Annotated in this window: 50 protein-coding genes, 1 other RNA gene and 2 pseudogenes (1 of these 53 running past the window's edge); 28 read left to right on the top strand and 25 right to left on the bottom strand. The window is 66.5% G+C overall.

Annotated elements, in window-relative coordinates; genetic code table 11:
• The 4 genes and pseudogenes from ACQ4OD_RS14880 to ACQ4OD_RS14865 form a co-directional block, all read left to right on the top strand.
• Positions 1-2,224 carry the 3' portion of a heavy metal translocating P-type ATPase gene (locus tag ACQ4OD_RS14880; RefSeq protein ID WP_430944513.1) on the top strand. The gene continues 176 nt to the left of window position 1, outside the view, so only the last 2,224 of its 2,400 coding nucleotides appear in the window; its start codon lies off the left edge, out of view; it ends in the stop codon at positions 2,222-2,224.
• Positions 2,221-2,625: a Cu(I)-responsive transcriptional regulator gene (gene cueR / locus ACQ4OD_RS14875; RefSeq protein WP_023631307.1), complete on the top strand. Its 405-nt coding sequence runs from the start codon at positions 2,221-2,223 to the stop codon at positions 2,623-2,625. The genes ACQ4OD_RS14880 and cueR overlap by 4 nt, the downstream gene beginning before the upstream one ends.
• 197 nt (positions 2,626-2,822) lie before the next feature.
• Positions 2,823-3,911: pseudogene (locus tag ACQ4OD_RS14870) on the top strand (HAMP domain-containing protein); the annotation flags it as partial.
• Between the two features lie 90 nt (positions 3,912-4,001).
• Positions 4,002-4,769 (top strand): methyl-accepting chemotaxis protein, encoded by a 768-nt coding sequence (locus ACQ4OD_RS14865; protein ID WP_372241203.1) that lies wholly within the window; start codon positions 4,002-4,004, stop codon positions 4,767-4,769.
• 66 nt (positions 4,770-4,835) lie between these two features.
• On the opposite strand, the gene ACQ4OD_RS14860 is transcribed toward ACQ4OD_RS14865, so the two are convergent.
• Together ACQ4OD_RS14860 and ACQ4OD_RS14855 are read right to left on the bottom strand one after the other, a co-directional pair.
• Complete coding sequence (locus tag ACQ4OD_RS14860) at positions 4,836-5,612, bottom strand: AraC family transcriptional regulator (RefSeq protein ID WP_139668445.1); 777 nt, start codon at positions 5,610-5,612, stop codon at positions 4,836-4,838.
• Positions 5,613-5,671: 59 nt separating this feature from the next.
• A complete protein-coding gene (locus ACQ4OD_RS14855; protein ID WP_430944512.1) occupies positions 5,672-6,949 on the bottom strand; it encodes an acetyl-CoA C-acetyltransferase in 1,278 nt (425 codons plus the stop codon).
• Between the two features lie 115 nt (positions 6,950-7,064).
• Between ACQ4OD_RS14855 and ACQ4OD_RS14850 the strand changes: the two genes are divergently transcribed.
• The 7 genes from ACQ4OD_RS14850 (at position 7,065) to ACQ4OD_RS14820 (ending at position 13,717) form a co-directional block, all read left to right on the top strand.
• Positions 7,065-8,417 (top strand): 3-oxoacyl-ACP reductase, encoded by a 1,353-nt coding sequence (locus tag ACQ4OD_RS14850; RefSeq protein ID WP_430944511.1) that lies wholly within the window; start codon positions 7,065-7,067, stop codon positions 8,415-8,417.
• 2 nt (positions 8,418-8,419) lie between these two features.
• Complete coding sequence (locus ACQ4OD_RS14845) at positions 8,420-9,271, top strand: MaoC family dehydratase (RefSeq protein WP_430944510.1); 852 nt, start codon at positions 8,420-8,422, stop codon at positions 9,269-9,271.
• A 56-nt stretch (positions 9,272-9,327) separates the two neighbouring features.
• Complete coding sequence (locus ACQ4OD_RS14840; protein ID WP_102684835.1) at positions 9,328-9,633, top strand: MazG-like family protein; 306 nt, start codon at positions 9,328-9,330, stop codon at positions 9,631-9,633.
• Positions 9,630-10,379, top strand: coding sequence for a methyltransferase domain-containing protein (locus tag ACQ4OD_RS14835; RefSeq protein ID WP_102684816.1), 750 nt, complete (start codon positions 9,630-9,632; stop codon positions 10,377-10,379). Before ACQ4OD_RS14840 ends, ACQ4OD_RS14835 begins: the two co-directional genes overlap by 4 nt.
• A gap of 20 nt (positions 10,380-10,399) precedes the next feature.
• On the top strand, positions 10,400-11,032 hold the full coding sequence (locus ACQ4OD_RS14830) for a DUF4136 domain-containing protein (RefSeq protein WP_110703760.1): 633 nt from the start codon (positions 10,400-10,402) through the stop codon (positions 11,030-11,032).
• A gap of 19 nt (positions 11,033-11,051) precedes the next feature.
• Positions 11,052-11,612, top strand: coding sequence for a DUF4136 domain-containing protein (locus ACQ4OD_RS14825; RefSeq protein ID WP_110703759.1), 561 nt, complete (start codon positions 11,052-11,054; stop codon positions 11,610-11,612).
• Positions 11,613-11,761: 149 nt separating this feature from the next.
• Entirely contained in the window at positions 11,762-13,717 is a 1,956-nt protein-coding gene (locus ACQ4OD_RS14820; protein ID WP_430944509.1) for a pilus assembly protein TadG-related protein, read from the top strand.
• Here ACQ4OD_RS14820 and ACQ4OD_RS14815 read toward each other — a convergent pair.
• Both ACQ4OD_RS14815 and ACQ4OD_RS14810 read right to left on the bottom strand, forming a co-directional pair.
• Entirely contained in the window at positions 13,702-16,338 is a 2,637-nt protein-coding gene (locus ACQ4OD_RS14815; RefSeq protein WP_430944508.1) for an ATP-binding protein, read from the bottom strand. The two genes, ACQ4OD_RS14820 and ACQ4OD_RS14815, sit on opposite strands and share 16 nt — an antisense overlap.
• Positions 16,335-16,778 (bottom strand): TadE family protein, encoded by a 444-nt coding sequence (locus ACQ4OD_RS14810; protein ID WP_023632045.1) that lies wholly within the window; start codon positions 16,776-16,778, stop codon positions 16,335-16,337. Before ACQ4OD_RS14810 ends, ACQ4OD_RS14815 begins: the two co-directional genes overlap by 4 nt.
• Before the next feature lie 75 nt (positions 16,779-16,853).
• Between ACQ4OD_RS14810 and ACQ4OD_RS14805 the strand changes: the two genes are divergently transcribed.
• The gene (locus tag ACQ4OD_RS14805) at positions 16,854-17,324 is read left to right on the top strand and encodes an A24 family peptidase (protein ID WP_038706832.1); all 471 of its coding nucleotides are present in this window, start codon (positions 16,854-16,856) and stop codon (positions 17,322-17,324) included.
• Positions 17,325-17,437: 113 nt separating this feature from the next.
• Complete coding sequence (locus ACQ4OD_RS14800; protein ID WP_219730482.1) at positions 17,438-18,220, top strand: response regulator; 783 nt, start codon at positions 17,438-17,440, stop codon at positions 18,218-18,220.
• Positions 18,221-18,400: 180 nt separating this feature from the next.
• Here ACQ4OD_RS14800 and ACQ4OD_RS14795 read toward each other — a convergent pair whose 3' ends face one another.
• Genes ACQ4OD_RS14795 through cpaB form a run of 8 tightly spaced genes read right to left on the bottom strand, consistent with a single transcriptional unit; the run spans position 18,401 to position 25,880 of the window.
• Entirely contained in the window at positions 18,401-18,661 is a 261-nt protein-coding gene (locus ACQ4OD_RS14795) for a DUF3613 domain-containing protein (RefSeq protein WP_430944507.1), read from the bottom strand.
• A gap of 12 nt (positions 18,662-18,673) precedes the next feature.
• Positions 18,674-19,375 (bottom strand): hypothetical protein, encoded by a 702-nt coding sequence (locus tag ACQ4OD_RS14790; protein WP_430944506.1) that lies wholly within the window; start codon positions 19,373-19,375, stop codon positions 18,674-18,676.
• Positions 19,376-19,412: 37 nt separating this feature from the next.
• Positions 19,413-20,300 (bottom strand): type II secretion system F family protein, encoded by an 888-nt coding sequence (locus ACQ4OD_RS14785; protein ID WP_102684812.1) that lies wholly within the window; start codon positions 20,298-20,300, stop codon positions 19,413-19,415.
• A gap of 2 nt (positions 20,301-20,302) precedes the next feature.
• Positions 20,303-21,184, bottom strand: coding sequence for a type II secretion system F family protein (locus ACQ4OD_RS14780; RefSeq protein ID WP_430944505.1), 882 nt, complete (start codon positions 21,182-21,184; stop codon positions 20,303-20,305).
• Entirely contained in the window at positions 21,181-22,437 is a 1,257-nt protein-coding gene (locus ACQ4OD_RS14775) for a CpaF family protein (protein ID WP_139668431.1), read from the bottom strand. The genes ACQ4OD_RS14780 and ACQ4OD_RS14775 overlap by 4 nt, the downstream gene beginning before the upstream one ends.
• On the bottom strand, positions 22,434-23,624 hold the full coding sequence (locus tag ACQ4OD_RS14770; RefSeq protein ID WP_102684810.1) for a pilus assembly protein: 1,191 nt from the start codon (positions 23,622-23,624) through the stop codon (positions 22,434-22,436). The genes ACQ4OD_RS14775 and ACQ4OD_RS14770 overlap by 4 nt, the downstream gene beginning before the upstream one ends.
• Entirely contained in the window at positions 23,621-24,913 is a 1,293-nt protein-coding gene (locus ACQ4OD_RS14765; RefSeq protein WP_139668429.1) for a type II and III secretion system protein family protein, read from the bottom strand. Before ACQ4OD_RS14765 ends, ACQ4OD_RS14770 begins: the two co-directional genes overlap by 4 nt.
• Positions 24,914-24,932: 19 nt before the next feature.
• The gene (gene cpaB / locus ACQ4OD_RS14760; protein WP_430944504.1) at positions 24,933-25,880 is read right to left on the bottom strand and encodes a Flp pilus assembly protein CpaB; all 948 of its coding nucleotides are present in this window, start codon (positions 25,878-25,880) and stop codon (positions 24,933-24,935) included.
• A gap of 289 nt (positions 25,881-26,169) precedes the next feature.
• Here cpaB and ACQ4OD_RS14755 point away from each other — a divergent pair, with 289 nt between their 5' ends.
• The gene (locus ACQ4OD_RS14755) at positions 26,170-26,352 is read left to right on the top strand and encodes a Flp family type IVb pilin (RefSeq protein ID WP_111533356.1); all 183 of its coding nucleotides are present in this window, start codon (positions 26,170-26,172) and stop codon (positions 26,350-26,352) included.
• A gap of 47 nt (positions 26,353-26,399) precedes the next feature.
• Positions 26,400-26,807, top strand: coding sequence for a response regulator (locus ACQ4OD_RS14750; RefSeq protein ID WP_046854132.1), 408 nt, complete (start codon positions 26,400-26,402; stop codon positions 26,805-26,807).
• A gap of 156 nt (positions 26,808-26,963) precedes the next feature.
• Here the strand turns inward: ACQ4OD_RS14750 and ACQ4OD_RS14745 are convergent, their stop codons facing one another.
• The 4 genes from ACQ4OD_RS14745 to pcaH all read right to left on the bottom strand — a co-directional run bounded on the left by ACQ4OD_RS14745 (position 26,964) and on the right by pcaH (position 31,845).
• Positions 26,964-28,634 carry a ShlB/FhaC/HecB family hemolysin secretion/activation protein gene (locus tag ACQ4OD_RS14745; protein ID WP_111533354.1) on the bottom strand — a complete coding sequence of 557 codons (1,671 nt, stop codon included), beginning with the start codon at positions 28,632-28,634 and terminating at the stop codon, positions 26,964-26,966.
• Positions 28,635-28,725: 91 nt separating this feature from the next.
• On the bottom strand, positions 28,726-30,267 hold the full coding sequence (locus tag ACQ4OD_RS14740) for a collagen-like triple helix repeat-containing protein (RefSeq protein WP_430944503.1): 1,542 nt from the start codon (positions 30,265-30,267) through the stop codon (positions 28,726-28,728).
• Positions 30,268-30,508: 241 nt separating this feature from the next.
• A complete protein-coding gene (gene pcaG / locus ACQ4OD_RS14735; RefSeq protein WP_102684466.1) occupies positions 30,509-31,114 on the bottom strand; it encodes a protocatechuate 3,4-dioxygenase subunit alpha in 606 nt (201 codons plus the stop codon).
• 11 nt (positions 31,115-31,125) lie between these two features.
• Positions 31,126-31,845: a protocatechuate 3,4-dioxygenase subunit beta gene (pcaH, locus tag ACQ4OD_RS14730; RefSeq protein WP_094012489.1), complete on the bottom strand. Its 720-nt coding sequence runs from the start codon at positions 31,843-31,845 to the stop codon at positions 31,126-31,128.
• Between the two features lie 199 nt (positions 31,846-32,044).
• Here pcaH and ypfJ point away from each other — a divergent pair, with 199 nt between their 5' ends.
• From ypfJ to ACQ4OD_RS14715, 3 genes and pseudogenes are all read left to right on the top strand, one after another.
• Positions 32,045-32,929 carry a KPN_02809 family neutral zinc metallopeptidase gene (gene ypfJ / locus ACQ4OD_RS14725; RefSeq protein ID WP_111533347.1) on the top strand — a complete coding sequence of 295 codons (885 nt, stop codon included), beginning with the start codon at positions 32,045-32,047 and terminating at the stop codon, positions 32,927-32,929.
• Positions 32,930-33,289: 360 nt separating this feature from the next.
• Positions 33,290-34,171 (top strand): annotated as a pseudogene (locus ACQ4OD_RS14720) (methyl-accepting chemotaxis protein); the annotation flags it as partial.
• Positions 34,172-34,210: 39 nt separating this feature from the next.
• Positions 34,211-35,074, top strand: coding sequence for a methyl-accepting chemotaxis protein (locus tag ACQ4OD_RS14715; RefSeq protein WP_371041621.1), 864 nt, complete (start codon positions 34,211-34,213; stop codon positions 35,072-35,074).
• Positions 35,075-35,228: 154 nt separating this feature from the next.
• Here ACQ4OD_RS14715 and ggt read toward each other — a convergent pair whose 3' ends face one another.
• The 3 genes from ggt to ACQ4OD_RS14700 form a co-directional block, all read right to left on the bottom strand.
• A complete protein-coding gene (ggt, locus tag ACQ4OD_RS14710; protein ID WP_430944502.1) occupies positions 35,229-36,896 on the bottom strand; it encodes a gamma-glutamyltransferase in 1,668 nt (555 codons plus the stop codon).
• 118 nt (positions 36,897-37,014) lie between these two features.
• Complete coding sequence (locus ACQ4OD_RS14705; RefSeq protein ID WP_046854125.1) at positions 37,015-37,911, bottom strand: LysR family transcriptional regulator; 897 nt, start codon at positions 37,909-37,911, stop codon at positions 37,015-37,017.
• Between the two features lie 199 nt (positions 37,912-38,110).
• Positions 38,111-38,701, bottom strand: a complete 591-nt coding sequence (locus tag ACQ4OD_RS14700; RefSeq protein ID WP_046854124.1) for an NAD(P)H-dependent oxidoreductase — start codon at positions 38,699-38,701, stop codon at positions 38,111-38,113.
• A gap of 158 nt (positions 38,702-38,859) precedes the next feature.
• On the opposite strand from ACQ4OD_RS14700, the gene ACQ4OD_RS14695 reads away from it, so the two are divergent.
• Positions 38,860-39,174: a putative quinol monooxygenase gene (locus ACQ4OD_RS14695; protein WP_102684470.1), complete on the top strand. Its 315-nt coding sequence runs from the start codon at positions 38,860-38,862 to the stop codon at positions 39,172-39,174.
• Here the strand turns inward: ACQ4OD_RS14695 and ACQ4OD_RS14690 are convergent.
• Entirely contained in the window at positions 39,164-39,928 is a 765-nt protein-coding gene (locus ACQ4OD_RS14690; protein ID WP_430944501.1) for a sulfite exporter TauE/SafE family protein, read from the bottom strand. The two genes, ACQ4OD_RS14695 and ACQ4OD_RS14690, sit on opposite strands and share 11 nt — an antisense overlap.
• 78 nt (positions 39,929-40,006) lie before the next feature.
• On the opposite strand from ACQ4OD_RS14690, the gene ACQ4OD_RS14685 reads away from it, so the two are divergent.
• On the top strand, positions 40,007-40,894 hold the full coding sequence (locus ACQ4OD_RS14685) for a LysR substrate-binding domain-containing protein (protein ID WP_102684472.1): 888 nt from the start codon (positions 40,007-40,009) through the stop codon (positions 40,892-40,894).
• 98 nt (positions 40,895-40,992) lie between these two features.
• Here ACQ4OD_RS14685 and speA read toward each other — a convergent pair whose 3' ends face one another.
• The 4 genes from speA to ACQ4OD_RS14665 form a co-directional block, all read right to left on the bottom strand.
• Entirely contained in the window at positions 40,993-42,906 is a 1,914-nt protein-coding gene (speA, locus tag ACQ4OD_RS14680) for an arginine decarboxylase (protein WP_023631655.1), read from the bottom strand.
• 152 nt (positions 42,907-43,058) lie between these two features.
• On the bottom strand, positions 43,059-43,430 hold the full coding sequence (locus tag ACQ4OD_RS14675) for a translation initiation factor Sui1 (protein WP_023631654.1): 372 nt from the start codon (positions 43,428-43,430) through the stop codon (positions 43,059-43,061).
• 342 nt (positions 43,431-43,772) lie between these two features.
• Entirely contained in the window at positions 43,773-44,309 is a 537-nt protein-coding gene (locus tag ACQ4OD_RS14670; protein ID WP_139668414.1) for an NUDIX hydrolase, read from the bottom strand.
• Position 44,310: 1 nt separating this feature from the next.
• Positions 44,311-45,378: a DUF2333 family protein gene (locus ACQ4OD_RS14665; protein WP_102684474.1), complete on the bottom strand. Its 1,068-nt coding sequence runs from the start codon at positions 45,376-45,378 to the stop codon at positions 44,311-44,313.
• A 249-nt stretch (positions 45,379-45,627) separates the two neighbouring features.
• On the opposite strand from ACQ4OD_RS14665, the gene ACQ4OD_RS14660 reads away from it, so the two are divergent.
• From ACQ4OD_RS14660 to ssrA, 8 genes are all read left to right on the top strand, one after another.
• Positions 45,628-47,244: a diguanylate cyclase gene (locus ACQ4OD_RS14660; protein ID WP_102684475.1), complete on the top strand. Its 1,617-nt coding sequence runs from the start codon at positions 45,628-45,630 to the stop codon at positions 47,242-47,244.
• A gap of 284 nt (positions 47,245-47,528) precedes the next feature.
• Positions 47,529-49,490, top strand: a complete 1,962-nt coding sequence (locus ACQ4OD_RS14655) for a methyl-accepting chemotaxis protein (RefSeq protein WP_430944500.1) — start codon at positions 47,529-47,531, stop codon at positions 49,488-49,490.
• A 167-nt stretch (positions 49,491-49,657) separates the two neighbouring features.
• A complete protein-coding gene (locus ACQ4OD_RS14650) occupies positions 49,658-51,415 on the top strand; it encodes a protein-disulfide reductase DsbD (protein WP_430944499.1) in 1,758 nt (585 codons plus the stop codon).
• Between the two features lie 177 nt (positions 51,416-51,592).
• A complete protein-coding gene (gene aroQ / locus ACQ4OD_RS14645; RefSeq protein ID WP_011535870.1) occupies positions 51,593-52,045 on the top strand; it encodes a type II 3-dehydroquinate dehydratase in 453 nt (150 codons plus the stop codon).
• A gap of 101 nt (positions 52,046-52,146) precedes the next feature.
• Positions 52,147-52,611 carry an acetyl-CoA carboxylase biotin carboxyl carrier protein gene (accB, locus tag ACQ4OD_RS14640; RefSeq protein WP_277502123.1) on the top strand — a complete coding sequence of 155 codons (465 nt, stop codon included), beginning with the start codon at positions 52,147-52,149 and terminating at the stop codon, positions 52,609-52,611.
• Between the two features lie 17 nt (positions 52,612-52,628).
• Entirely contained in the window at positions 52,629-53,984 is a 1,356-nt protein-coding gene (gene accC / locus ACQ4OD_RS14635; RefSeq protein WP_102684478.1) for an acetyl-CoA carboxylase biotin carboxylase subunit, read from the top strand.
• A 212-nt stretch (positions 53,985-54,196) separates the two neighbouring features.
• Entirely contained in the window at positions 54,197-54,490 is a 294-nt protein-coding gene (locus ACQ4OD_RS14630) for a hypothetical protein (RefSeq protein WP_023631557.1), read from the top strand.
• A gap of 105 nt (positions 54,491-54,595) precedes the next feature.
• Positions 54,596-54,985, top strand: a transfer-messenger RNA (tmRNA) gene (gene ssrA / locus ACQ4OD_RS14625).
• A 48-nt stretch (positions 54,986-55,033) separates the two neighbouring features.
• On the opposite strand, the gene ACQ4OD_RS14620 is transcribed toward ssrA, so the two are convergent.
• Positions 55,034-55,282, bottom strand: coding sequence for a hypothetical protein (locus tag ACQ4OD_RS14620; RefSeq protein WP_198754741.1), 249 nt, complete (start codon positions 55,280-55,282; stop codon positions 55,034-55,036).
• Positions 55,283-55,412 lie beyond the last annotated feature (130 nt).

The following is a 55,412-nucleotide window of genomic DNA, read 5'->3' as shown; positions in this document are numbered from 1 at the left end:
CGCGGTGCGCGACGCCGGTTACAGCGTCCCCACCCGTACCCTCGAACTGCTGATCGGCGGCATGACCTGCGCCAGCTGCGCCGGCCGTGTCGAGCGTGCTCTGGGCAAGCTGCCAGGGGTCGAGCAGGTCAGCGTCAACCTGGCCAGCGAACGCGCTCACCTCGAAGTCCTGCAAGCCGTCGATGACGGTGTTTTGATCGCCGCAGTGGAAAAGGCCGGCTATAGCGCCAGCCTGCCGCGCACCGCCGACGATGACCAGGCCCAGGCCCAACGTCGCCTGCGCAACGAACGCCTGGCGGTCGGCGCCGCCCTGCTGCTGGCCCTGCCATTGGTACTGCCGATGCTGGCGCAACCCTTTGGGGTGCACTGGATGCTGCCGGCCTGGGCGCAGTTCCTGCTGGCCACGCCGGTGCAGTTCATCCTCGGCGCACGCTTCTATGTCGCTGCCTGGAAGGCCGTGCGCGCCGGTGCCGGCAACATGGACCTGCTGGTCGCCCTGGGCACCAGCGCCGGCTACGGCCTGAGCCTGTACCAATGGGCCAACGCCCACAGCGGCATGGAACCGCACCTGTATTTCGAAGCCTCGGCGGTGGTCATCGCCCTGGTGCTGCTGGGCAAGTACCTGGAAAGCCGTGCCAAGCGCCAGACCGCCAGTGCCATCCGGGCGCTGGAGGCGCTGCGCCCGGAACGGGCGGTGCGGGTCATCGAGGGGCGCGAGGAAGAGGTGGCGATCAGTCAGTTGCGCCTGGGCGACCGGGTGCTGGTCAAACCCGGCGAGCGCTTCCCGGTCGACGGTGAAGTGCTCGAAGGCAGCAGCCATGCCGATGAAGCGCTGATCAGCGGCGAAAGCCTGCCCGTGCCCAAGGCGCCTGGCGACTCGGTAACCGGTGGAGCCATCAACGGCGAAGGCCGGCTGCTGGTAAAAACCCAGGCCTTGGGCGCCGAGACCGTGCTCGCCCGCATCATCCGCCTGGTCGAGGACGCCCAGGCGGCCAAGGCGCCTATCCAGAAGCTGGTCGACCGGGTCAGCCAGGTATTCGTGCCAGCAGTACTGGTGCTGGCCCTGATCACCCTGGTCGGCTGGTGGCTGGCCGGCGCACCGCTGGAAACCGCCCTGATCAATGCCGTCGCCGTGCTGGTGATCGCCTGCCCATGCGCCCTCGGCCTGGCCACGCCCGCCGCGATCATGGCCGGCACCGGCGTCGCCGCCCGCCACGGCATCCTGATCAAGGACGCCGAAGCACTGGAGCGTGCCCATGCGGTGAACAGCGTGGTGTTCGACAAGACCGGCACGCTCACCTCGGGCAGCCCGCGCATCGTCCACAGCCGGGCCAGCAGCGGCGACAACGGCGAGTTGCTGCGCCTGGCCGGTGCCCTGCAACGCGGCAGCGAGCACCCATTGGCCAAGGCGGTACTCGACGCCTGCGCCGAACAAGGCCTGCACGTGCCGCAGGTCGCTGACAGCCAGTCGCTCACCGGTCGCGGCATCGCCGGCCAGGTAGATGGCCGTGAACTGGCCCTGGGCAACCGTCGCCTGCTCGACGAAAACGGACTGCCGCCGGGCGACCTGGCCAACAGTGCGCAGGCCTGGGAAGCCGAGGGCCGCACGCTGTCCTGGTTGATCGAGCGTGGCCAGCAGCCACGCGTGCTCGGCCTGTTCGCCTTCGGCGACAGCCTCAAGCCCGGCGCCGGCGCGGCCATCGACGCGCTGCATGCGCGTGGCATCAGCAGCCACCTGCTGACAGGCGACAACCGTGGCAGCGCCAAGGTGGTGGCCGACGCCCTGGGCATCGATGACGTGCATGCCGAAGTGCTGCCGGCGGACAAGGCAGCTACAGTCGCCGCGCTCAAACAGGAAGGCGTGGTGGCCATGGTCGGCGACGGCATCAACGACGCCCCGGCACTGGCCGCAGCCGATATCGGCATCGCCATGGGCGGCGGCACCGACGTGGCCATGCAGGCCGCCGGCATCACCCTGATGCGCGGTGATCCGCGCCTGGTGCCCGCGGCATTGGACATCAGCCGCAAGACCTATGCGAAGATCCGCCAGAACCTGTTCTGGGCCTTCATCTACAACCTGGTCGGCATCCCCCTGGCCGCCCTCGGTTACCTCAACCCGGTACTGGCCGGCGCCGCCATGGCCCTGTCCAGCGTCAGTGTGGTCAGCAACGCCCTGTGGCTGAAAACCTGGAAACCCACCGCCATCGACCAGGAGGCGCCATGAACATAGGCCAGGCCGCCCGCCGCAGCGGGCTCAGCGCCAAGATGATCCGTTACTACGAGTCCATCGGCCTGTTGCGCCCCGCCACGCGCAGCGAAAGCGGCTATCGCCTGTACCAGCAGGAAGACCTGCACAGCCTCGCGTTCATCAAGCGCTCGCGAGACTTGGGCTTCTCCCTGGACGAGGTCGCCAAGCTGCTGACCCTGTGGCAGGACCGCCAGCGCGCCAGCGCCGACGTGAAGGCCCTGGCCATGCAGCATATCGACGCGCTGAACCAGCGCATCGAGGAGCTGGTGAGCCTGCGCGACACCCTCGGTGAACTGGTGGCCCACTGCCAGGGCGATGACCGCCCGGACTGCCCGATCCTCAAGGACCTGGCCAATGGCAGCGGCTGCTGCCACTGAGGGCATCGTCTGCGGGAGCGGCAGGGCGCCGCTCCTGCGGACAACCATTGGTATGCCATATTAGCCAGGCCCGACCGATATCCCCTTGAATAGCCTTTTCACCCAATAAATACGGGAGTTTCCCTACATAAAACCCAGGCTTTGCCGATGCACTGTTACAGCCTCGTGCAACGAAAAGAACAACTCTGGGAGCGTGGATGAACATCAAGCAGAAACTCACCTGGGCCTTCGCCATCATCGCCGGCCTGCCCATCGTCCTGGTCGCCACCCTGGTGGTGCTCAACCTGCGCGGCGAAGCCCGCGACGATTTCCTGGACAACAGCAGTCGGGAGATTCGCCAGGTCGGCAACGCCATGGACATCTTCTTCCAGGGCATCACCCAGAACGTCGACTACCTGGCCGCGCAACCCCTGGTGGCGGCCACGGCTGACAACGTCAAGAAGCACATCAGCGCCGATGCCGCCAACATCGCCCCCGGCGAGCAGGACAAGGCGCTGTTCGACCTGTTCAGCCGCCTGGCCCAGAGCCACCCGGACTACGCCTATGTGTCCTACGGCCTGAAGGATGGCGGCTACGCGTTCTGGCCGGGCGATCCGAAAATGGCCAACTACGACCCGCGTACCCGCCCCTGGTACCAGGCGGCCATGGCCAACCCCGGCAAGACCCTGCGCACCGCGCCCTACTACTGGGCCGGCGACGACGCCGTACTGGTCAGCACCGTGCGCGCCGTGGCCAACACGCTGGGCAACCCGGGCGGCGTGGTCAACATCGATGTGTCGCTCAAGGGCCTCACCGAGATCGTCAAGCAGATCAAACTGGGCGAGAGCGGCTACCTGATCCTCATGGAAAACAACGGCAACGTGATGGTCGACCCGCGCGACGCCAGCCACAACTTCAAGCAGCTCGCCAGCCTGGGCGACGGCTACGCCGAGCTGGCCAAGGCCGGCAAGGGCCTGGCCGAAGTACAGTTGAACGGCGAGCGCTACATGGCCAACGTCTACCCCGACGAGAAACTCGGCTGGACCTTCATCGGCCTGATCCAGCATGACGAAGTGATGCAGACCACCACGCGCCTGACATGGCTGATCGGCGGCGTCGCGTTGATCCTGGCCGCCGTGTTCGCGGTAGTGGGCGCGGCGTTCGCCAAGCTCATCGTGCGCCCGATCAACAGCGTCACCAGCGGCCTGGAAGACATCGCCCAAGGTGAAGGCGACCTGACCCGCAACCTGGAGATCCGCGGCCGCGACGAAACCGCCCAGCTGGCCAGCTGGTTCAACCAGTTCCTTGGCGCCATCCGCAGCCTGATCCAGCACATCGGCGGTGCGGCGAGCAAGATCCTCAGCACCTCCAACAGCTCGACCCGCGTCTCCGGCGACATGGCCGAAGCCGCCGGGCGTCAGCGCGAAGCAGTGGACATGGTGTCCACGGCGTTCCATGAGATGGTCGCCACCGCCAATGAAGTGGCCCGTTCCTGCAGCCAGGCCGCGCAATCGGCCGACAGCGGCCAGCAGCAGGCCCGTGAAGGGCAGCAGCAGATCGACGCGGCGGTACAGAGCGTCGATCGCCTGAGCCAGGAAATCGAGCAGTCGGCGCAGTCGATCCAGCAACTGGAGCGTGACAGCAATGCCATCCAGTCGATCCTCGGCACCATCCGCTCGATCGCCGAACAGACCAACCTGCTGGCGCTCAACGCCGCCATCGAGGCTGCCCGCGCCGGTGAGCAGGGCCGCGGCTTTGCCGTGGTCGCCGACGAAGTCCGTGCCCTGGCCAAGCGCACTGCCGACTCCACCGCCGAGATCGACGGCCTGCTCGGCAACCTGGCCAGCCGCACCGCCCAGGTGGCCGAACAGATGCACGCCAGCATCGAGGTGTCGCAGCAGTCGGTCAGCCGCATCGGCCTGGCCCGCGACAGCTTCGGCCAGATCCGCGAATCGGTGGACATCATCCGCGACATGAACACCCAGATCGCCACCGCCGCCGAGGAGCAGCACCAGGTGGCCGAGGACATCAACCGCCACATCAGCCAGATCCATGGCGATGCCCAGTTGGTGGCGGAACTGGCCCAGGCGGCGCGCCAGGACTCCGAGAGCCTGGCCGGGCTGTCCAACGAGCTGGATGCGCTGGTGCGCAGGTTCAGGACCTGAGTCGCCGTCGGTGGGCACGCGCGCTCTTGTAGATGCGCGGTTGCCCACCGACAGGCCTTGCACCGTCTACAAGCGAAGCTCCCCCGGCGTTGCCCCGAACAATTGCTTGAACGCGGCAATGTAGGCCGAGGTCGAGTCATAACCGCAACCCAGCGCCGCCTGGGTGACACTCTCTCCCGCTTCCAGCAGCGCCAGCGACGTCAACAGGCGCATGCGCTGGCGCCAGTTGCGAAAACTTAGCCCTGTCTCACGCTGGAACAGGCGCATCAGGGTCTTTTCCGACACCCCCAGTTGCACGGCCCATTGCTGCAAGGTCTGCACCTGGTCGGGCGCGGCGATCAGCCCGTTGCACAGCGCCAGCAAACCCGGATGGCGCGGCAACGGCAGCGAGAAGCCGACCTGCGGCAGGGTACGCAGCTGGTCCAGCAACACCGCCACCAGCCGCGCCTCGGCACTGTCGCCTTGCGGATAGGCCACCGCGAAGGTGCAGAACTGCTTGATCAGCTCGCGCGCCAGCGGCGTGACCTCCAGCACCCGGCATTCGCTGGGCGACCATGGGCAGGCATCGCTGCGTACATACAGGCTGCGCATCTCGGCCTGCATCGAGGTCACCACCTCGTGCTCGGTGCCGGCCGGGATCCACACGCCCCATTGCGGCGGGGCGAAGTAGCTGCCGTCGCTGGTGTACACGCCAAGCACCCCGCTGATGGCGTAGGAGAACTGCACCCAGTCATGGCGGTGGCGGGTGGTCCAGGAGCCAGCGCCGAGGCTCTCGGCACGGGCATAGAGCGGCCTGGGCAAGTGGTCCAGCGTGGGGATGGGGCGTGGGCCGATAGTCGACATGATGGGGCCTGGTGTCTCGGGACGGACAAGGGTATCAGCCATCGCAGTCAACGCCGAACCTATCGCTCGATGATCGCCGTCACCCCCTGCCCGCCCGCCGCGCAGATGGAGATCAGGCCGCGGCCCTTGCCCCGCTCGCTGAGCAGCTTGGCCATGTTCGCCAGAATCCGCCCGCCCGTCGCGGCGAACGGGTGCCCTGCAGCCAGCGAACTGCCCTTCACGTTCAGCCTGGTACAGTCAATCGCACCGAGCGGCGCATCGAGCCCCAGCCGTGTGCGGCAGTAGTCGGCATCTTCCCAGGCCTTGAGAGTGCACAGCACCTGGGCGGCAAAGGCTTCGTGAATTTCGTAGAAATCGAAGTCCTGCAAGGTCAGGCCGTTGCGTGCCAGCAGCCGTGGCACCGCGTACACCGGCGCCATCAGCAGGCCCTCCTGGCCATGGACGAAATCCACCGCCGCCGCCTCGCCATCCACCAGGTAGGCCTGCACCGTCAGGCCATGCTCCTCGGCCCAGGCTTCGCTGCCGAGCAGCACCAGCGAGGCGCCATCGGTCAGCGGCGTGGAGTTGCCCGGCGTGAGCGTGCCTAGGCCGCTGCGCTCGAACACCGGCTTGAGCTTGGCCAGCTGTTCCAGGGTGAGGTCGGCGCGCAGGTTGTTGTCGCGGGTCAGGCCCAGGTAAGGCGTGAGCAGGTCGTCGTGCCACCCCTCGCGATAGGACGCCGCCAGGTGCTGGTGGCTGAGCAGCGCCAGCGCATCCTGGTCACCACGCTCGATCTGCCAGGTTTGCGCCATGCGCTCGCAATGCTCGCCCATCGACAGCCCCGTGCGCGGCTCGCCGTTGCGCGGCAGCTCGGGTTTGAGCAGGCCCGGACGCAACTTGAGGAAAGGCTTGAGACGCTCGCCAAGGCTCTTGCCACGGTTGGCCTGCAGCAGGATCTGGCGCAGCCCTTCGCTCACCGCGATGGGGGCGTCCGAGGTAGTGTCGACGCCGCCGGCGATGCCACTGTCGATCTGCCCCAGGGCGATCTTGTTGGCCACCAGCAACGCCGCCTCCAGCCCGGTGCCGCAGGCCTGCTGGATATCGTAGGCCGGCGTCTGCGGCGACAAGCGCGAGCCGAGCACGCACTCGCGGGTCAGGTTCATGTCACGCGAGTGCTTGAGCACCGCCCCCGCCGCGACCTCGCCCAGGCGCAGCCCATGCAGGCGGTAACGCTCCACCAGGCCTTCGAGGGCGGCGGTGAGCATCGCCTGGTTGCTGGCCTTGGCGTAGGCGCCATTGGAGCGGGCGAAGGGAATCCGGTTGCCCCCCAGGATCGCGACCCGGCGAATTGACTGCATGCCTGTTCCTCCTGAAACAATTTGAGCCTTAAGACTAGGTTCTTTTCGGCTATTCGAACGACCCTGCCACAAAGTTGGTCCACACTTGCATGCTTGCCTTCAGGGAGAACCGTACATGAGCGACCGCTATCTGGGCTTTGCCAACTCCACCCTTGGCCGCAAACTTGTCGATGCCCTCGGCCTGCCGCGCCCGGTGCCGCTGGAGCGCTGGCAGGCCGGGCGCCTGCGCCCCATCGAGGGCGCGCTGGTGCTCGGTGGCGGCCCGCTGGCCAGCCAGGTCGCGGCAATCGCCCCACGCCTGACCGCCGATTGCTACGGCTTCGACGCCGAAGCGCTCGACGCCCCCGCCTGGGTCGCGGGCCTGGGGCCGAAAATCAAGGCCGTGGTGTTCGATGCCAGTCACTTGTCCGACAGCGATGCGCTCAAGCAGTTGCGCGAATTCTTCCAGCCCTTGCTGCGCAGCCTGGCCCCCAGTGCCCATGTGATGATCCTGGGGCGCGCCCCGGAAAGCCTGGACGATGCGAAAGCCAGTGTCGCCCAACGCGCCCTGGAGGGTTTCAGCCGTTCGCTGGCCAAGGAGTTGCGCAATGGCGCCACGGCCAACCTCTTGTATGTCGGTGACGGCGCCGAAGACCAGCTCGAAGGCGCGCTGCGCTTCTTCCTCTCGCCCAAGAGTGCGTTCGTTTCCGGGCAGGTCCTGCGCCTGTCGGCGTGCGCCACCCAGGTCGAAGACTGGACCCGCCCGCTGGCCGGCCGTCACGCCCTGGTCACCGGTGCCGCGCGCGGTATCGGCGCTGCCATCGCCGAAACCCTAGCCCGCGATGGCGCCGAAGTGACCTTGCTCGACGTGCCCCAGGCGCAGCGCGACCTCGACGCCCTCGCCGCGCGCCTGGGTGGCCGTGCCCTGGCCCTGGACATTTGCGCCGCCGATGCCGCCGCGCAGTTGCTCGAAGCCTTGCCGCAAGGCCTGGACATCGTGGTGCACAACGCCGGCATCACCCGCGACAAGACCCTTGCCAACATGACCCCGGAATACTGGGACGCGGTGCTGGCCGTCAACCTCAAGGCCCCGCAGGTGCTGACCCAGTCGCTGTTCGAGGGAGGCAAGCTGCAGCGCGACGCCCGTATCACCCTGCTCGCCTCGGTCAGCGGCATCGCCGGCAACCGCGGCCAGTCCAACTACGCGGCCAGCAAGGCCGGGCTGATCGGTTTCGCCCAGGCCTGGGCACCGCGCCTGGCCGAACAAGGTGCCAGCATCAACGCCGTGGCGCCGGGCTTTATCGAAACGCACATGACCGCGGCCATGCCCATGGGCCTGCGCGAGGCCGGCCGGCGCCTGAGTTCACTCGGCCAGGGCGGCTTGCCGCAGGATGTCGCCGAGGCCATCGCCTGGCTCAGCCAGCCGGGTTCCGGCGCGGTCAACGGCCAGGCCCTGCGGGTCTGCGGCCAGGCCTTGATGGGAGCCTGACCATGACCCGACCTTGGCACGACCTGCACAGCCCCGACTCACGCCTGAACCTCTACCTGCGCGCCCTGGGCAAACGCAAGATCCGTGGCAGCCAGCTACCGGAGACAGGCCTGCGCTGCTACCTGCGGGTCGATGGCGCCAACCTGGCGGCCTATCGCCGGCTCTGCCACTTCGCCGATGACGGCCGCCTGCCGGGCACCTACCCGCACGTCATGGCCTTCAGCCTGCAATTGCAGTTGCTCACCGGGGACGACTTCCCCTTCCCCCTGCTCGGGCTGGTGCACCTGCACAACAGCCTGCAAGTGCTGCGCCCACTGGGCGGCATCGATGGGTTGCGCTTCGCGGTGTACGCCGACAACCTGCAGCCCCACGAAAAGGGCGGCACCTTCGACCTGGTGACCGAGGCCGAGGACGGGCTCGGGCTGCTCTGGCGCGAGACCAGCCGCATGCTGGTGCGCGGCCTCAAGCTCGAGCAACAGGCCGCCAGCGCCACCGCGCAGGCACCCGCCGCACTGCCCGAGGCCACCCGCTGGTACGCCGACAGCGACATCGGCCGGCGCTATGCCAGGGTCTGCGGCGACTACAACCCGATCCACCTGAGCAGCCTCAGCGCACGTCTGTTCGGTTTCCCCAAGGCCATCGCCCATGGCATGTGGAGCAAGGCCATGGCGCTGGCGGCGCTGCAGGGTCACCTGCCGAAAGCCGGATATGAATTCGCGGTGGACTTCCACAAGCCGGTGCGCCTGCCGTCGGAGGTAGTGCTGAGCGCCAGCGCGGCAGGGCCGGCCGGCGAGCTGCGCCTGGATGGCCACGGCGGGCTGGTGCACATGGTTGGCAGCTGGCGCGCACGCTGATCGGGCTTGCTTTGCAAGGAACCTCGCCGGAAGCTATGCGCCACGAGGAGACCCCGATGAACCTGCAAGAACTGACCGAACGCCTGCACCGCATCCGCGACACCAACGACTGGCGGGTTTTCCACAGCCCGAAGAACCTGGCCATGGCCGCCAGCGTCGAAATGGCCGAGCTGGTGGAGATCTTCCAGTGGCTGAGCGAAGACCAGTCCCGCCAGCTGCCTGCCGACCAGCTTGCCCACGCTGGCCAGGAAGTGGGCGATATCGTCCTCTACCTGCTGCTGTTGTGCAGCGAGCTTGGCCTGGACATGAACGAGGTGGTGCGGGCCAAACTCGCCGACAGCGAAAGGCGCTTCGCCAAATGAACGACCGTCATTTCGATGAACTGGCCAGCCGCTTCGCCGAGAAGATCTATGGTGGCGCCAAGGGGGCGATCCGCCTGGCGGTGCTCCAGGCCGACCTGGCCGAAACGTTGCCCGAGCGCCCGTTGCGGGTGCTCGACATCGGCGCCGGCCTGGGCCACATGGCCCTGTGGCTGGCCCAGCGTGGCCACCAACTGACTCTCGCCGAGCCCGCCGCGCCGATGCTCGACGGCGCCCGTGCGCGCTTCGCCGAGGCCGGCCAGCAGGCAACGTTCATCCAGGCGCCCTGGCAAGACCTGCTTGGCCAGCTCACCGAGCCCTACGACCTGGTGCTGTGCCACGCGGTGCTCGAATGGCTGGCCGAACCCGAAAGCATCCTGCCGGTGCTGCACCAGCTGACCGCGCCGGGCGGCTGGCTGTCGCTGGCCTTCTACAACCGCGACGCGCTGGTCTACCGCAACCTGCTCAAGGGGCATTTCCGCAAGCTGCGGCACAACCGCCTGGCCGGCGAGAAGCAGAGCCTGACGCCACAGAAACCACTTGATCCACGCGAGCTCAAGGCGCAACTTGATCCCATGTGGCAGGTCGAAAGCGAAAGCGGCGTGCGGGTGTTCCACGACTACATGCCCAAGGAGTTCCAGGCCAAGGCCGAGCTACTCGACCTGCTGGAGATGGAGCTGGCGCACCGGCGCCACCCCAGCTTCGCCGGCTTGGGTCGTTACCTGCACTGGATCTGCCGACCCCACTGACCCGCCCGCCAGGAGGATACATGCCGTACCGTCTGTTCTGCCTGGCCCTGCTCCCCCTTGCCCTGGCCGCCTGCCAGGGCAGCAACCCCTATGTCGCCAGCGGCAAGCCGCTGCCACCGGCACCGCCCCAGGCCGCCGGCACTTTCGACGCCAGCGCCTACCCCACGCCACCGCGCGACTATGGCCGTTACCGCAGCTGGAGCTGGCGCAACAGCCAGCCCCCCGGCGGCCTGGCGAACGCCACGCCGGGCCAGCTGGCCGACGCGGTGAGCAGCGCCCTCGACCAGCACGGCCTGCGCCCGGCCCACAATGCCCCTGCCGACCTGCTGGTCAGCGCCGATGTTCGCCTGGAGCGACGCCTGCGCCAGGTGCGCGACTACGACTACGATCCCTATTACGGCCCCTACCCCTATGGCAGCGTCGGCTACGGCGGCTACCGCAATGGTTATGGCGCCTATGGCAGCGTGCCGATCGTGCGCACCTACCAGGTCGAGGTGATGGTTGTGCGCATCGACCTGTTCGATGCCCGCAACGGCCAGCCGGTGTGGAGCGCCAGCGCCGAAAGCGGCAGCGACAAAGACTCGCCGCGTGAACGCGAAAGCGCCCTGCGCGAGTCGGTGAGCAAGGCGATGAGCGGCTATCCTCCCAGCTGACCCTTTACGGAGAACCATCATGTTGCGCCGTCTCGTACTTCTGTCCTTCGCCCTGCTGCTGGCGGCCTGTTCGAGTAACAACGTGCAGCAGGACTTCGATGCCAGCCGCGACTTCGCCGCCTACCGCAGTTGGGCCTGGCAGGAGCCGGCCCTGCAATACCGTCCGGACGATCCACGGATCAAGAGCGACCTGACCGAGCAGCGCATCCGCCAGGCGGTCGCCGGCCAGCTCGACCAGCGCGGCCTGCGCCCGGTCCAGGGCAATGCCCGACCCGATGTGAAGGTGCGGTCCTACCTGATCGTCGAAGATCGCCAACAGCAGATCACCACCAACTACGGCGGCGCCTGGGGCGGTTATTGGGGCGGCTACTGGGGCGGGCCGATGTACAACGAGACCCGCAGCGTCGACTACAAGGTGGCGACCATCCAGGTCGACCTGTTCGACGGGCGTGACGGCAAGCTGGTGTGGCGTGGCAGCGCCGAACAGATCATGAACAACTACCCGCCCAGCCCGCAGGAACGCAACGCGGCGATCCAGAAGACCGTGACCCAGGTACTGAGCAACTACCCGCCACATTGAGCCCCAGATCGCGGGGCAAACCCGCTGCCCCGCCCCCGCGATGCGCCGCTTGGGCGAGGCACTTCGATCAAGGCAACTTGCCATCACCTTGACTACACTCCTTGCACCGCCGCCGCGCTGCCGGGCCACAGGCCGGCAAAGGAGTGCCCGTGGTTCCCCGTTCCGTTGTGCGCCAACGCGGCGCGATCGGCCTGATGGCCGCGCTGACCATGGGCCTGGCCGTCGTGTTCATGCTCCTGACCGTCGACAGCGGCCGCCTCTACCTCGAACAACGCAAGCTGCAACGCATCGCCGACATGGCTGCGCTGGAAGCCGCCGAGCATGACGGCGCCTGCACCGGCAGCGGCCCGCAGGCATCCACGCTGGCCCGCACCGCCGCCACCCGCAACGGCCATTCGCCGCTCAACCCACTGATCGCCAGTTGTGGCTACCTGCGCACCGGCAACGACAACCTGCGCACCTTCACTGCCGACAGTCAGCGCAACGAGGCGATCAAGGTCGAGGTCAGCAATGTGGTGGTCACCAGCTTCGCCGGTGGCATCTACGCGCTGGTGCAGGGCGGTGCCATCGCCCGCACCACCACCCTGCGCGCCAGCGCGGTGGCCGCAAGCCCAGGGCCACCCCAGGCAATGCTGAGCATTCGCAGCACACTGCTGCAGGTCAGTTCGATGCAGTCGGCCATTCTCAACGCCCTGCTGAAGGCCATCGGCGCCAGCACGCAACTCACCGTGCTGGGCTGGCAAGGCATCGCCGATACCCAGCTCAACCTGCTCAACTACCTCGATGCACTCTCCACCGAACTGAAGCTGAACCTGGGGGATTACCAGCAACTGCTCGACTTCCAGACCACTGCCGAAAATCTGCTGAAAGTCGCCGTCAAGGTTCTGCAGCAAAGCGGCGCCGCCGTGGAGGTGACCGGCGATCTGCTCAAACTCGCCGCGGACCTGAAAGGGCCGATCACCCTGGGGCAGTTGCTCAACCTGCAGACCGGCACCGTCCAGGCTGGCCTGGACGCGAACGTGCAAGTGCTGCAACTGGTCCAGGCGATGATTCAGCTGGCGGCTAATCGACAAGCCGTGAATGCCGAGATCCCTATCACCGCACTGGGTTTGATCAATGGCCGCGTGTACCTGAAGGTGATCCAGCCCCCGCAGAACTCCGCCGTGGGCGACCCGCGCAGCGATGAGTTGCGCGTCCATACCGCACAGATCCGCGCGCTGGTATCACTGGACCTGCCCCTGCTGACCGGCATCGCCGGGTTGCTCAATGCCGTGCTGGACCTGGCGGCGCCCTTGACCAACGTGCTCAACAACCTGCTCAGCCTGAACCTGCTGGGCACCGTGCAGTCGCTGACCTGCGCCCTGGGCATCCCGTGCAAGGTCAGCGACATCAAGCTGCTGGACAGCCAGGTGCATATCGATATCGGCATCGAAGTGGCCGAAGGCACCAGCCGCTTGCCCCCGGCGCCACCCGACAACTACAGCTGCGCGCCCAAGAGCCTGACCACCCTCACCCAGCGCTCGGCGGCGAGGATCGCGATCGGCAAGTTCGACTCACCGGCCGAGTTCCTCAGCAATGGGCCTGACTTCGTCAAGGTACAGGCCCTGCCGGTCATCGATATCGGCACCAATGTCTGCAGCCGCCTGCTGATCCTCCCGCCCTCCTGCGGCACACGCGTGCCCTATGCCGGCGGCGGCATCGGCCTGCGGGTGGACACCAAGCTGCTCGGCAGCAGCCCGACGGAAAAACCACTGGTCTTCGCCGACGACCATGCACCGCGAAATATCGGCCAGGATCCGATGTTCCAGCCCATGGATAGCGACCAGGCCCAGGTGGTGGGCAGCCTGTCCGGCACACTTGCCGGTGTACATCTGGAAGCCTACAGGCCCACTGCCAACAGCGGCCTCGGCCAGGTGCTGGTGCTCACCGCCGGCCTGCTGGACGGGGTGAAGAACATCCTCGAGCCGATCATCAGGAACCTGCTCAGCCCCCTGCTCGATCCACTGGTGAACGGCTTGCTCAAGGTCCTGGGCATCGACCTGGCCAGCGCCGAGGTCGGCGCCAACCTCAGTTGCTCCAGCGGCCACGCTCAGTTGGTGCAGTGAACCGGCAGGTCGATGCAGAAGCACGCGCCCTCGGGCGAGTTGCTCACTGTCAGCTCGCCGCCCATCTGGCTGACGATGCCGTGGCTGACCGATAGCCCCAGGCCGGTGCCAACACCGGCCGGCTTGGTGGTGAAGAAGGGTTCGAAGATGCGCTCGTGCAGCCGCGCATCGATGCCGCCGGCATTGTCCTCCACCAGCAGCCAAAGCCGTTCTCCATGCAGCGCCTGGCGCACGCGGATCCAGGGCTGCGCCACCTGTTGCTCGAGCAAGGCATCGCGGGCGTTGACCATCAGGTTGATCAGCACCTGCTCCAGCTGGTCCTGATGCCCGAGCACTTGCGGCATCGCCTCGGGCGACTCGAGGTGCAGCGCCACGCCCTTGCCGCGCAAGCCCTCCTCGAGCAACCCCCGGGCGCCCTGCACCGCGCCCCACGCGGCGAAGCGCTCGCACTCGACCGTCGAACGCCGGCCATATACGCGCATGTGCTCGACCAGCCGGGCAGCGCGCGCTACCTGCGCCTCGATTCGGCGCAACTTGTCCTCCAGGTAGGCCGGATCGGCGGCGCCGTTCTCCAGGCGCTTGAGCGCATTGACCACCGCCATGCGCATCACGTTGAGCGGTTGGTTGATCTCGTGCAGCAGGCCGGTGGCCAACTCGCCGAGGGTGGCCATCTTGGCACCCTGCAACAGCTGCTGCTGGCTGCGCCGCACCTCGGTGTTGTCGCGGCCCACGGCCTGCACCTCGAGCAGGCGGCCTTCGCCGTCGAACAGGCCGCGGTCGGCCCAGACCCACCAGGCATGCTCACGGCCAGGCAACTGCAGGCAGATCTCCGCGCTGCTCACCGGTTGCTCGGGCGTCAGTGCCCGCAGGCGCTGGAGAAATGCATCGCGCTGGTCGGCGGACAACCATTGGCCCAGGTCGGCACCCTGCAACTGCTCGGGCGTGCAACCCAGGTAATCGGCCAACGGCCGGTTGCCGAACAGCACGGTGAGGTCCGGGTGATAGCGGCAGATCATCGCCGGCGAGTCCTCCACCAGCACCCGATAGCGTTCCTCGCTCTGGCGCATGCGCTCGGCGGCCTCGGTGGCTTCGCTGACGTCCAGCCACAGGCCGACCACTTCCAGCGGCTGGCCGAGGTCGTCACGCAGCAGTCGGGCCTCATCGAGCATCCAGTGGTAACCACCAAGGTGGTCACGCAGGCGATAGCGGCAACGCACCAGGCCATCGCGCAGCAGGCTGCGGGTGCGCTCCAGCCACAGCGGCCGGTCATCGGGGTGCACCGCCAGGCCCGGCTGGCGGGCGAGTTCGCCGTCGGCCTCCCAGCCCAGCAACGGCGCCAGGCTGGCACTGTAGAAATCGCCGTGCAGCGCGCCCTCGGCATAGCGTTGCACGTAGATCACCGCGGGTGAGCGGGCAATCAGGTTCTCCAGCCGCGCCCGGGCCGCGCCGGCCTGCTGCTCCTGGGCCTTGAGGGCGCTGATATCGAGCAGGAAACCGCGCAGTTGGCCGCCCCGGCCTTGACCGGCCCAATGGAACCAGCGCGGCGCCACGAGCGGGTCACGGTCCAGCAGGCGCACGCCCAGGCTCAATGCCTGCCCGGCACGGGCCTGGTCCAGGGCCAGCTGCGCCGGCTCGCGGTCGGCCGGGTGCAGGCGGGCAAGCCACTGGTCCAGCCCGACCCGGCCGTCGAGACCCAAGGTCGCGGCCAGGGCCGGGTCCAGTTGCAGGTCGCCATGCGCCGGCCACTCCCACCAACCCGCGCCCAACTGCTGCTGCAAGTCGTCAAGGTGATGGGCCTGGTGCTGCAGTTGCTGGCGGCGATGACGTACCAGCAGCGGCTCGGTCAAGCTGCGCACCAGGGCCATGGCCATGTCGACCGCAGGCACCTGGTGCGCCCCGGCGCACAACATCCAGGCCTCAGCCTCCAGCCCTTGCCGATAGGGCACCAGGAACAGCGAGGCACCTCCGCACAGGGCGAGCAGTTCAGGGTCGTCGCGCACCTCGATCAGGGTCTGGGCCGGCCACTGGTCCAGCCTGTCCCGCAACCGACGGTCATCGGGCCAGGGCCAGGCATCGTCGCTACTGGCGAAGTGGCGCCAGCCGCCCGGTTCGCGCAGTACCAGGCGCAGCGCGGCCGCCTGCCAGTGCTCGGCGAGGCTGCGCAACTGCTCGCGCACCGTCTGCGCCAGGCGCTCGGCACCGCATTCGCGCAGGGCATGGCCGATCTCCCCGAGCAGCGGCCGCTGGCGATCCCAGCGCTGTTCGCGGAGCAGGTCGCCGATATCGAACAGTTGCAGCATCCAGCCCTGCTCGTGACGTTGCAGCCAGCCACGGGTATGCAGGGCGTGGCCCATGACCGTATGGAAATCCAGGTCCAGTGGCTGCCCCTGCCAGTCGGCGGGGTGGCCTTCGAGCACCAGCCAGCTGTGTCGCTCAAGGTAGTCGTGCACCCGCGCGCCAGCCTGGCCGGGCAATGCCAGCAGGCTGCGCAGCGGGCCGGCCAGGCGCAGCACCCGCGCCTGGTCGTCGAGCCACAGTTGCAGGCCCACGGCGGGTGTCGCCTCGGGCACCTGGGCGGGGGCCGGCGCGGCGAACCAGCGGTCGAACAAGCCACCACTCACAGTTGCAGGCTCGCCTGGGCCTGCAACCGCGCGGGCAGTTTGGGCACGTCACCGATCACGGGCAGCAACAGCGTCGGCAAGACGCGATTGAGGCGTTCGCGGGGATAGTCGATCACCACCGTCAGCACCTTGTCCGTGCCCACGGTAACCCGGGTATCGGTATTCACATTGAAGCCCAGTGCATTGGGCATCCACGCCAGTTGCTGGCCGATCACCTGGCGAGCCAGCCCCTGCACGTCCAGCTCGTAGGTCTGGCTGCTCGGGTCCACGGCCACGCAACGTCGCACCGCTTCGCTGCTGGCCTGGTTGAACGACTGCAGCATGAGCATTGGCAAGGCGTAGCTGACCAGGCCGTAGAACACCGCGAAAAACACCATGAATACCGCGACAAACTCGATGGCAGCCGCGCCTTTTTGTTGTCCCGCCGGGCCTGCTTTCATGTTCGCGTCTACCCTGACTGTGAGACCTGTCTGAAAGCATAGAACCGTTCAACGAATAGGGATGGCATTTTGCCAATGCAAAGCATTGTTCTCCTGCTGTGGCTTGCCTTGTGCACCGAACAAGATGTCCGTGAACGACAAATATCCAACGCCCTGACCCTGGGCGTCGCGGCGTGCGCCCTGGCCTGGCTGTTCGCCACCGGACGCAGCTGGATCGGCGCCGACGCCAGCGAGGCCGGCTGGGGCCTGGCCATCGTCATGCTGCTCACCCTGCCCGGCTACATGCTCGGCCGCTTCGGCGCCGGCGACGTGAAACTGATGGGCGCCCTGGCCCTGGCCACCAGCCCGCAGTACGTGCTCGGCACCTTCATCGGCGCCGGGGTCACCGTCCTGGCCTGGATGTTCGGCCGCCGGCGCCTGTGGACCCTGCTCAACCCCAAGGTGAAGAAGCGCCTGCAGGCGCTGGCCGAACAGGTCGGCGACAAGCAGCCCTTTGCCCCCTACGTGCTCGCTGGCTTCCTTCTGACAGCGGTATGGATCCAATAAGCGACCGAAGGGTCGGATTATGGAGTAGGACCGATGTACATAACGGCAAAGTGCGACTACTTTTCTAACTGCCAGAGCGTCTGGCCCGGGAGCAGGGCCGATACAACAGGGAGTTGATCGTGAACAAACCCGTCAGTGAGGTGAAAGTGCTGGTGGTCGACGACCAGCCAGTGATCGTCGAAGAGTTGTGCGAATTCCTCGAAAGCGAGGGCTACCGTTGTGTCCCCGCCCACTCCACCGGCCAGGGCATCGACTGCTTCAAGGCGGACGAGACCATCGGCCTGATCCTGTGCGACCTGCACATGCCCGAGCGCGATGGCATCGAACTGGTGCGCACGTTGAAGCAGATCGCCGGGCCGCAGCGCATGTTCGAGGCGATCATGTTGACCGGCCGCGCCGACAAGCAGGACGTGATCCGCGCCCTGCGCGAGGGCTTCGCCGACTACTACCAGAAACCCATGGACCTGGACGAGTTGCTCGAAGGCGTGCGGCGCCAGGAGACCGCGCTGCTGGAGCGGCGCCGCAACTTCCGCGAACTGGGCAGCCTCAACCAGCGTTTGCAGGAGCTGGCCGAGTCTATCGACGACCTCTACCAGGACCTGGAAAAAGCCCGGGGCCAGGGCGCCCATCGGCGCGCCAGCGATACCGAGGAAGGCGAGCCGGAGCTGCCGGCGGCGTTCGAGAAGCTGTCGCCGCGGCAACTGGAAGTCGCCCGGCTGGTGAGCAAGGGCAAGACCAACTACCAGATCGCCTGCGAATTGGGCATCACCGAGAACACGGTGAAGCTGTACGTGTCCCAGGTGCTGCGCCTGACCCACATGCACAACCGCACGCAACTGGCGCTGGCGCTGACCCCACGTTCTTCGCCGGTGCATCAACGCTTTACCACCCATTGATCTGCTGACGACCGCCAACTAGCGTTACTGGGGCTGCTGCGCACCCCATCGCCGGCAAGCCGGCTCCCACAGATTTGCGCAAACCTCAGACAGTGCGCGGCCCTTGTGGGAGCTGGCTTGCCAGCGATGGGGCGCAGAGCGGCCCTTATCGTTTTGCTGACTGTATCAAGCTGTGTGCTCTCAATTGTTCGACGAACTGATCTTGGTCCAGCGGTAGAAATCCGGGATCGGATACTTGTAGCTGTCCAGCCAGCGCTGCATGGCCTGGTCACGTTCCTTGTCGGTCTGCACCTGGCGCACGCTGGACGCCTGGCGGTTGCTCGCCTGCACCTGCAACAGGGCTTCGGTGGCGGTCTGCGGGCGCGGCTGGCGCGGCGGGTCCTCGGCCAGCGCCAACAGTGGCGTGGCCAGGCAGGCGAGGACGACCCAGGGCTTGAACATGTTCACCTCCGCTCAGTTGATGGCCGCGGCCGGGGATTCGGTGGCGGCCAGCGGGCCACGCCCGTTGGCAAGAATGCGCTGCGCCCGGGCCTGGGCCTCGGCGAACTGCTCGGGCTTCAGGTGCAGGCGATTGACCAGGTCCTCCGCCTGGCGCCAGTTGTCCTGCACCAGCGACAAGGTCACCAGGTTGATGGCCGGCAGCGGGTTGTCGTCCTTGAGCTCGATGGCGGTGAGAAATTCGAAACGCGCCTGTTGGTGATTGCCCAGGTTCATCTGCACCACACCCAGGTCGTTGCGCACCTTCTCGTCGGTGGGCGCCAGCCGCGCCGCCCGTTGCAGGTTGCGCAGGGCCTGGGCGTCGTCACCACGGGCCGAGGCCAGTTGCCCCAGGCCGTGCTCGCCTTCGGCGGCCAGGCAACCGCCGAGCAGGCTGCGGTAGAGCGGTTCGGCCTCGGCGCGCCCGAACAGGCGCAGCACCTTGGCCTTGCGCAGGCGCACCTGGTCGAGCTGATCGGGCAACTGCTCCAGGTGGGCCAGCCCGGCGTGCGGGCGGCCTTCGCTGATCATCTGGTCGGCCATGTCCAGGCTCAACTGCTGGTCGGCGTCGGGCTTGCCACAGGTGCCGCCGCCGAGCAGGCGCGCCAGGCCTTCGGGGGGCTGCCCGGCGCAGCCGCTGAGCAGTAGCAGGCTGATGAACGTCAGGATGGCTTTCATTGTGCGTCTCCCCTATCAATGCCCGAATGTTCGATGCTTATGAACCCAAGGCCCGCGCCAGGGCGGAAAACCCTGGCCCGGCCAGAACGATGAGCAGGGCCGGGAACAGGAACAGCATCATCACCGCCGACATCTTCGCCGACATCTTCGACACCCGCTCCTGCAGGCCGGTCAGGCGCCGGTCATCAAGCAGTTCCTTGAGCGCCAGCAACGACTTCATCGAGCCACTGCCCTGCACCAGCAGTTGCTGGAGGATGACGCAGGTGTCGATGAACTCGTCCACCGCCAGCAGGCGCGCGGTCTTTTCCAGCTCCGGGCCCAGGGCCAGGCCGGAATCGACCCGCTGCAACACCAGGCGCAACTCGTCGCTGATGTTCGGCACCAGGCTGCGGCCTTCCTGGGCCAGCACGCGCAGGGCCTGCTCCACCGCCAGCCCGGTTTCGAAGAGGATGCGCAGCAACGGAATCAGCAGGCTCACCTCCTCGGCGATGCGCCGCTGACGCCGGGCCGCCGCCACGACCAGCAGGCGCTTGGGCAACAGGTAGCCCGCGCCCAGCGCACAGAGTACCAGCACGCCCCAGTGCCCGCGGTTTTCCCCGGGCAGGCCATGGACCAACAGCAGCGCCACGCCCACCGCCAGCAACGGCAAGCCCAACTGCACGGCGGCGAACAGTGCGCGTTGCCGGCTGCGCCGCCAGCCCAGGCGGTCAAGCAGCGCCTGGGTCTCGCCGTCCAGCCGTTGCAGGCGCCGCCCCCAGGGGCTGCTGCCCAGCCACTGCAACCAGTCGCCCAGGCGCTCGTCACGGTCCAGCCGCCCCTGCAGGCGCCGCGCCACGCGCTGGCGAGCGCGCCACTGGCCGATGGCCTGCGCGGCCAGCAGGGCGAACGCGGCGAACAGGCACAGGGCGCTGAGCATCAAGGCCATGGTCACAGGCTCCTCATCATGCGCCACAGCACCAGACAGCCGACCGCCTGCATGACAAAGGCGAATAGCAGCATCATCTGGCCGCTGGCGTCGCGCCACATGGCCAGCAGGTAGGTGGGGTTAGCGAACAGGAAGTAGCCGACCATCACCAGCGGCAGCGCGCCGAGGATCCACGCGGTGATGCGGGTCTCGCCGGTCATGGCGCGCAGTTGCCGGTCGCCCTGCTCGTGTTCGCGGATCAGCTTGATCAGGTTCTCCATCAGTTCGCTGGCGTTGCCGCCGTGGCGCTGGTTGATGCGCAGCCCCAGGGCGAACATGCGCAGTTCGGCCTGACCGTAGAGTTCGGCGAACTCGCTGACGGCATCTTCCAGCGGCACACCGAGCTGCACGTTGCGCCGCACCCGCAGCATCGCCGAGCGCAACGGCTCGCGGGTGCTGTCGACGCCGCCGAGCACCGCCTCGTTGAGGGTGCGCCCGGCCTTGAGGCTTCGCACGCTGTAGTCGAGCAGGCCGGGCAACTGCTGGACGATCTGCTGCAGGCGCCGCCGGCAGCGCCAACTCAGGTACAGGTGGCCGAGCAGAGGCAGGCCGGCCAGCACCATCAGCGCCGTCACCCAGCCGGCCAGCACGCCGGCCAGTACGGTCAGCGCCAGCCAACCCAGCAACCAGGGCCGTGGGGAGAAATCGGCATGGACAAGCCCCGCCCGCTGCAACAGCGGGTCGAGCCAGTCACGCCGGGCCGTGCCGCTGCGCACGGCGCGGTAGGCCCGACCCATGCGGTCGAGGATGCGCTCTTCGCCGCGCTTGTACAGGCCCAGGCGCCACAGCAGCAAGGCCATGCCCAGGCACAGGGGCGACAGGGCCAGCAGCAGCGGCCCCATCACAGCACCCCTTCGTGGCGCAGCTTGCCGCCGGCGGGGTTCGGCGCCTCGCGCAGAAAGCCTTCGCCACTGCGCCGGTCCAGGCGGAACAAGGTGTTGGTGACATACACATCGTCACGCACCCCGACCACCTCCAGCACCTCGCTGACGCAGCGCCGGCCATCGGCCAGGCGGGTCAGCTGGATCACCACGTCCAGCGCGGCGCAGATCATCTGCCGCAGAGTCTTCTCGGCAATCTGCCGGCCGGTCAGGCCGACCAGGGTCTCCAGGCGCAGCAAGGCGTCCTGGGCGGTGTTGGCGTGCACCGTGCTCATCGAACCGTCATGGCCGGTGTTCATCGCGGTCATCACATCAAGCACCTCGGCGCCGCGGATCTCGCCGAGGATGATGCGGTCGGGGCGCATGCGCAGGGCATTGCGGATCAGCTCGCTGGCCTTGATCTCGCCGTGGCCCTCGGCATTCGGCGGGCGGGTTTCCAGGCGTACCACATGGGGGTGGTGCAGCTGCAGTTCGGCCACGTCCTCGATGGTCACCAGGCGCTCCTGGGGCGCGATCATCTGGCTGAGGATATTGAGCAGGGTGGTCTTGCCGGTGCCGGTGCCGCCACTGACCAGGATGTTGCAACGCCGGCCCACGGCGCGTTCGAGAAAGTCGTAGATGGGCTGGTCGATGGCCCGGGTGGCCAGCAGGTCGGCGCTCTTGAGCATGTCCTGGCGAAACTTGCGGATCGACAGGCACGGCCCGTCCAGGGCCACCGGCGGAATGATCGCGTTGACCCGGCTGCCGTCGGGCATGCGCGCATCGACCATTGGCGACGACTCGTCCAGGCGCCGCCCCAGGGGCGCGAGGATGCGCTGCATCACCCGCTCGACATGGTGCGCGTCGATGAAGCGCAGGTCGGTCTGCTGCAGCAGGCCAGAGCGCTCGACGAACACCCGGTACGGGCCGTTGACCAGGATCTCGGTCACGCTCGGGTCGCGCAGCAGCACCTCCAGCGGACCATAACCGGTGAGCTCGTCGACGATCTCCTCGGCCAGGCGCTCCATCTCGTAGCGCGACAGGGCCAGGCGCAGACGCGCCACATAGTCACCCACCTGCTCGAGGACGAACTGCGCCAGCACCGGCCGCGCGCCCTCCAGCAGGTTGCGGCCGCTGTCCTCGATGGCATCGATCACGTGCCGGTGCAAGGCGCGCTTGAGCGCCTGCGGGTCACTGGCCCCGTGTCGGGGCCCGCCAAAGGGTTCTTCGCTGATCATCGGTTGCCCCACAGCCGGCGCAGCCAGCTCTGGCCCGGCGGCGCCAGGTTTTCCGAGCGCCGCGCCAGGCGCTCGCCAAGCCCGCGCAGGGCCTGGGTAAGGCTTTCACGCGGGGCCAGTTCGAACAGGCTCAGGCCCTGGTTCTTGGCGTTCAGGCGCACTTCCGGGCTGTAGGGCATGACCTTGAGCAAGGGCAGCCCGTAGCGCTTGGCCAGGGCCTCGGCATCCGGCGCCACCTGGCGCAGGTAGCGGTCCACCAGCAGGCTGGCGTGCTCGAGCTTGATGCCACGGTCGCGCCACTGCTCGAGCACATCCAGGTTGCGCCGGCAGTCGAGGATGTTCTGGTCGGTGTAGACGATCAGCTTGTCGCAGTGGCTGACGAGGGTCCGCAGCGCCTCGCTGTCGGCCTGCCCGGTGAGGTTCACGACGATGTGCTGGAAGTGCTGGCGCAGGGCGCCGAGGAGCATGTGCAGCTCGGCGGCGCTGGACTGTTGCAGGGCCTCGTCGTTATCGGCATAGGCGAGGATGCGCAGGCCACCCTTGTCGCGGGTGAAGGCGCTGTCGATCAGGGTGGCGTCGAGCCGGCGCAGGTGGCGCAGGGCATCGCCGAAATGGAACGACGCCTCCAGGCCGAGCAAGGCCAGGCTGTCGCCACGGGGCAGGCCGAGGTCGAGCAGCAGGGTCTGCTGCCCGCTCTCCTGCACCACCCGCGCCAGGTGGGTGGTGAGCAGCGCGCCGTCGGCGCCGCGCTGGGCGCCGTAGAGCACGGTGAGGCCGCCCAGGCTGGGGTTGCTGGTGGCCGTCGGCAAGCGCTTGCCCAGGCGCCGCACCAGCCCCGCCACCTCGCTGGCGCGCGAGCCGTAGGCGACAAAGTCGCGGGCGCCGGCGCGCATGGCGTGCAGCACCAGCTGGTTGTCCATGCCGTCGCCGAGGGCGACGATGGCCAGCATCGGCTTGGCCTCCAGCAGGCCTTCGATCAACGCGCACTGGCCGATCAGCTGTTCGCGGTCCAGGCCGATGAACACCAGGTTGCTGAAGGTCATGTCGACCAGCGCCAGCAACTCGTCGAGGTTCGGACTGCTGGCGCCGATCACCTGCCCCAGCGGTGCCAACGCGCCCTGCAGCCAGTGCAGGTCTTCGTCGTTGCGGGTCAGGGCCAGGTAGGTCTGGTTCAGGCTTTCGCTCATTGGGACAACCCGCCACGGCCTTCGAAATTGCCGTTTTCCATGAAGAACAGGCGGCCCCAGCTGGGGTCGTAGGTGCGCAGCGCCTCGCCCGGCAGCTCCGGCAGGCGCGCATTGGCGGCCAACGGCTGGACCAGGTGCGGGGTGACGATCATCAGCAGCTCGGTCTCTTCGCGGTTGAGCGCCGACTGGCGGAAGAACGCGCCGATGATCGGCAGGTTGCCCAGGCCCGGCATCTTGTCCACGGCCGAGCGCACGTTGCTGCTGATCAGCCCGCTGATGATGAAGCTCTCGCCATCGGCCAGCGAAATGCTGGTGTCGGTGCGGCGCACGCTCAGGCCCGGCACCTGGGTACCGGCGATGACCACCGCGTTGTTGTAGTCGAGCTCGCTGACCTCGGGCGCCACCTTGAGGGTGATGCGGTTGCGGCTGACCACGGTCGGGGTCAGCGCCAGGCGCACGCCGAACTCCTTGTACTCGATGGACACGTTGTCGCTGCCGCTGCTGGGCACCGGGATGGGGATCTCGCCGCCGGCCAGGAAGCTCGCGGTCAGGCCGCTGAGCACGGTCAGGCTGGGGCGGGCCAGGGTGTAGGCGAAGCCGCTGTTCTCCAGAGCGTTGATCATCGCCAGGAAGCGGCTGCTGCCGCCGCCCCAGACGATGTTGAAGACGTCGTTGTCGAGCGGGATGCCGGGCCGCACATCGGCGTAGGTCACCGGGTTGGTGCCGGTGGCGACGCCCGGCACGTAGCCGGGGCGCACCACGGTGTTGGGCACGGTATTGGGCGAGCCGATCAGGCTGTTGTTCGAGCCCTTGAAGAACAACCTAGCGCCGGCCTCCTTGTACTTCAGGCGGCGCACTTCGACGAAGCGGATATCGGCCTGCACCTGCACGGGCAGGTCCTCCTGGGCCGTGGGCAGTTGCGCGGCCTCTGCCATGTCGGCGCTGGCCCGGCCCTTGACGAACAGCATGGCGCGGTGCGGCTGGGCGGCGCAGTCGGTCCACAGCATCAGGCTGGTGGTGCCCTGCCCCACCGCCGTGAGCAGCACGGCCCGCTCGCCGCTGGGCTGCACATCGGCCACCTTGGGCTCGCCGACCGCCGCCCGGGTGATGGCCACCGGCAGGCGCAGCTCCTGCTGCAGGCCCTGATCCATCTCGATGACCGAGGGCAGTTGGCCGAAGGCCGCGCAACCCGTCGCGGCCGCCTGCGCCGTCGGTGCGAGCAAGGCCAGGGCCAGCAGCGCCGGGGCCAGCCAGTTGCCTCGTGGAGTAACACGCAAAGAACTACGCATGGATCGCATCCTTGCCGGTTCAGGGAGTCTTGTTGTTGTCGCCGTTCTGCGCGCCGCGGATGATCTGCATGGTCGGCGCGCCAGCCGCCGCGGCCGCCGCCTGGCTGGCCAGGGGCACCTGGGACAGCTGGCTGAAGCGGTAGAGGTTGCGGTTGGCCGTTTCCAGCTGCGGGCTGGCATCCTGGCCGGACCAATACCCGGCCAGCAGCGGCTCGTCGGCACTGCGCACCGCCAGGCGCAGGGTCCCGGCCTGGGCCGCCAGCATCAGCCGGCTGGCCAGGGCCTCGGGCACAGCCAGGCCCACGGTGCGCACAGGGTTGCTGGCAATGGACTGCTGGTCGCGGCGGGCCTTCTGCTCTTCGGCGCTCTGGGCCGGACGCCCATCGTTGGCCAGGCCCGTCTGCTGGTCGACGCTCAGCACGCGCAAGGCCGGCAGCACGACCTGGGCGGAGGATTGCGGGTTGTTGTTTTCTTCACGCAGGAACAGCAGCACGTCGACATAATCGCCTGGGCGCAGTTGCCCGGCGGCACCTATCACATCGTCGATGGCCACCGCGACCGCCCGTTCGTGGGGGCGAATCATCCGCGCCAGGGGGCCGCCAGCCTGGAAACTCGACTCGTCGAGCCAACTGCCCGCAGCAAGTGGGCGGGCACTGCTGCGCCCGAGCACCTGGTCCAGTTGCTGGAAAGCACCGGCCGGCACCACCTGCAGACGTTCGAGGAGCACATCCTCCTCGCTCACGGGGGTGTTGGCCGCGACCGCCCTGCGCAGGACCACGATGGGCGAGCGTGGGGGTTCCGGGGGCGCGGCGGGTACGACAGCGGCCGGGATGGCGGCCTCGCCGGGTGGGGTGAGAGGTGCCGGCGCAGGCTCGGGCGGACGGCTAAGGCGCAGACCCCAGTACCCCGCGAGCAAGGCCGCGAGCAGGAACAGGCCGGCGAGGATCATGGTCAGGCGACTGCTCATCTGCGCTCTCCCTTACGCCCGGGACCAATGATGGCAAAAAGTAACTATTTCGCTATTGGACGGTAGCTGAGGCGCAATCTTTCGCCATTACCTGTACTGGTTTTTTCGAGCCACGAAATTGACGCACCGACAAAACAAAAACTTAGCGCCGCCAATTCCAATCAATACTTTTGGATTAATGCTTTTTTACATTTGCAGGCCGCCACGGCTTGGCGATGCTCTGATGGCAAAGGGGTATCACTTATCAAGCCCCTCCGACCGGCGCCCATCGAGCGCAAGGAGACGTGCCATGCTGCTGCAACAGATCCTCCTCCACGTGAAGACCTTCCTCCAGCGCAAGGACGGCGCCTCCGGTATCGAATACGCGGTCATCGCGGCCATGGTCGCCGTGGTACTGGCCGGCTTCGTCACCCCCATCTCCACCGAAGTGTCGGAGATCATGACCAAGATCCAGACCGCGATCACCCAGTGACCGCACCGCGCCAGCGAGACGTGTAGTCCAACCGCCCGGAGCCAAGCATGCCGACCTCTTCCTTGCGTCAACAGATCCTGCTGGTGGACGACGAGGAGGAGGCCTTGCTGGAGCTGGCCGAGCTGCTGGAAAACGAAGGTTTCTGTTGTCACACCGCCACTTCGGTCAGGTCCGCCCTGCAACAGCTGACCCGCCACCCCGATGTCGCCCTGGTGATCACCGACCTGCGCATGCCCGAGGAAAGTGGCCTGGGCCTGGTCCAGCGCCTGCGCGAACATACCGCGCGCCAGCATTTGCCGGTGATCGTCATGTCCGGGCATGCCGACATGGACGATGTCAGCGACCTGCTGCGGCTGCAGGTACTCGACCTGTTCCGCAAGCCGATCTATCACGCCCGCCTGCTCGAGACGCTGGAGAATCTGTTTCCCAAGCCGTTGATGCAGGCGGTGAAATAACGCCGGACTTGGCACCGTACAACGCCCTTACAGAAGGCACCGCTGACGCGGCGCATCGCCGGCAAGCCGGCTCCCACAAGGAAAGCGCTCGACCTGAGACGGTGCGCGGTCAGTGTGGGAGCCGGCTTGCCGGCGATGGGGGGCCACAGCTCCCCCTTACAATTGATAACTGAAACTCAGGTTCAGCCGTGGCCGCCGGTTGAAGCTGTCCAGCGCCATGTCCGACATCGGCTTGGCCACCTCCACCGCGATGTTGTAGTAGCGCATATCGCCAAAGCGCAGCCCCAGCGCCGCCGACGACATCTTCGAGTCGCGCACGTCCAGCGCGTTGAACCAGGCCCGCGCGGTGTCGAGCGCCACGTAGGGCTGCACGACCTTGAGCCAGCCAGTGTCGCGCCGGAAACTGTAGTTGAGCTCGTAGGCCAGCCCCCATCCCTTGTCACCGGAGCCCTGGTCGCTGGGGTAGCCGCGCCCGAAGTTCTGCCCGCCGAACACTGCCCGCTCGCTGTCGGGCAGGCTGTCGTTGCTCCAGTAGGCCGCTGCCGATGCCACGCCCTGCCAGTTGTCGCTGAAGTTGTCGCTCTGCACGCCCGAGACCCGCAGGCGCAGGAAGTCCAGGTCGTAGTCGGCATTGGTGTTGGCGCCAAGGCGATCCAACCCCTGGTAGACACCGGCACTGATAATCCGCAGGCGGCGCGCCTCGGCCTTGCGCCAGTCGCCTTCGAAGGACAGCGCGCGGATGTCGGTCTCGCTGTCCAGGCGCAGGGGGAAGCCCACCACCTGGTAATCGATGCGGTCGTTGACCACGTAGAAGCGCCCGACCACCTCCAGCCATTCACTGGGCGAGGCGATCAGCGATTGGCTGATGCCCACCGAGTAGCGTTCGTTCTCGCGGTGCTGGGTCAGGTCGATGCCGTTGTCCAGACGGATGCGCGCCTTGGGGTCGCTGCGATAGCGCGAAGCCGACAACAGCAGCTTCGAGCCTTCGGCATCGAGGAACTGGCTGTAGTCGAGGCGGTAGTAATGCTCCTTGTCCTCGCCGGGCGGTACCAGCACGCTGGCGCTCAATTGTTCGGCGAAGCGGGTCTGCGCGTTGCTGCTGGCGCCCAGCAGCGCCTGCAGGTCGTCGCGGCTGCCGTCGTTGAGGCTCAGGGTGGTGGTGATGGGTTTGCGCGAGACCTGGGCGAGCAGGCGGGTCGCGCCGTCGGTGGTCGCCGGGGGCGGCACCTGGGCCTGGAACGTCACCCCGGGGATGCGCCCGGCCAGGCTGGTATAACGCTCGAAGCTTTCGCGGGTCAGCGGACGCTCGGCTTTGAGCCGGTCCAGCAGTTGCTCCAGATAGGCCCGCGCCGCGCCGATATCACCCTCGATCTGATAGTCGTGGATGTAGCCTTCCACCAGCACCACGCGCACCCGGCCATCGGCGAAGTCCTGGGGTGGCAGGTAGGCGTATGACAGCAGGTAGCCGTCCTGCTGGTAGCGTTGGGTGAGGCGGCGGGTGGTCTCGATCAGCTCGGCGAGCGTGACCTCGCGCCCGATCACCGGCTGGAAATGCTCGCGCAGATCGCTCAGGGGGTAAACAGTGCCGCCTTCGAAACGCACCTTGCGCACCGCCACCCGGGTATTCATCAGCAACGGTGGTTGCCGCGAAGTGTCCACGCTGGGCACACGCAAGCCGGGCTGGTCGGGACGGTAGGCATCCACCGGCAGGTTGGGCGTGGGCAGGCGACGTTCGGTCTCGTTGCTGTTGAGGAAACTCGGCAGGGGTTCGCCCCGGGCCAGGCAGGCTGCGGACAGCCCCAGCATCGTCAGCAGCAATCGGCGCATTCGGACACTCCATGATCCACGGATGGCTGGATGACCGACCGGCGAACGGCGCGCCGGTCGGTCTCACTCACCTTGAGCGTAGCCCGTGGCATCAGCGCTGCCCGCCTGCCAGAGCCCCTGACACACCACTCAGCGCGCCACCAAGACCACTGACCGGTGTGCCGCCGCCATTGACCAAGGTGCCCGCCTGGCCGAGCGTGGCCCCGACTGCGGTCACTGTCGCACCGACCTGGCTGACGACGGGGCTGCCTGTGGCACCGGCCAGTTGCGTACCGGCAGAACCCACCGCGCCGCCGACCTGGTTCAGCAACCCCGCCACGGGTGCGCCGACGCCGGTACTGGCGCCGACTTGCTGAGTCACGCTGGATACACCGGCGACCACCGGGTTGAGGCCGCTGCCCACCTGTTGGGTCAGCGCCGCGACCGGCGCCCCGGCAGCACTGTTGGCCAAGCCGTTGCCACCGAGCACCGTGCCCAGGCTGGCGACGGTATTGCCCGCCTGCACCGAAGTGCCGCCGATACCGCTCACGGTCGGGCTGGCGGTGCTTGCCGTCAGCCCACTGCCGGCACCGGCCACCACGCCGCCGACGGTTTCCAGCAGGCCGCTGCGTGGGCCGCCGGTAACAGGGGCCAGCCCGCTCGCCGTGCTGACCGCGGTGCCGGTATTGGCCACCGCCTGCCCGAGCGTGCTGCTCAACGGGTTGCCGTTACCCGCCAGTTGCTGGCCGGCCTGGTTCAGGGCACCACCAGTCTGGTTCAGCGCCTGGTTCAGCGGACCGGCGAGCCCGGTCTGCCGCGTGGCATTGGCCGCCGTGTTTTCCACCAGCGAGACCACCGGCACCAAGGCATCGCTCACGCCTTGGGTCGCCCCGGCGAGCGGGCCGCTGGTGCCGACCGGCGACAGGGTGTCACCGAGCATGGTCACAGCCTGGCCGACCCGGTCGACGCCTTGACCGGCCCCGGCAACCAGTTGGTTGACCACCGGCACCTGCTCGACCGGCCCGCTGCTGGCCAGCCCGGCCACGCCCTGGCCAAGGCCGGAGACACCGCCGCCCAGGTCGGCGGTGGCCGCACCGACCACGCCCACCGTGGTGCCCACGGCATTGTTGCCGGTACCCAGTTGCCCCAGGCCCTCGCTCAAGCCGCCTCCGACGCTGTTCACGGCGTTGCCGGCGGAAGACACCAGCGTCCCCACGCCACCGGTCAGCGAGGTACTGCCGGCAACGGGCAGCGAACCGATCACCTGGCCGAGATTGCTCACGCCGTCACCGACCCCGGAGACGGTGTTGCCCAACTGGTCGACCACCTGGCCGGTGACCAGCGCAGTGGGTGTGGTACCACCGCCCGTGCCACCATCACCGCCACCAGGGGTGCTGCCGCCGCCAGTGCCACCGCCGCCACCGGTACCGGCGCTGCCATCACCCGGGGTCGTGGTGCCACCGCTACCGCCTCCACCACTGCCGCCCGTACCATCGCCCCCGCCGCCACCGGCTCCGGCCCCCGCGCCGCCATCGGACGACGAACCATCGACCTCGCTGTGATGCCCGCCGCCGCCGCTGCTGCAACCGGCAAGGCCCAGACTCACGGCCATCGTCAGCGCCGTTGCCGCCTTGATCCACGCTTGAGTGTTCATGGAAGGACTCCCGCTGCTGCTGATTGTTTTGCTCACAACAGCAGTGAAAGCGCACGGCGCCGAATCGGGTAGCTCACAACTTGGTGTTAGTACCTGTGGCAGGGGCAATGAGGGCGGGAAAACAACCAGAATTTCAGTGGTTTGACGACGCGCGCAGCGATGCGACACGAAAGGACTAGTCGTAACTCATTAGTACAAGCGGCAAGCCCGGCCAGTGTTGCCGGGCTTGCCGACCGGGGCGTCAGAAGTCGAAGAACACCGTCTCCCCCTCGCCCTGGATACGGATGTCGAAGCGATACGCCGTCTTGCCGTCCACTTCACAGCGCCGGGCGATCAAGGTCTCGCGCCGCTGCGGCTGCTCGATCAGGTTCAGCACCGGACAGCTGGCGTTCGCCTCGGCTTCGTCATCGAAGTACAGCCGGGTATGCAGGTGGATGTTGATGCCCCGGGCAAACAGGCTGATGTTGATGTGCGGGGCCATCGGCACGCCTGCGGCGTTGTTCACCACCCCCGGCTTGACCGTGTGCAGGGTCCATTCGCCGGCATCGAAGGTGGTGGCGGTGCGCCCGAAGCTGTTGAAGGCGTTCTCGAGGTGGTACTCGTCCTGGTAGCGCCCCTCGGCGTCGGCCTGCCACACCTCCAGGAACGAGTCGCGCACCAGGTGGCCATTGCCGTCGTACACCTGGCCGATCAGCAGGATATGCTCGCCCGGGGCATCGGGCCGGGCCAGGCAGTTCCAGATTTCCTGGTCACGGGTCGGGTTGCCGGCCGCCTCCAGGGCAAGGCCGATGTGCACATAGGGGCCGGCAGTCTGCGAAGGGGTTTCCGGCAGCAGTTCGATAGGCATGACGGGCCTCCTCAGCGGTTTTCGAAGTGGGTCTGGCGCTGGCCGCGCAGGACGATGTCAAAGCGGTAGGCCAGGCAATCCATAGGGTTGGCATGGCTCATGTCGAGCCTGGCGATCAGCCGTTCGACGGCGTCCGGGTTGGCGATCGACTTGACGATCGGGCACAGCGGGATCAGCGGGTCGCCCTCGAAGTACAACTGGGTGATCAGCTTGGTGGCGATCGACGGGCCGCTGATGGAGAAATGGATATGCGCCGGGCGCCAGTCGTTGGGGCCGTTGCGCCAGGGGTACGGGCCGGGCTTGATGGTGCGGAAACTGTAGTAGCCGTCGCGGTCGGTCAGGCAGCGGCCGACACCGCCGAAGTTCGGGTCCAGCGGTGCCAGGTAGCGGTCGTTCTTGTGCCGGTAACGGCCACCGGCATTGGCCTGCCACATTTCCACCAGGGTGTTGGGCACCGGCTTGCCGTACTGGTCGACCACCCGCCCGGCAACGATGATGCGCTCGCCGATGGGCAGGCCACCCTGGTTGAAGTTGAGCAGCAGGTCATGGTCGTGCTCGCCGAAGCGCAGGTGGGAAAAGTCCGGGCCGGTGCTTTCGCTGATCGACTGCGGGATGCTGACCAGCGCCTGGCGCGGGGAGCGCGCCACCGAGGTCTTGTAGTCGGGGGTGAAGGCCTTGGGGTGCCAGTTGCGATCACGGATCACGAAGCGGCTGGTGTCCTGGGCGGGCATGCCGGTTTCCTCTCTTGGAATTATCGAACGCCTGGGCGTGGCAGGCGGACTTGCAGTTTCCGGCAGGTGCGAAGGGATGAATATTGAATTCAGCGGTCCCAGGCATAACCATTTGGTTATGCATAAGCGACGGGGGATACACCTCGGTCAGCGCTGAACTAATCTTGAACTTCATGTTTCAGCAACCGGAGAGCTCTACATGGAATGGCGAAAAGGCCGACGCAGCGACAACGTGGTCGATGCCCGCGGCGCAGGGGGTGGCGGCGGCATGCGTTTCGGCGGCGGCAAGGGCCTTGGGCTCGGCGCCATCCTGCTGATCGTGGGCATTGGCTGGCTCACCGGGCAAGACCCGCTGCAGATCCTCGGCCAGCTGGCCGGGCAGATGGAACAGCAACAGACCGCCCCGGCCAACGTCGACGGCAAGGCACCGCCGGCCAACGACGAGCAGGCCGAGTTCGTCGCCTCGGTCCTCGGCGACACCGAGGACACCTGGAAGGCGCTGTTCGCCCAGGCCGGCAAACAGTACCGCGACCCCAAGCTGGTGCTGTTCAGCGGCCAGGTCAACTCCGCCTGCGGCTTCGCCTCCTCGGCGGTCGGGCCGTTCTATTGCCCCGGCGACCAGCGCGTGTACCTGGACATGACCTTCTTCCGCGAAATGGAAACCCGCTTCAAAGCCGCCGGCGACTTCGCCCAGGCCTATGTCATCGCCCACGAGATCGGCCACCACGTGCAAACCCTGCTCGGCGTCTCGGCCAAGGTCGACGCCGCACGGCGCAATGGCCAGCGCATGGAAGGCGACAATGGCCTGCTGGTGCGCCAGGAGCTGCAGGCCGACTGCCTGGCCGGGGTCTGGGCCTACCAGGCGCAGAAACGCCTGAACTGGCTGGAGCCGGGAGACGTCGAGGAGGCATTGAATGCCGCCAACGCCATCGGTGACGATCGGCTGCAACAGCAGGGCCAGGGCCGCGTGGTGCCCGACTCGTTCACCCATGGCACCTCGCAGCAGCGCGTGCGCTGGTTCAAGGCCGGGTTTTCCAGCGGCGACCTGAACCAGTGCGACACGTTCAGCGCGCGTAGCCTCTGAAATCGCCATCGGCGGCGAGCCGGCTCCTGCCGTGGAGCCGGCTCACCCGCGAATGACAACGTCAAAAACATAAACGTATTCAACAAGTTACAAATTTGCTGAAAAAGCGTTTCAGCTTCTCCCCTCTTTGCCGATAAGTCCTACACAAATCTGCGGGCTATCTGACAACAACAACGCCCAGCTTTTGAGATCAAGTGAGCGAAATCATTCTCTGGGAGAGCGTGCATGAACAGTTGGTTCGCCAATATCAGCGTCAACCTCAAACTCGGCCTGGGCTTCGGCCTGGTCCTGGTCCTGACCGGCCTGCTGGCCCTGACCGGCTGGAACAGCCTGGGCAGCCTTATCGACCGCAGCAACTGGATGAGCGACATCACCCAGCTCAACAGTGACCTGACCAACCTGCGCGTGGCCCGTCTGCAGTGGATGCTGACCAACGGCGACGACGCCTCGGCGGCCAACGTCCAGGCCAAGCTCGACGCCTTCGGCAGCCAGCAGCAGCACCTGGTCAACACCTTCAAGAGCCCCGAAAACCTCAAGCTGCTGCGCGAGCAGGGCCAGAGCATCAGCGAATACCGGGTTTCGCTGGAAAAGATGCGCCAGGGCTACAAGACCACCCTCGCCGCCCGTGAGTCGATGAACCAGGCCGCGGCCCGCGCCAATGACGCCATCGAGGCAATCAGCAGCACCGTGCTGTCCAGCAGCGAAAGCGACGCCAGCCGCCTGGCCCAGTACCTGCTGATCAGCAAGGCCAAGCAGCAGCTGGTGCAAGTGCGCCTGGACGTGCGCAGCTACATCGCCGACCTGACCAGCGAAGCCGAGCAGGCCGCCCTGCGCCAGCTGGAAAACGCCCTCAACGAAATCGACAGCCTCAAGCGCCAGCTGCCGGCCGAAGCCTCACGCATCCAGCAATTCGAAAGCGCCGTGCTCGCCTACCGCGACGCCGTGCGTCAGTTCCGCGACGCCACTGCCGCCATTGGCGTGGCCCGTGCTGAAATGACCGTGCAGGGCGCCGACATCGTCAAGCGCAGCGACGAGCTGTACAAGATCCAGATCGAGCGCCGTGACGCCGAAAGCGTCCAGGCCCGCAGCCTGCAGACTTCCGCCACCCTGCTGGCGCTGCTGGTCGGCGTGCTCGCCGCGTTCATCATCACCCGCCAGATCACCCGCCCGCTGCGCGAGACCATGGACGTGGTCAACCGCATCGCCAGCGGCGACCTCACCCAGCAACTGCGCGTCACCCGCCGCGACGAACTGGGTGCCCTGCAGCAAGGCATCGCACGCATGGGCACCACCCTGCGTGACCTGATCACCGGCATCCGCGACGGCGTGACCCAGATCGCCAGCGCCGCCGAGGAGCTGTCGGCGGTGACCGAGCAGACCAGCGCCGGCGCCAACAGCCAGAAGGTCGAGACCGACCAGGTGGCCACCGCCATGCACGAAATGGCCGCCACCGTGCAGGAAGTCGCGCGCAACGCCGAACAAGCCTCCCATGCCGCGACCAACGCCGACGACGAAGCCCGTGTTGGCGACAAGGTAGTGGGTGAAGCGATCAGCCAGATCGAGCGCCTGGCCCACGAAGTGCACCGTTCCACCGAGGCCATGACCCTGCTGCAGCAGGAAAGCCAGAAGATCGGCAGCGTCATGGACGTGATCAAGTCGGTCGCCGAGCAGACCAACCTGCTGGCGCTCAACGCCGCCATCGAGGCGGCCCGTGCCGGCGAGGCCGGGCGTGGTTTCGCCGTGGTCGCCGACGAGGTGCGTGGCCTGGCCCAGCGCACCCAGCAGTCCACCGAGGAAATCGAAGGCCTGATCGCCAGCCTGCAGCACGGCACCCAGCAGGTCGCCGAGGTGATGAACGGCAGCCGCAACCTGACCGACAGCAGTGTCGAGCTGGCACGCAAGGCCGGTGGTTCGCTGGAGAGCATCACCCGTACGGTGTCGAACATCCAGTCGATGAACCAGCAGATCGCCGCCGCCGCCGAGCAGCAGAGCGCCGTGGCCGAAGAGATCAGCCGCAGCATCCTCAACGTGCGCGACGTGTCGGAACAGACCGCCGCGGCCAGCGACGAGACCGCCGCCTCCAGCGTCGAGCTGGCGCGCCTGGGTGGCCACCTGCAGACCCTGGTCAGCCAGTTCCGCGTCTGACATAGGTAACAACGGGGCCGCTGCGCGGCCCATCGCCGCGGTTCGTCGCCACGACAAGCCGGCTCCCACACCGACCGCGCTGCCTTCAAGTCAAGCGCTATCCCTGTGGAAGCCGGCTTGCCGGCGATGGGCTGCACAGCAGCCCCGACTGCTGTTACTTGACGATCATCCCCACACCACGCCCACGCGGATCAGACGCCGTCTCCAGCTTCTCGCCGGTCACCCGGATCGCCTGGATGTCGCCCATCTCCCAGCCCTGGTCCTCCAGCACGTAGCCCATCTTCCTCAGGTCATCAGCCACCTGCCCCTTGAGCGGCGCATAGCTGTCGAAGTAGATGGTGTCCTTGGGCAGCAACTGGTGATGCACGCGCTGCGCCGCCACGGCCTTCTCCAGCGGCATGCCGAAGTCGTACAGGTTGTTCATCACCTGGAAGATCGAGGTGAAGATCCGCGAACCGCCCGGGGTGCCCAGCACCAGCACCACCTTGCCGTCACGCGCCACCAGGCTCGGGCTCATCGACGAGAGCATGCGCTTGCCCGGCGCGATGGCATTGGCGTCGCCGCCGACCACGCCAAAGGCGTTGGCCGCGCCCGGCTTGGCGCTGAAGTCGTCCATCTCGTCGTTGAGCAGGAAGCCTGCGCCCTTGACCACCACGCCGCTGCCGTAGTCGAGGTTGAGGGTGTAGGTGTTGCTCACCGCGTTGCCTTGTTTGTCGACGATGGAGAAGTGCGTGGTCTGGTGCGGCTCCAGCCCCGGCTTGACCTGGTCGGTTGCGGAAATCGCGTTCGGGTTGACCTGGGCGGCACGCTTGGCCAGGTAATCCTTGGCCACCAGCTGGTCGACCGGGACCTTGGTGAAGGCCGGATCGCCGAGATAGTCGGCGCGGTCGGCGAACACGCGCTTCTCGATCTCGGCCAGCAGGTGGATGTACTTGGCCGAGTTGTGCTCGACGCCCTTGAAGTCCGCCGCGCGGTCTTCCTTGATGCCCAGCAGCTGGGCCAGGGCGACGCCGCCGGAGCTTGGCGGCGGCGCGGTGTAGACCACGTTGCCGCGCCAGCTGATGGCGATCGGGTCACGCCACACGGCCTTGTAGTCCTTGAGGTCGTCCTTGCTGATCAAGCCCTTGTCGGCCTGCATCTGCGCCACCAGCAAGTCGGCGGTCTTGCCCTGGTAGAACTCGCTGACGCCCTTGTCGGCAATGCGCTCGAGGGTCTGCGCCAGCTCTGGCTGCTTGAACAGCTCGCCGACCTTCATGCTGCCGAAATAGTCGTTGAAATTGGTCGCGGTCTTGAACAGGCCCTGGGCGTCGTCACGGTACTGGTATTGCTTCTGGGCAATCTTGAAACCGTTCTTCGCATAGCCGATGGCCGGGGTCAGCAGCTCGCTCCACTCGAGCTTGCCGAACTTCTGGTGCGCCTCCCACAACCCCATCACCGTGCCCGGCACACCGGCGGCGCGCACGCCGACCAGGCTGAGGTTCTCGATCACCTCGCCCTTGTCGTCCAGGTACATGGTCTTGGTCGCGGCCTTGGGCGCCACTTCGCGGTAGTCGAGGAAGTAAGGCTTGCCGTCGACGAACAGGGTCATGAAGCCACCGCCGCCGATGTTGCCGGCCTCGGGGTAGGTCACGGCCAGGGTGAAGGCGGTGGCGACGGCGGCGTCCACCGCGTTGCCGCCCTTCTTGAGGATGTCGGCGGCCACCTGTGCGCCATATTGATCAGGCGCGGCCACCGCGCCGCCTTCCAGCGTCACGGCGAAGGCAGAGGAGCAGCTCAGGATCGCGGCCCCGAGGGCCAGGGGCTGGAACATGACAATACGCATGCGCACTTCCTTGGTGTTGTTTTTGTTGATCAGTCATTAAGGCCGAAGCCCTGTAACTAAGCAAACACCCCGGTCGTTTCGCGCCGCCAACGGGCAGACCCTGTCGCGTTCAGGCAACTCAGCAGGCGTAGACGGCCAGCTTTTTCTGGATGAAATCGAGAAAGCACTGGATGCGCAGGGCCAGCTGGGTGTTGCGGTAGTAGACCGCATGGATCGGCTGGCGATAGCCATTGTTGTGCTCGGCCAGGATCACGTTCAGGCGGCCGGCGCGGATGTCCTCGTGGGTCATGAAGTGCGACAGGCTGACGATGCCCTCGCCGGCAATGGCCAGCTGGCGCAGGGTTTCGCCGCTCGAGGCGACCAGCTGCGGGCGGATTGCCCAGCGGTCGCCCTGGGCATGGCGCAGTGGCCATTGGTTGAGCGATTCGAGGGAACTGAAGCCAAGCAGGCAATGGGCCTCGAGGTCCTCGACCCGCTGCGGCGTGCCGTGCCGGGCCAGGTAGTCGGGGCTGGCAAGCACCTGCACCGGGCTGCAGCCGAGCGAACGGGCGTGCAGGCTGGAGTCGGCCAGTTCGCCGATGCGGATGGCCACGTCGGTGCTTTGCTCCAGCAGGTCGATGATCAGGTCGTCGGTGTTCAATTCCAGCTCGATGCCGGGGTACTGCTGGCGGAACTCGCCGATCCACGGCAGGATCGCGTGCAGCATGAACGGCGCGGCGGCGTTGATGCGCAGGCGCCCGGTCGGGGTCTGGCGGTTCAGCGACAGGCGCTCTTCCATGTCGTCCATCTGCTCGAGGATCGCCCGGGCGCGCTCCAGGAAGAAACGCCCTTCCTCGGTCAGGTCCATGCGCCGCGTGGTGCGGTTGACCAGCGTGGTGCCGAGTTTGCCCTCCAGGCGCGACAGGGTGCGGCTGACAGCGGAGGGCGTCTGGCCGATCTGCTCCGCGGCGGCGGAGATCGAGCCGCTGTCGATGACGGCGACGAATACCTGGAGTTCTTCGGATCGGGTTTTCACGCGGATGGCCTTGGCAGGTGGATGCCGTGATTCATAGCGGTTGGGCAGCAACCGCGCAAGGGGCCGCTACGCGCCCCTTTCGCCGGCAAGCCGGCTCCCACACCGTGCGCTTCAGCCTTGAGCCATGCGCCATCTTGTGGGAGCCGGCTTGCCGGCGAGAGGCCCGTGCAGGAACAACAAGACAGTTGGAGCCGCGCTGTCATTGAGCCTTGCCAAACACCTGGTCCAGATGCTGCTCATAAGCCGCCAGCGCCGCCGGCACATCCGGCCGCTTCATCACATCGACGGCCAGGTAGGTCGGCAGGCCCGTCATGCCGAGGAACTGGTTGGCCTTGTGGAACGGGAAGTACACCGCGTCCACGCCCTTGCCCTCGAAGAAATCGCTGGGGTCATCGAACGCCTGCTGCGGCGCGTTCCAGGTCAGCGACAGCATGTATTGCTTGCCCTGCACCAGGCCACCGCTGCCGTACTTCTGCGAGGCGTCGGAGCGGGTACGGCCATCATTGGCGTACAGGCTGCCGTGGCCGGCGGTGAACACATCGTCGATGTACTTCTTCACGGTCCATGGCGCGCCCATCCACCAACCCGGCATCTGGTAGATCACCACGTCCGCCCAGAGGAATTTCTCCACCTCGGCCTGGACGTCGTAACCGCCGTCGATGAAGGTTTCCCGCACATCGAAACCGGCGCGGTCCAGATGGGCCAGTGCGGCATCGTGCAGGGTCTGGTTGAGACGGCCATCGGAGTGGGCGAAGCGTTTGCCGCCATTGAGCAGGAGAATCTTTTTCATGGGAGGGTCAGCCCTGTAAGTGAAGTTGCCGGCAGGTTAGGCAACCGGGCACCCGGGAAACAGCCAGGGCTGGGCAAAATTCTTTTGCCTGCAAATCACGAATGGTAAACATATTGTTGATTTAGAATTTGCTCACTCCCCTTACAGAGCGCTTCCCCATGACCGAGCAATACGCCTTCATCCTCAAAGCCAAGACCCGCCCGGAGCAGGCCGAGGCCTTCGAACAGCTGTTCCGTCCTTACGTAGAGCCGAGCCGCCAGGAGCCGGGTTGCATCGAGTACCACATGCTGCGCGACAAGGCAGACCCGACCCTGTTCGTGTTTTTCGAGGTCTGGGCAAACAAGGACGCGCTGGACGTGCATTCGGCACTGCCGCATATGCGTGCATTCTTCGATAAACGCATGGATTACCTGGAGCGCGATTTCGACATCCAGATGATCGACATGCTCAGCGCTTCGTCCGCTAGCCGTTGACCAGCAGGTGCCCGCCCAGCAGCACAAGGCCGATGAAGAAGCAGCGTTTGAACAGCGCTGCGCTGATCCGCCCGCGCAGCCACTGACCAGCGAACATGCCCAGTAACGCCGGGGCCAGCACCAGCAGTGAAGCCCCCAGCGCCTGGCCACCCAGGGCGTCCTGTCCGGCCAGGCCGACCGCCAGGGCCAGGGTCGAGACGGTGAATGACAGGCCCAGCGCCTGGACCAGTTCGTCGCGGCTCAGGCCCAGGCCCTGCAGGTACGGTACCGCGGGCATGACGAATACGCCGGTGGCGGCCGTCACCACGCCGGTGAGTAACCCGCAGAGCGGCCCCAGCCAGGGCTCCCTGACCGGGGCCACGCGCAGCCCTGGGCCGACCAGCCCATAGAGGGCATAGACCAGCAACGCGGCGCCCAGGCCATGGGCCGCCCACGGACCGCTGTCGATCCCCAGCCAGGCGCTGCCCAGCAAGGTGCCGATAAAGATCATCGCCAGCATCCCGCCCAGGCGGCGCAGCAGCGCGAACAGATGGCCGCCGGCCGCCAGCTGCCAGAGGTTGGTCAAGGTCGATGGCACGATCAGCAGCGCCGCTGCCTGTGCCGGGGGCATAGCCAGGCCAAGCAAGCCCATGGCGACGGTCGGCAACCCGAGGCCGATGACACCCTTGACCGCGCCGGCCAGGAAGAAGGTCAGGATCACCAGCAATGACAGCGCCGGACCGATGTTCTGATAAAACGCCAGGAAGGTATTCATGACCGCCATCCTGCCGTGCGGCCAGCACGCTGAAAATCTGCCATATACTCAGGCAGACTCTTGTCAGGACAGAGGCAGATGCATTTCGACCTGATCGACCTCAAGCTGTTCCAGCACACCCTCGAAAGCGGCAACATCACCGCTGGCGCCCGGCGCAGCCACCTCTCGCTGCCGGCCGCCAGTGCGCGCATTCGCGCCATGGAAGCCTCGCTGGGCATACCCTTGCTCGAACGCAACCGCCGCGGCGTGCTGCCCACGCCCGCCGGCCAAGCCCTGCTGCAGCATGCGCGGCTGATCGCGCAGCAGGTCGAGCGCCTGCAATTCGACCTCGGGCACTATGCCCAGGGCCTGCACGGCCAGGTGCGCCTGCTGTGCAACACGGCGGCGCTGACCGAGTACCTGCCGGAGCTGCTGGCCGGCTACCTGGCCGAGCACCCGGGGGTGAGCGTGGATATTCAGGAACTGCCCAGCCTGCATATCGTCCAGGCGATCAGCCAGGGCATGGCGGACCTGGGCATCGTCTCGAATGCCGCGCCCTGCGCAACCCTGCAGACGCGACCGTTTCGCGACGATCCGCTAGTGCTGGTGATGCCGCGCGAGCACCCGCTGGCCGCCAGCGACCGGGCAGACTTCAACGCCAGCCTTGGCCATGGGTATGTGGGGCTGGGTGCCGACAGCGCCCTGGCGCTGCATCTCGAAGAGCAGGCCCTGCGCCTGGGAAGACGGATGCAGGTGCGCGTTCGCGCCGAAGGTTTCGATGGGGTGATCAGGATGGTCGGAGGTGGCGCGGGGGTGGCCGTGGTCCCGCTGACCTCGGTGCGACGCTGGGAGCACAGCTTGCCGCTGCGCTGGGTCGCCTTGCAGGAGGCCTGGGCGAAGCGCAGCTTGCTGCTGTGCTCGCGGGACTTCAGCGCGTTGCCTGGCTACGCCGCCTTGCTTGTCGAACACTTGGGCAACAAAGCCTGAAGGCTGCCGCCACAGGTGATCAACCGTGGCGGCAGCCGTGTGCCTGAGGGCCGCGCGGCGGCACCTATGCCAGAGGGCCGCGCGGCGGCCCAGTACGATCAGGACGACAGGTACGAGGAGCGGGTCAGCCCCAGGCGCAGCGCGTCGAGGTACTGGGTACGCTCGCGGGCGGTGATCCTGGCGCTGGCGACCTTGTCGCGGTAGTGGGTCATCAACTCCTCCGGCGACAGGTGCACGTAGCGCAGCATGTCCTCGATGGTGTCATGGGTCTCGATACCGGCGTGGTACACGCTGCCATCGGCGTTCTGGTAGATGTTCACCGAGTCGGTGTCACCGAACAGGTTGTGCATGTCGCCGAGGATCTCCTGGTAGGCGCCGACCAGGAACACGCCGAGCAGGTAGTCCTCGCCTTCCTTGACCGCGTGCACCGGCATGCTGGTCTCGATGCTCTGCTCGTCGACGTACTGGTTGATCTTGCCGTCGGAGTCGCAGGTCAGGTCCTGCAGCACGGCGCGGCGCAGCGGCTCTTCGTCCAGGCGGTGCAGCGGGATGATCGGCAGTACCTGGCCGATGGCCCAGGTGTCCGGCAGGCTCTGGAACACCGAGAAGTTGCAGATGTACTTGTCGGCCAGCTTGTCGTTGAGTTCGTCCAGCACCTGGCGGTGCGAGCGCTGGCGGGCCTTGAGCGAGTTGTGCAGGCGACGGCACACGGCAAAGTAGCACTGCTCGGCCAGGGCCTTCTCGGCCAGGGTCAGCTTGCCGTCGGCGTACTGCGCGGCCACGTCGCCCATGTAGTGGGTAGCGCGCCAGTAGGTCTCGGTGACCATCTCGATATCGGTCGGGCCGAGCAGGTCGGCCAGCCACTGCACGGTCTCGGGCAGGCTTTCCTTGTTTTCGATGGTCGGCACTTCGTCGTTGTGGCTCTCGACGTCGGTCACCTGGATCACCAGCATGGCGTGGTGCGCGGTGAGCGAGCGGCCGCTCTCGGAGAAGATGTGCGGGTGCGGCAGGCCCTGCGCGTCGCAGAACTCCTTGAGCATCCCGACCACCACGCCGGCGTAGTCGTCCATGTCGTAGTTGATCGAGCTGGCGTTGCGCGAGTGGGTGCCGTCGTAGTCGACGCCCAGGCCGCCACCGACATCGATGTGATCGACCGGCAGGCCCAGGGCGCGCAATTCGCCGTAGTAGCGGATAGCTTCCTTGAAGCCGTGCTGGTAGTCGGCCAGGTTGGCGATCTGCGAGCCCATGTGGAAGTGCAGCAGGCGGATGCCCTGGTCGAGCCCGGCGTCACGGAAACGCTGCACCACCGAGATCAGCTGGGCGGCGGACAGGCCGAACTTGGATTTCTCGCCGCCGGTGTCGGCCCACTTGCTCGACGCCAGCGACGACAGGCGCACGCGCAGGCCGACCTGTGGCTTGACCTTGAGCTCCGCGGCCTCCTCGATCACCAGGGCGACCTCGGACTCCTTCTCGATCACGATGAACACGTTGTGGCCGAGCTTCTGGCCCATCAGCGCCAGACGGATGAATTCGCGGTCCTTGTAGCCGTTGCAGACGATGGTGCCGCCCTTCGGCGCCAGCGCCAGCACCGCCAGCAGCTCGGGCTTGGAGCCGGCTTCCAGGCCGATGGAGACGTTCTGGGTGGCGATGATGTTCTCGACCACCGCTTCTTGCTGGTTGACCTTGATCGGGTACAACGCGGTGTACTGGCTCTGGTACTCCAGACGCGCGATGTTGGCATCGAAGGCGCCGGTCAGCTGGCGCACGCGGTCCTGCAGGATGTCGGGGAAACGCACCAGCAGCGGCAGCGACAGGCCGCTCTGGCGCAGTTCCTGGACCTGTTCGAAGAGGTCGATCGGCGCGCTGTCCGGGCCGTTGGGGCGCACTTCGACGCGCCCGGCGTCATTGATGGCGAAATAACCTGCGCCCCAATGGCGGATGCCATAAACACTGCGGCTGTCGGCCACGGTCCACTGGCTACCATCGTCTTTGCGTGTGCGTCGTACGGACATTCAAGTCCCCTGTATGAAAAGTCGAAACACTGCCCCACCTCGGGGCGCTGGCAGTGTAAATACTGAAAATGACGATTCTTCCGTGTCAGGCATAGACCCTGCCCACGGGAACGAGTTTAGAAAGCGCTGGGCAAAAAATCGCGCGGCTGCACTCAGCCGCCGGATTTCTTCGCCTTGAAACCCTGCTTGATCAGCTCGGCGAGCAACAGCTCGACGTGATCGCCCTGGATTTCAATGACCCCATCCTTGAGCGCGCCACCGGTGCCGCAGCGACGCTTGAGCGTGCTGGCGAGCTCCTTGAGCGGTTCCAGGGCCAGGGGGACGCCCGTGATGGTGGTCACCGTCTTGCCGCCACGGCCTTTGCTTTCACGGCGCACGCGGGCAATGCCATCCCCCTCGGGGATGACCTGCTGCTTGCAGATACAGTCGTCCACCGGTTTGCTGCAGTCGGGACAGTGCCGACCGGCATCGGTGGAAAAGACGAGACCGCCCAGGGCGGAAAAGGAAGAAGCTTTCTTGGCCACTTTTGTTCCTCTGTGCCGAGGACAAAAAACTGGTCGGCGGGAGCCGACCGCGATGCCCCACTCTGGCAGGGGCGGCGCTACTGCCGCAAGGTTGTGCGGCAGCCCGAAAAGGGCGCGCAGTGTAACGATAAATCTGCCTGTTGCTAAGTACAGGATTGCGCCATTTTACGAAAGTTTTGCGACTTCATTGCGGGTTGGCTCCGAAACCTGTGGGAGCAAGTGACTGCTATTGCCTGTGGCGGCCTCATCGCTGGCAAGCCAGCTCCCACAGGGCCGGCGCTTGGCTCCAGGCCACCGCGGTCAAGGTGGGAGCCGGCTTGCCGGCGATGAGGCCTTATGCCGTCACGCTGAAGCGGCTTGGTAACGCTGCAGCGCCACCAGCGAGTCCGGGCAATACGGCAGCGTTGCACTTTCCGCCAGGGCCTGCTCTACACTGATGAACCGCGCCTCGCTGACCTCCTCGGGCTGCAGGCGCAACGCCCCGTCCCATACCGCGGAAAACACCGCGCCCCACAGGCGGTTGCCCGGCTGCTCGAAGTAGAACGTCTCGTGGAAGCGCAGCTCGACGCCGCTCACCCCCAGTTCCTCCGCCAGCTCCCGGGCCGCCGATTCGGCATAGGACTCCTGCACCCCGACCATTCCCCCCGCCGCCACATCCCAGTAACCGGGATACAGCGCTTTGCTCAGGGTCCGCCGGTGCACGCACAGGTCGCCCGCGCTGTTGAACAGCAGGATGAAGGTACAGCGCCCGATCAGGCCACGCTCACGCAATTCGGCCCGTGGCAGGGCGCCGAGCAATTGGTCATGCTCATCGACCCAGGCCACCAGCTCGGCGTCGGAGGCCGCGCGGTGCGCGACCTCGGCAGGATTGACCGGCATCTCAGCCCTGGGACAGCAGTTGGCGCAGGTCGATGACCGCGGCGTTGGCCCGGGAGATGTAGTTGGCCATCACCAGCGAGTGGTTGGCCCACATGCCGAAACCGCTGCCGTTGAGCACCATCGGGCTCCACAGCGCTTCCTGCGAGGCTTCCAGCTCGCGGATGATCTGCCGCACGCTGACCGTGGCGTTCTTCTTCGCCAGCACGTCGGCGAAATCGACCTCGATGGCGCGCAGCAGGTGCGACAGCGCCCAGGCCTGGCCACGGGCTTCGTAGAACACGTTGTCGATCTGCAGCCATGGAGTCTCGACCACTTCCTCGTCGACCTGCGGCGCCTGCCCCGGGGCCACGGACTCGGTCTTCAGGGTGTTGTTGAGCTTGACCCGGCCAACGCTGGCCGACAGGCGCTGCGACAGCGAGCCCAGGCGGGTGGCGACGTCACCCAGCCAGTTGTTCAGGTTGTCGGCGCGGGTGTAGAAGATCGCGCCCTGGTCCCCCTTGGCCAGGCGCACCTGGTAGCGGTTCAGCGACTTGATGCCCTCTTCGAACTCCGACTCGCTCGACGGCAGGATCCAGCTCTTGTTGTCGAAGTTGAAGCGCGGTTCGGCCTTGGCCAGGTCGGCATCCTCGGTCGATTGCGACTGCGAACGGGCGAAGTCCTTGCGCAAGGCGCGGGACAGGTCACGCACCTGGACCAGCACGCCGTATTCCCAGCTCGGCATGTTGTCCATCCACAGCCCTGGCGGGAAGCGGTCGTTGGAGATGTAACCACCCGGCTTGTCGAGCAGGGTGCCGGCGACGGTCTTGAGGGTTTCGATGGTGGTATAGCCAACCACCATCTGCTGGCCGTTGCGCTCGGCGGCGGCCTGGGCATTCTGCTGCACCGGGAACAGCTCGGGCTCCTGGCTCCAGTACCAGCCCAGGCCGATGCACACCAGCAGGTAGAGGCCGATCAGGGTGCCCAGGGCACGGCTCCAGAGGCCGCCAACGTAGCTACGGGTAGCGGCGCCGCGGGTTTCGACCCGCTCGCGGGGCTCGGCCTTGGCCTCGCGGTTTTTCCAATCCAGCATGGCATTGTCCTTAATCAGTCACGAACGGTTCAGGGTTTGGACCACAGGCCTCGGCCAGGGTGCCACGACAAACCCAGGTGACAGCACTATAAAGCAGACGCCGCCATTCGTATAAGCGACCAACAGGTCAGCAACTGAATTACCGTCCCTTAACACTTTGTTGACCCGAGGCACTCGCTTGTCGGAAAAGCAGTGCTAGCATAGAGCCATCATTGAACCTGCACCCTCCCACTCATAAGTAGTCAGGACATGACCCAGCCAGCCGAGCCGAGCCACGAACGCCTCAAGCAGCATTTTGCCCAGCGGGTGATCCACCAGGCCCGGCAGATCCTCGAGATCTGGCAGCGCCTGCAGCGTGGCGAGTGGTCCAGCGGCGACCTGGGCGAGCTGTGCGAGGCCAACCTGCGCCTGCAGCGCTATGCCGAACGCTTCGAGCAGCCCGAGCATGGCAGCCTGTCAACGGCCATCGGCCAGACCCTGCGCGCCATCGAAGCCAACAGCGCGCGCCTGAACTCGGAACTGATCAGCGAACTCAACCGCCTGATGCAGCGCCTGTCGCGCACCGGCCTGCGCAAGGGCGACCAACTCGACAATGTGCCCCTTCCGCCGCTGCGCAAACCGGTGTACATCGTGCTGCAGGACCACGACCGCGCCGAACGCCTGGCCCAGCAACTGGAGTTCTTCGGCCTCACCGTGCAGGCGCTGTGCAGCGCCGAGGCGTTCCAGGCATCGATGAGCGAGCGCCTGCCATCGGCGATCGTCATGGACGTCGACTTCACCGGCACCGGCATCGGCCTGCAACTGGCGGCCCAGGCCCAGCAAGGCCTGGAGCAGCCGGTGCCGCTGCTGTTCTTCTGCTTGCATGAAACCGACACCCCGACCCGCCTGGCCGCGGTACGCGCCGGCGGCCAGGAGTTCCTCACCGGCACCCTGGATGCTTCCAGCCTGCTGGAAAAACTCGAACTGCTGACCAGCGCCACCCAGTACGACCCGTTCCGCGTGCTGGTGATCGACGACTCCCGCGCCCAGGCCCTGCACACCGAGCGCCTGCTCAACAGCGCCGGGATCATCACCCGCACCCTCACCGAGCCGATCCGCACCATGAGCGAGCTGGCGGACTTCCAGCCCGACCTGATCATCCTCGACATGTACATGCCCGCGTGCACCGGCCCGGAACTGGCCAAGGTGATCCGCCACAACGACCGCTACGTCAGCGTGCCGATCATCTACCTGTCGGCCGAGGACGACCTGGACAAGCAGCTCGACGCCATGAGCGAGGGCGGCGACGACTTCCTCACCAAGCCGATCCGCTCGCGGCACCTGGTGACCACCGTGCGCAACCGCGCCGCCCGCGCCCGCCACCTCAAGGCGCGGATGGTGCGCGACAGCCTCACCGGGCTGTACAACCACACCCACATCCTGCAATTGCTCGAGGACTGCAGCTTCCGCGCCCGCCGCGAAGTGCAGCCCCTGAGCTTCGCCATGCTCGACATCGACCACTTCAAGAAGATCAACGACCGCCACGGCCACCCCATGGGCGACCGGGTGATCAAGAGCCTGGCGCTGTTCCTCAAGCAGCGGTTGCGCAAGACCGACTTCATCGGCCGCTACGGTGGCGAGGAATTCGCCATCGTCATGCCCAATACCGGACTGGAAGCGGCGCACAAGGTGCTCGACGAAATCCGTCGGCGCTTTGCCGAGATCCATTACCCGGCCCAGCCCCACGATCTGCAATGCACCTTCAGCGCCGGGGTGGTGCAGCTGGACGAGCAACTCGACGCGCTGACCATGGCCAGCGCCGCGGACGAGGCGCTGTACCGCGCCAAGCACGCCGGACGCAACTGCGTGGTGCGGGTCGAGCCTTAGCGCCCACCCCATCCGCGTTGTGTTGCTGGTAATGGCCTCATCGCTGGCAAGCCAGCTCCCACAGGGATGGCGCTTGGACTGAGGGCGGCGCGCTCGGGGTGGGAGCCGGCTTGCCGGCGAGAGGTCGGCGCAGGAAAACTACGCAGTTGCCCATACCCGGCACCAATACCGGCACTGTGCCACTTTTTTATGGCGCCAACCCGCCGTCGTCATCACCTCGTCACAAAATCGCAATAACTTCAGGCCCGACTTCTCCACTCCCCCTCCGCAGGAAGTTCGCGGCTATGCGCCTGAAGTGGCTGACCAATTTCAACACCCTGTTGCTGGTGACCGTGTGTATCGCCCTGGGCGCGACCCTGTGGTGGTCGCAACGCGCCCTGGAACGTCCCTATCAACTGATGGAGCGCTACCTGGGCTTGTCCCAGCAGTTCCAGAACGATGCCGCGCGCAATATCCAGGCCTACCTGGGCAGCGGCGACGCCCTGCGCCATGCGGCGGCCATGGAGGCCAACACGCAATTGCAGGCAGCCCTGGCCGACTGGCCTGAGCCCCTGTCGGCCAAGCTGCGCCCGAGCCTCGACAGCCTGCAGGGCTTCACTGCCAACGAACTGCTCGCCGCCGGCAAGCTGGCCGGCGATCCCCAGGCCTTGCTGCTACAAGCCGAACGGGAGCTGGGGGCGAACCTCGAGCAACTGGCCGGCTATGCCCGTGACAGCGGCAAAGCCGACGCCAGTCGTTACCTGACGCCGCTGCTGGAAGCCTCGCTGCACCTGGGCCGCCTGTCCCTGGCCCGCGACAAGCTGGTCAGCAGCGGCCGCGCCGAGCTGGCCGACGAAGTGGACCGCGAACTGCAACAGATCGCCGCCCAGGCCCAGGCCATCGACGGCCTGCCGCTGCTGGGGGTGACCCGCGCCGCCGAATCCAATGCCGATGACTTCGCCGCGATGATGGGCCTGGAGTCGCAAGCCAGCGCCGAGCAGGAAGACGTCGCCGTGGGCCTGAAACGCGAGCTGCACAGCCTGCTCAGCCGCTACCCTGCCGAACTGCAACGTACCCGCGAGCAGATCGAGCGCCGCGCCACCTTGGCCGCCAGCACCGGTGAGCGCCTGGAGGCGGTGCAACAGGCCATCGCCGGCCTCGAGCCCGAGGTACGCGGCCTGCACGCCACCATCGCTGGCGAGGTACGGCTGATCCAGGGCCTGATGATCGGCCTGATCCTGCTGATCGCCCTGCTCATCGACACCCTGCAACGTCGCCTGGCACGCACCCTCACCAGCCTGGCGCCGGCGCTGTCGCGCTGGGCCGAGGGCGACTTCGCCCAACCCATCGCCCTGGGCCGCACCAACCGCGAGCTGCACGATATCCAGGAATCGCTGAACCGCCTGCGCCAGTACCTGGTGGAACTGGTCGGCACGATCCGTCACAACGCCGAACAGGTGGCCGGCAGCAGCCATGCCCTGGCCGGCATGAGCAGCGCCCTGCACGACGGCGCCGAACGCCAGGCCGGCGACACGGCGCAGATCCGCGACGCCCTGGGCGAGCTGGAGGCGACCATCCAGCAGGTGGCCGGCGATGCCAGCTCAGCCGCCGAGGCCAGCCGCGACGCCGGCCGGGCCGTGGAGCAGGGCCAGACAGTGATCGGCCAGAGCCTGTCCGGCCTGCGCACCCTGGTCGACGAGGTGCAAGGCAACGCCCGGATGATCGAGCAACTGGCGGAAGAGTCGGCGACCATCGGTGGCGTGCTCACGGTGATCCGCGCGATTGCCGAACAGACCAACCTGCTGGCGCTCAACGCCGCCATCGAAGCGGCCCGGGCCGGCGAGATGGGCCGTGGCTTCGCCGTGGTGGCCGACGAAGTGCGCTCGCTGGCGCAGCGCACCACTGGCGCCACCGGCGAGATCCAGGCGCTGATCGACCGCCTGCAGCAAGCCGCCCGCGATTCGGTGGAGGGCATGCGCACCCAGCTGGAGCACGCCGAGGCCACGGCCAACCAGGCACAGTCAGCCGATGGCGCGCTGGACGCGATCGTCAGCGCCATTCGCACCATTGCCGACACCGCGGTACGCATCGCCGATGTGACCGCACAGCAGACCGGGGCGGTGAGCGAGATTCGTGATCACAGCGAGCGCATCCACGAGCTAGGCGAGGACAACCTGCAGCGTATTGGCGAAGGGCGTGAGCAGGGCGAACAGTTGCTCAAGCTGGGCGGTGAGTTGAACACGGCGGTGCGGGCGTTCCGGCTCTGAAGCCATCGCGGGGCAAGTCGGGTCGCCGCACCGCTGCTCCCACGCTGGTGATGCTTGCCACTCTGCGCCCGCTGACCGGTTGGCGTGGGAGCGGGCTTGCCCCACGATGGCCCATAGCCCTGCCAAGTCCGCTATCATGCCGCTACGTTCCACCTCGCGAGTCCGCCATGCGCCGCCTGTTTTTCCTGTTGTTCCTGCTGCTGGCCAGCCCTGCGTTCGCCAGCGGCCTGCTCGACAACCGCCCCAGCGCCACCCTCGGCGCTGCGTCCAACAGCGCCGACTTCCTGCCGGTGCACGAAGCCTTCAAGCTCAGCCTGATCGAGACCGACGCCCAGACCGTCAAGCTGCGCTTCGTCGCCACCGACGGCTACTACCTCTACCGCCACCGCTTCCAGTTCCGCACCGAGCCTGCGGACATCAAGCTCGGCGCACCGAACATCCCCCAGGGCGAGGCCAAGCACGACGAGTTCTTCGGCGATGTCGAGGTGTACCACGGCGTGCTCGATATCGAACTGCCGCGCAACGACCCGCGCGCCTTCACCCTGCTGGTGGGTTACCAGGGCTGTGCCGACAAGGGCCTGTGCTATCCGCCGGAAACCGCGCGGTTGAGTATCGACGGCCAGGGCGCCCCGCTGCCGGCAAGCGCCGAGCAGGGCTGGACCTGGAAGTCGCTGCTGCTGTTCTTCCTCGCCGGTGTCGGCCTGACCTTCACACCGTGCGTGCTGCCGATGCTGCCGATCCTCTCCGGAGTGGTGCTGCGCGGCCAGGTCGGCGGCCTGCGCGGGTTGTCGCTGTCGCTGGCCTACGTGCTGCCGATGGCGGCGAGCTTCGCCGTGCTCGGCGCCCTGATGGGCCTGTTCGGCGCCGGCCTGAACCTGCAGGCGCGCCTGCAGTCGGCCTGGGTGCTGGTGCCGTTCGCCGCGTTCTTCGTGCTGTTCGCCCTGGCCATGTTCGGCCTGTTCGACCTCAAGCTGCCGCAGGCTTTGAGCAGCCGCCTGGACAGCCTCGCCCACCGCACCAAGGGTGGCTCGCTGCTGGGCGCGGCGGTGCTCGGCGTGCTGTCCAGCCTGCTGGTCTCGCCCTGCGTGTCGGCGCCGCTGGCCGGCGCGCTGCTGTACATCAGCGCCAGCGGCGACGCGCTGGGCGGCGCCCTGAAGCTGTTCGCCCTGGGCCTGGGCATGGGCGCGCCGCTGTTGCTGGTCGCCACTGGTGGCGCCGCCTGGCTGCCCAAGAGCGGGCCGTGGATGAACACGGTGAAGAACGCCATCGGCGTGTTGCTGCTGGGCCTGGCCATCGGCCTGCTCAGCCGCGTGCTGCCAGGGCCTGTCACCCTGCTGCTGATCGGCCTGCTGGCCGCGGGCGTAGCGCTGTTCCTCGGTGCCCTGGAATTCGTGGTGAAAACCCCGCGCCAGCGCCTGGCGCAACTGCTCGGCCTGGCGCTGCTGGTCTACGCCCTGGCCTGCTGGTATGGCGCCCTGAGCGGCCAGGGCGACCCACTGCGCCCGCTGCCGCCGCCCACCGTGGCCGGCAGCCCCGCAGCGGCCAAGGCCGACGCCTGGCAGACCATCACCAGCCCCGCCGCCCTCGATGCCGCCCTGGCCGAAGCCAAGGCCGCCGGCCAGCCAGTGCTGCTCGACTGGTACGCCGACTGGTGCATCAGCTGCAAGGTGATCGAGCACGAGGTGCTCAACGCGCCGCAGGTCGAGGCGCAACTCGGCGCCTTCCGCCTGCTGCGCTTCGACATCACCGAAAGCAATGCCGAACAGCGCGCCCTGCTCGACCGCTACCGCCTGTTCGGCCCGCCCGCGTTAATGTTCTTTGCGGCGAACGGCAGCGAAATGACCAGCGATCGGGTGATTGGCGAGATAAACGCCGGCGATTTTGCCCAGGTTGTGGCGCGCGTGCGCGGCCAACTCGGTCTATAACTTCCCGCAGCCTCTGAAAAATCCGCTGGCGAGTGACCAAAGTTAATCATCCGGTCACATACTTTGCGTGAATCTCGGACATCGTGCTGGCTATTGCCGGGAACTGGACACTCAGCGCCTGTTGCGGCATAGTCGCCGCGCTATGTCGAATTGCCCTACAAAACCAAGGAATCGCAGATGGCAACCCTACTGGTGCTGCACGGCCCCAACCTGAACCTGCTCGGGACCCGCGAACCGGGGCACTACGGCGCCGCCACCCTGGCCCAGATCAATCAGGACCTGGAGCAGCGCGCCCGCGCCGCCGGCCACCATCTGCAATACCTGCAGAGCAATGCCGAGTACGAATTGATCGACCGCATCCATGCCGCGCGCAACGAAGGCGTGGACTTCATCCTGATCAATCCGGCCGCTTTCACCCACACCAGCGTCGCATTACGTGACGCATTGCTCGCGGTGAGCATCCCATTCATCGAAGTGCACCTTTCCAACGTGCACAAACGCGAGCCGTTCCGTCACCACTCCTACTTTTCGGATGTTGCCGTAGGGGTGATCTGCGGCCTCGGAGCCACCGGTTACCGGTTGGCCCTGGAGTCCGCGCTGGAACACCTGGCTGCCAACGCACAGCCCTGATGACACAAGGCCTTGGCCCTTTCGGGCCGAGGCTCATGAAGAAACGTTTTCGACACGTTTTAAAAATACGTCCCCGACCGAACCTTGGGAGTTGCTGATTAATGGATATCCGTAAAGTCAAAAAGCTGATCGAACTGCTGGAAGAGTCCGGCATCGACGAACTGGAGATCAAGGAAGGCGAAGAGTCCGTTCGCATCAGCCGTCACAGCAAGACCCCGGCCGCCCAGCAGTTCTACGCACCCGCGCCAATGGCCGCCGCGCCTGCCGCTGCCCCGGTTGCCGCCGCTGCCGCCCCGGCCGCTGAAACCGCTGCCGCCGCACCTGCCCTGAAAGGCACCGTGGTGCGTTCGCCGATGGTCGGCACCTTCTACCGCAAGCCTTCGCCAACTTCGCCGAACTACGCAGAAGTCGGCCAGGCCGTGAAGAAGGGCGACACCCTGTGCATCGTCGAAGCCATGAAGATGATGAACCACATCGAATCCGATATCGGCGGTGTGATCGACGCCATCCTGGTAGAAGACGGCCAGCCGGTTGAGTTCGACCAGCCGCTGTTCACCATCGTTTGATTCGCGGAGAGCCAACGATGTCTGGGAAGCTCGAAAAAGTTCTGATCGCCAACCGCGGGGAAATTGCCCTGCGGATCCTGCGTGCCTGCAAAGAGCTGGGCATCAAGACCGTCGCCGTGCACTCCACGGCTGACCGTGAACTGATGCACCTGGGCCTGGCAGACGAATCGGTCTGCATCGGCCCTGCATCGTCCAAGGAATCCTACCTGCACATCCCGGCGATCATCGCCGCCGCCGAAGTGACAGGTGCCACCGCCATCCACCCGGGCTACGGCTTCCTCGCGGAAAACGCCGATTTCGCCGAGCAGGTGGAAAACTCCGGCTACATCTTCATCGGCCCGAAAGCCGACACCATCCGCCTGATGGGCGACAAGGTGTCGGCCAAGGACGCAATGATCAAGTCGGGCGTGCCGACCGTACCGGGCTCCGACGGCCCGCTGCCGGAAGACCCGGAAACCGCGCTGGCGATCGCCCGCGAGGTGGGTTACCCGGTGATCATCAAGGCCGCCGGTGGCGGTGGTGGTCGCGGCATGCGCGTTGTGCACAAGGAAGAAGACCTGATCGAATCGGCCAAGCTGACCCGCACCGAAGCCGGTGCCGCGTTCGGCAACCCGATGGTCTACCTGGAGAAGTTCCTGACCAACCCACGCCACGTGGAAGTGCAGGTCCTGTCCGACGGCCAGGGCAACGCCGTGCACCTGGGCGACCGTGACTGCTCGCTGCAGCGCCGTCACCAGAAAGTACTGGAAGAAGCGCCGGCCCCGGGCATCGACGAGAAGGCCCGCCAGGAAGTCTTCAAGCGTTGCGTCGACGCGTGCATCGAGATCGGCTACCGCGGTGCCGGTACCTTCGAGTTCCTGTACGAGAACGGCCGCTTCTACTTCATCGAGATGAACACCCGTGTTCAGGTGGAGCACCCGGTTTCGGAAATGGTCACCGGTATCGACATCGTCAAGGAGATGCTCAGCATCGCCGCTGGCAACAAGCTGTCGTTCCGCCAGGAAGACGTGGTGATTCGCGGCCACTCGCTGGAGTGCCGGATCAACGCCGAAGACCCGAAGAAGTTCATCCCGAGCCCAGGCAAGGTGAAGCACTTCCACGCCCCGGGCGGCAACGGCGTGCGCGTCGATTCGCACCTGTACAGCGGCTACTCGGTTCCGCCGAACTACGATTCGTTGATCGGCAAGCTGATCACCTACGGCAAGGACCGCGACGAAGCCATGGCGCGCATGCGCAATGCCCTGGACGAGATCGTCGTCGACGGCATCAAGACCAACATCCCGCTGCACCGCGACCTGGTGCGTGATGAAGGTTTCTGCAAAGGCGGCGTCAACATCCACTACCTCGAGCACAAACTGGCCAACCAGGAGTGATCGCGTTAGCGTGATGAAAGAGCCCCGGCCCCGTGCCGGGGTTTTTTATTTGCGCATGCCAAAACCCCGGGAGCGCAAGGCGTGGGTGATCCGTACACGTGGGAGCGGGCTTGCCCCGCGATACCAGGGCGGCAAACCCGATGGAACCCCGCCCAAAGCCACGCAGTCCACCAATCAGGCCCACCTTCCCGAGGCCTCACGAGGAGACTCCCATGAAAGGTACTGCGCTATCCGCCCTGTTCGCGGCCGCCACCCTGCTGGCCTCGCCTGTGTTCGCCGCCGACGACCTGTGCGCCATGAATCTGCAGAAGATCGACGACAGCATGGCCACCGCCGGCGCCACCTCCGAAGGCCTGGACAAGGCCATCACCGAGCACGTGGACCAGGCCAAGGCCGCCCAGGCGAAAGGCGATACCAAGGAATGCATCGCCATCACCAGCAAGGTGCTCGAGCGCCTGGAAAAGACCGAGAAAGGCAGCGGCTCCGCCGGTGGCAGCGGCACCTAGGCCCTGCGCGCACGCGGGCCGCCGAACCTTCTGTCGACGTCGCCCGCGTAAGCGCGTATACTCGGCCTTGCGTGCTGAAAGGCACGTTCAGCTAGAGCTGAGTGTGGGGCCGATTAGGATTCGACGCCGGTAGCGAAACTCTAGGTGCATGCCGAGTTGGTAACAGAACTCGTAAATCCACTGTTGCAACTTTCTATAGTTGCCAATGACGACCAATACGGTGCTGCTCTCGCTGCTTAATTGCAGCTGACATGCACTCCTGGTACCTTCGGGTCCAGCAATCATCAGGGGATGCCTGTAAACCCGAAATGATTGTCATACAGAACAGGATCGTCGTGCAGCACGTTGGGGGCGAAGCGACTAAAACTTACCCAACTCATCCAAAGCACCCTGCCCGTCGGGCGGCTGCGGATTAAATCAGTAGACACGGCTAAGCATGTAGTACCGACAGCGGAGTACTGGCGGACGGGGGTTCAAATCCCCCCGGCTCCACCAAATCCGAAGAAGAAGACGCCCTAGGGCGTCTTTTTTTATGCCTGGGATTCAGTGCCTCAACGGCAGCACGCCGTCACCTTTCCCCTCCTCCTTCATAGCCTCCAGTTTGCTGAACTGCTCGCTGGCCAGCCGGCTGATGATTCGGATTGCCTGATGAATGCCCGCTGTGTTGCGAAAGCTCAGTTGCGGGTTGTGCTCGCACTCCAGCACCTCGTCATGCTGGACCAGCGCCTCGCCTAGCAGCTCGAGAGTCCAGACGTAGCTTTGGAGGGTAGAAAGGCGCTCACGGTCAGTCATGGGAAACCTCCCGCTTGGCGCGTTCGGCGAGGGATTGGCTGTCGATCGGGTAAAACGTTGGGGATGGGGTGGCCGCAGGGGTTGGGCGGCGGAGAGCGGATGCGAGGATCCTGCTCAGAATGCGAGTAAG

The sequence above is a fragment of the Pseudomonas sp. WC1 genome (assembly GCF_050586565.1).
Classification (GTDB): domain Bacteria; phylum Pseudomonadota; class Gammaproteobacteria; order Pseudomonadales; family Pseudomonadaceae; genus Aquipseudomonas.
Note: the sequence above shows the minus strand (reverse complement) of the source record. Positions and strands in the feature narration are given on the sequence as shown.

What these genes read in the sequence shown, in the direction of transcription:
- cueR (WP_023631307.1), top strand. Translation starts at nt 2,221, where the DNA reads ATGAACATAGGCCAGGCCGCCCGCCGCAGCGGGCTCAGCGCCAAGATG.
- ACQ4OD_RS14865 (WP_372241203.1), top strand. Translation starts at nt 4,002, where the DNA reads ATGGCCGAAGCCGCCGGGCGTCAGCGCGAAGCAGTGGACATGGTGTCC.
- ACQ4OD_RS14860 (WP_139668445.1), bottom strand. Translation starts at nt 5,612, where the DNA reads ATGTCGACTATCGGCCCACGCCCCATCCCCACGCTGGACCACTTGCCC.
- ACQ4OD_RS14855 (WP_430944512.1), bottom strand. Translation starts at nt 6,949, where the DNA reads ATGCAGTCAATTCGCCGGGTCGCGATCCTGGGGGGCAACCGGATTCCC.
- ACQ4OD_RS14850 (WP_430944511.1), top strand. Translation starts at nt 7,065, where the DNA reads ATGAGCGACCGCTATCTGGGCTTTGCCAACTCCACCCTTGGCCGCAAA.
- ACQ4OD_RS14845 (WP_430944510.1), top strand. Translation starts at nt 8,420, where the DNA reads ATGACCCGACCTTGGCACGACCTGCACAGCCCCGACTCACGCCTGAAC.
- ACQ4OD_RS14840 (WP_102684835.1), top strand. Translation starts at nt 9,328, where the DNA reads ATGAACCTGCAAGAACTGACCGAACGCCTGCACCGCATCCGCGACACC.
- ACQ4OD_RS14835 (WP_102684816.1), top strand. Translation starts at nt 9,630, where the DNA reads ATGAACGACCGTCATTTCGATGAACTGGCCAGCCGCTTCGCCGAGAAG.
- ACQ4OD_RS14830 (WP_110703760.1), top strand. Translation starts at nt 10,400, where the DNA reads ATGCCGTACCGTCTGTTCTGCCTGGCCCTGCTCCCCCTTGCCCTGGCC.
- ACQ4OD_RS14825 (WP_110703759.1), top strand. Translation starts at nt 11,052, where the DNA reads ATGTTGCGCCGTCTCGTACTTCTGTCCTTCGCCCTGCTGCTGGCGGCC.
- ACQ4OD_RS14810 (WP_023632045.1), bottom strand. Translation starts at nt 16,778, where the DNA reads ATGAAAGCAGGCCCGGCGGGACAACAAAAAGGCGCGGCTGCCATCGAG.
- ACQ4OD_RS14805 (WP_038706832.1), top strand. Translation starts at nt 16,854, where the DNA reads ATGCAAAGCATTGTTCTCCTGCTGTGGCTTGCCTTGTGCACCGAACAA.
- ACQ4OD_RS14795 (WP_430944507.1), bottom strand. Translation starts at nt 18,661, where the DNA reads ATGTTCAAGCCCTGGGTCGTCCTCGCCTGCCTGGCCACGCCACTGTTG.
- ACQ4OD_RS14790 (WP_430944506.1), bottom strand. Translation starts at nt 19,375, where the DNA reads ATGAAAGCCATCCTGACGTTCATCAGCCTGCTACTGCTCAGCGGCTGC.
- ACQ4OD_RS14785 (WP_102684812.1), bottom strand. Translation starts at nt 20,300, where the DNA reads ATGGCCTTGATGCTCAGCGCCCTGTGCCTGTTCGCCGCGTTCGCCCTG.
- ACQ4OD_RS14775 (WP_139668431.1), bottom strand. Translation starts at nt 22,437, where the DNA reads ATGATCAGCGAAGAACCCTTTGGCGGGCCCCGACACGGGGCCAGTGAC.
- ACQ4OD_RS14770 (WP_102684810.1), bottom strand. Translation starts at nt 23,624, where the DNA reads ATGAGCGAAAGCCTGAACCAGACCTACCTGGCCCTGACCCGCAACGAC.
- ACQ4OD_RS14765 (WP_139668429.1), bottom strand. Translation starts at nt 24,913, where the DNA reads ATGCGTAGTTCTTTGCGTGTTACTCCACGAGGCAACTGGCTGGCCCCG.
- cpaB (WP_430944504.1), bottom strand. Translation starts at nt 25,880, where the DNA reads ATGAGCAGTCGCCTGACCATGATCCTCGCCGGCCTGTTCCTGCTCGCG.
- ACQ4OD_RS14755 (WP_111533356.1), top strand. Translation starts at nt 26,170, where the DNA reads ATGCTGCTGCAACAGATCCTCCTCCACGTGAAGACCTTCCTCCAGCGC.
- ACQ4OD_RS14750 (WP_046854132.1), top strand. Translation starts at nt 26,400, where the DNA reads ATGCCGACCTCTTCCTTGCGTCAACAGATCCTGCTGGTGGACGACGAG.
- ACQ4OD_RS14745 (WP_111533354.1), bottom strand. Translation starts at nt 28,634, where the DNA reads ATGCGCCGATTGCTGCTGACGATGCTGGGGCTGTCCGCAGCCTGCCTG.
- ACQ4OD_RS14740 (WP_430944503.1), bottom strand. Translation starts at nt 30,267, where the DNA reads ATGAACACTCAAGCGTGGATCAAGGCGGCAACGGCGCTGACGATGGCC.
- pcaG (WP_102684466.1), bottom strand. Translation starts at nt 31,114, where the DNA reads ATGCCTATCGAACTGCTGCCGGAAACCCCTTCGCAGACTGCCGGCCCC.
- pcaH (WP_094012489.1), bottom strand. Translation starts at nt 31,845, where the DNA reads ATGCCCGCCCAGGACACCAGCCGCTTCGTGATCCGTGATCGCAACTGG.
- ypfJ (WP_111533347.1), top strand. Translation starts at nt 32,045, where the DNA reads ATGGAATGGCGAAAAGGCCGACGCAGCGACAACGTGGTCGATGCCCGC.
- ACQ4OD_RS14715 (WP_371041621.1), top strand. Translation starts at nt 34,211, where the DNA reads ATGGGCACCACCCTGCGTGACCTGATCACCGGCATCCGCGACGGCGTG.
- ggt (WP_430944502.1), bottom strand. Translation starts at nt 36,896, where the DNA reads ATGCGTATTGTCATGTTCCAGCCCCTGGCCCTCGGGGCCGCGATCCTG.
- ACQ4OD_RS14700 (WP_046854124.1), bottom strand. Translation starts at nt 38,701, where the DNA reads ATGAAAAAGATTCTCCTGCTCAATGGCGGCAAACGCTTCGCCCACTCC.
- ACQ4OD_RS14695 (WP_102684470.1), top strand. Translation starts at nt 38,860, where the DNA reads ATGACCGAGCAATACGCCTTCATCCTCAAAGCCAAGACCCGCCCGGAG.
- ACQ4OD_RS14690 (WP_430944501.1), bottom strand. Translation starts at nt 39,928, where the DNA reads ATGAATACCTTCCTGGCGTTTTATCAGAACATCGGTCCGGCGCTGTCA.
- ACQ4OD_RS14685 (WP_102684472.1), top strand. Translation starts at nt 40,007, where the DNA reads ATGCATTTCGACCTGATCGACCTCAAGCTGTTCCAGCACACCCTCGAA.
- speA (WP_023631655.1), bottom strand. Translation starts at nt 42,906, where the DNA reads ATGTCCGTACGACGCACACGCAAAGACGATGGTAGCCAGTGGACCGTG.
- ACQ4OD_RS14670 (WP_139668414.1), bottom strand. Translation starts at nt 44,309, where the DNA reads ATGCCGGTCAATCCTGCCGAGGTCGCGCACCGCGCGGCCTCCGACGCC.
- ACQ4OD_RS14665 (WP_102684474.1), bottom strand. Translation starts at nt 45,378, where the DNA reads ATGCTGGATTGGAAAAACCGCGAGGCCAAGGCCGAGCCCCGCGAGCGG.
- ACQ4OD_RS14660 (WP_102684475.1), top strand. Translation starts at nt 45,628, where the DNA reads ATGACCCAGCCAGCCGAGCCGAGCCACGAACGCCTCAAGCAGCATTTT.
- ACQ4OD_RS14655 (WP_430944500.1), top strand. Translation starts at nt 47,529, where the DNA reads ATGCGCCTGAAGTGGCTGACCAATTTCAACACCCTGTTGCTGGTGACC.
- ACQ4OD_RS14650 (WP_430944499.1), top strand. Translation starts at nt 49,658, where the DNA reads ATGCGCCGCCTGTTTTTCCTGTTGTTCCTGCTGCTGGCCAGCCCTGCG.
- aroQ (WP_011535870.1), top strand. Translation starts at nt 51,593, where the DNA reads ATGGCAACCCTACTGGTGCTGCACGGCCCCAACCTGAACCTGCTCGGG.
- accB (WP_277502123.1), top strand. Translation starts at nt 52,147, where the DNA reads ATGGATATCCGTAAAGTCAAAAAGCTGATCGAACTGCTGGAAGAGTCC.
- accC (WP_102684478.1), top strand. Translation starts at nt 52,629, where the DNA reads ATGTCTGGGAAGCTCGAAAAAGTTCTGATCGCCAACCGCGGGGAAATT.
- ACQ4OD_RS14630 (WP_023631557.1), top strand. Translation starts at nt 54,197, where the DNA reads ATGAAAGGTACTGCGCTATCCGCCCTGTTCGCGGCCGCCACCCTGCTG.
- ACQ4OD_RS14620 (WP_198754741.1), bottom strand. Translation starts at nt 55,282, where the DNA reads ATGACTGACCGTGAGCGCCTTTCTACCCTCCAAAGCTACGTCTGGACT.